54 protein-coding genes (1 of these 54 cut by a window edge) are annotated in these 56,598 nt (G+C 53.9%); 14 read left to right on the plus strand and 40 right to left on the minus strand.

Annotated elements, in window-relative coordinates; translation table 11 throughout:
• Nucleotides 1-42: 42 nt before the first annotated feature.
• Together B3K89_RS06475 and fusA are read right to left on the minus strand one after the other, a co-directional pair.
• Nucleotides 43-750 (minus strand): hypothetical protein, encoded by a 708-nt coding sequence (locus B3K89_RS06475; protein WP_293891665.1) that lies wholly within the window; start codon nt 748-750, stop codon nt 43-45.
• A 148-nt stretch (nt 751-898) separates the two neighbouring features.
• A complete protein-coding gene (gene fusA / locus B3K89_RS06480; protein WP_293891662.1) occupies nt 899-3,007 on the minus strand; it encodes an elongation factor G in 2,109 nt (702 codons plus the stop codon).
• Between the two features lie 262 nt (nt 3,008-3,269).
• On the opposite strand from fusA, the gene B3K89_RS06485 reads away from it, so the two are divergent.
• The 3 genes from B3K89_RS06485 to B3K89_RS06495 are packed head-to-tail and all read left to right on the plus strand — an operon-like array spanning nt 3,270 to nt 5,800.
• The gene (locus B3K89_RS06485; protein ID WP_293891659.1) at nt 3,270-3,671 is read left to right on the plus strand and encodes an HIT family protein; all 402 of its coding nucleotides are present in this window, start codon (nt 3,270-3,272) and stop codon (nt 3,669-3,671) included.
• A 2-nt stretch (nt 3,672-3,673) separates the two neighbouring features.
• Nucleotides 3,674-3,955, plus strand: a complete 282-nt coding sequence (locus tag B3K89_RS06490) for a hypothetical protein (RefSeq protein ID WP_293891656.1) — start codon at nt 3,674-3,676, stop codon at nt 3,953-3,955.
• Between the two features lie 15 nt (nt 3,956-3,970).
• Nucleotides 3,971-5,800, plus strand: coding sequence for a hypothetical protein (locus tag B3K89_RS06495; protein WP_293891654.1), 1,830 nt, complete (start codon nt 3,971-3,973; stop codon nt 5,798-5,800).
• Here B3K89_RS06495 and B3K89_RS06500 read toward each other — a convergent pair.
• Nucleotides 5,797-6,408 carry an HdeD family acid-resistance protein gene (locus B3K89_RS06500; protein ID WP_293891651.1) on the minus strand — a complete coding sequence of 204 codons (612 nt, stop codon included), beginning with the start codon at nt 6,406-6,408 and terminating at the stop codon, nt 5,797-5,799. The two genes, B3K89_RS06495 and B3K89_RS06500, sit on opposite strands and share 4 nt — an antisense overlap.
• An 87-nt stretch (nt 6,409-6,495) precedes the next feature.
• On the opposite strand from B3K89_RS06500, the gene B3K89_RS06505 reads away from it, so the two are divergent.
• Nucleotides 6,496-7,191, plus strand: a complete 696-nt coding sequence (locus B3K89_RS06505; protein ID WP_293891648.1) for a YjjG family noncanonical pyrimidine nucleotidase — start codon at nt 6,496-6,498, stop codon at nt 7,189-7,191.
• Here B3K89_RS06505 and B3K89_RS06510 read toward each other — a convergent pair.
• From B3K89_RS06510 to def, 8 genes are all read right to left on the minus strand, one after another.
• Nucleotides 7,184-7,960, minus strand: a complete 777-nt coding sequence (locus tag B3K89_RS06510) for an FKBP-type peptidyl-prolyl cis-trans isomerase (RefSeq protein WP_293891645.1) — start codon at nt 7,958-7,960, stop codon at nt 7,184-7,186. The genes B3K89_RS06505 and B3K89_RS06510 overlap by 8 nt on opposite strands.
• 162 nt (nt 7,961-8,122) lie before the next feature.
• Nucleotides 8,123-8,647, minus strand: a complete 525-nt coding sequence (locus tag B3K89_RS06515) for a FumA C-terminus/TtdB family hydratase beta subunit (RefSeq protein WP_293891642.1) — start codon at nt 8,645-8,647, stop codon at nt 8,123-8,125.
• Nucleotides 8,640-9,485, minus strand: coding sequence for a fumarate hydratase (locus B3K89_RS06520; RefSeq protein ID WP_293891640.1), 846 nt, complete (start codon nt 9,483-9,485; stop codon nt 8,640-8,642). The genes B3K89_RS06515 and B3K89_RS06520 overlap by 8 nt, the downstream gene beginning before the upstream one ends.
• The gene (locus B3K89_RS06525; RefSeq protein ID WP_293891638.1) at nt 9,472-9,984 is read right to left on the minus strand and encodes an antibiotic resistance protein VanZ; all 513 of its coding nucleotides are present in this window, start codon (nt 9,982-9,984) and stop codon (nt 9,472-9,474) included. The genes B3K89_RS06520 and B3K89_RS06525 overlap by 14 nt, the downstream gene beginning before the upstream one ends.
• A complete protein-coding gene (locus B3K89_RS06530) occupies nt 9,981-10,976 on the minus strand; it encodes a TIGR01212 family radical SAM protein (RefSeq protein WP_293891635.1) in 996 nt (331 codons plus the stop codon). The genes B3K89_RS06525 and B3K89_RS06530 overlap by 4 nt, the downstream gene beginning before the upstream one ends.
• Complete coding sequence (locus B3K89_RS06535) at nt 10,976-13,189, minus strand: patatin-like phospholipase family protein (protein ID WP_293891632.1); 2,214 nt, start codon at nt 13,187-13,189, stop codon at nt 10,976-10,978. Before B3K89_RS06535 ends, B3K89_RS06530 begins: the two co-directional genes overlap by 1 nt.
• Before the next feature lie 4 nt (nt 13,190-13,193).
• The gene (gene fmt / locus B3K89_RS06540; RefSeq protein WP_293891629.1) at nt 13,194-14,138 is read right to left on the minus strand and encodes a methionyl-tRNA formyltransferase; all 945 of its coding nucleotides are present in this window, start codon (nt 14,136-14,138) and stop codon (nt 13,194-13,196) included.
• A complete protein-coding gene (def, locus tag B3K89_RS06545; protein ID WP_293891626.1) occupies nt 14,135-14,644 on the minus strand; it encodes a peptide deformylase in 510 nt (169 codons plus the stop codon). Before def ends, fmt begins: the two co-directional genes overlap by 4 nt.
• An 80-nt stretch (nt 14,645-14,724) precedes the next feature.
• Here def and B3K89_RS06550 point away from each other — a divergent pair, with 80 nt between their 5' ends.
• Nucleotides 14,725-14,853 carry a hypothetical protein gene (locus B3K89_RS06550; protein WP_293891623.1) on the plus strand — a complete coding sequence of 43 codons (129 nt, stop codon included), beginning with the start codon at nt 14,725-14,727 and terminating at the stop codon, nt 14,851-14,853.
• Nucleotides 14,854-14,922: 69 nt separating this feature from the next.
• Here the strand turns inward: B3K89_RS06550 and priA are convergent, their stop codons facing one another.
• From priA to glpK, 7 genes are read right to left on the minus strand one after another with little or no spacing between them, the layout of a single operon-like run.
• Nucleotides 14,923-16,887 carry a replication restart helicase PriA gene (gene priA, locus B3K89_RS06555; RefSeq protein WP_345907198.1) on the minus strand — a complete coding sequence of 655 codons (1,965 nt, stop codon included), beginning with the start codon at nt 16,885-16,887 and terminating at the stop codon, nt 14,923-14,925.
• On the minus strand, nt 16,887-17,636 hold the full coding sequence (locus B3K89_RS06560) for a uracil-DNA glycosylase (protein WP_293891617.1): 750 nt from the start codon (nt 17,634-17,636) through the stop codon (nt 16,887-16,889). The genes priA and B3K89_RS06560 overlap by 1 nt, the downstream gene beginning before the upstream one ends.
• Nucleotides 17,629-18,474 (minus strand): tRNA pseudouridine(38-40) synthase TruA, encoded by an 846-nt coding sequence (gene truA / locus B3K89_RS06565; protein ID WP_293891614.1) that lies wholly within the window; start codon nt 18,472-18,474, stop codon nt 17,629-17,631. Before truA ends, B3K89_RS06560 begins: the two co-directional genes overlap by 8 nt.
• Complete coding sequence (acpS, locus tag B3K89_RS06570; RefSeq protein ID WP_293891611.1) at nt 18,461-18,838, minus strand: holo-ACP synthase; 378 nt, start codon at nt 18,836-18,838, stop codon at nt 18,461-18,463. Before acpS ends, truA begins: the two co-directional genes overlap by 14 nt.
• Entirely contained in the window at nt 18,831-19,241 is a 411-nt protein-coding gene (locus B3K89_RS06575; RefSeq protein ID WP_293891608.1) for a CdaR family protein, read from the minus strand. Before B3K89_RS06575 ends, acpS begins: the two co-directional genes overlap by 8 nt.
• Nucleotides 19,228-20,049, minus strand: a complete 822-nt coding sequence (cdaA, locus tag B3K89_RS06580; protein WP_293891605.1) for a diadenylate cyclase CdaA — start codon at nt 20,047-20,049, stop codon at nt 19,228-19,230. Before cdaA ends, B3K89_RS06575 begins: the two co-directional genes overlap by 14 nt.
• Nucleotides 20,050-20,058: 9 nt before the next feature.
• A complete protein-coding gene (gene glpK, locus B3K89_RS06585) occupies nt 20,059-21,573 on the minus strand; it encodes a glycerol kinase GlpK (RefSeq protein WP_293891602.1) in 1,515 nt (504 codons plus the stop codon).
• Between the two features lie 120 nt (nt 21,574-21,693).
• Between glpK and B3K89_RS06590 the strand changes: the two genes are divergently transcribed.
• From B3K89_RS06590 to B3K89_RS06600, 3 genes are read left to right on the plus strand one after another with little or no spacing between them, the layout of a single operon-like run.
• A complete protein-coding gene (locus tag B3K89_RS06590) occupies nt 21,694-22,038 on the plus strand; it encodes a DRTGG domain-containing protein (protein WP_293891600.1) in 345 nt (114 codons plus the stop codon).
• Nucleotide 22,039: 1 nt separating this feature from the next.
• The gene (locus tag B3K89_RS06595) at nt 22,040-22,462 is read left to right on the plus strand and encodes an ATP-binding protein (RefSeq protein ID WP_293891598.1); all 423 of its coding nucleotides are present in this window, start codon (nt 22,040-22,042) and stop codon (nt 22,460-22,462) included.
• Complete coding sequence (locus tag B3K89_RS06600) at nt 22,459-23,796, plus strand: [Fe-Fe] hydrogenase large subunit C-terminal domain-containing protein (RefSeq protein ID WP_293891596.1); 1,338 nt, start codon at nt 22,459-22,461, stop codon at nt 23,794-23,796. The genes B3K89_RS06595 and B3K89_RS06600 overlap by 4 nt, the downstream gene beginning before the upstream one ends.
• Here the strand turns inward: B3K89_RS06600 and B3K89_RS06605 are convergent.
• Nucleotides 23,759-26,710, minus strand: coding sequence for an insulinase family protein (locus B3K89_RS06605; RefSeq protein ID WP_345907199.1), 2,952 nt, complete (start codon nt 26,708-26,710; stop codon nt 23,759-23,761). The two genes, B3K89_RS06600 and B3K89_RS06605, sit on opposite strands and share 38 nt — an antisense overlap.
• An 86-nt stretch (nt 26,711-26,796) precedes the next feature.
• Between B3K89_RS06605 and nfo the strand changes: the two genes are divergently transcribed.
• A complete protein-coding gene (nfo, locus tag B3K89_RS06610; RefSeq protein WP_345907200.1) occupies nt 26,797-27,612 on the plus strand; it encodes a deoxyribonuclease IV in 816 nt (271 codons plus the stop codon).
• Nucleotides 27,612-28,331: a glycerophosphodiester phosphodiesterase gene (locus B3K89_RS06615; RefSeq protein ID WP_293891587.1), complete on the plus strand. Its 720-nt coding sequence runs from the start codon at nt 27,612-27,614 to the stop codon at nt 28,329-28,331. Before nfo ends, B3K89_RS06615 begins: the two co-directional genes overlap by 1 nt.
• On the opposite strand, the gene B3K89_RS06620 is transcribed toward B3K89_RS06615, so the two are convergent.
• The 5 genes from B3K89_RS06620 to B3K89_RS06640 all read right to left on the minus strand — a co-directional run bounded on the left by B3K89_RS06620 (nt 28,321) and on the right by B3K89_RS06640 (nt 33,432).
• Nucleotides 28,321-29,727 carry a hypothetical protein gene (locus B3K89_RS06620; RefSeq protein WP_293891584.1) on the minus strand — a complete coding sequence of 469 codons (1,407 nt, stop codon included), beginning with the start codon at nt 29,725-29,727 and terminating at the stop codon, nt 28,321-28,323. The genes B3K89_RS06615 and B3K89_RS06620 overlap by 11 nt on opposite strands.
• The gene (locus B3K89_RS06625; RefSeq protein WP_293891581.1) at nt 29,724-30,683 is read right to left on the minus strand and encodes a hypothetical protein; all 960 of its coding nucleotides are present in this window, start codon (nt 30,681-30,683) and stop codon (nt 29,724-29,726) included. The genes B3K89_RS06620 and B3K89_RS06625 overlap by 4 nt, the downstream gene beginning before the upstream one ends.
• Nucleotides 30,680-31,924: a peptidase T gene (gene pepT / locus B3K89_RS06630; RefSeq protein ID WP_293891578.1), complete on the minus strand. Its 1,245-nt coding sequence runs from the start codon at nt 31,922-31,924 to the stop codon at nt 30,680-30,682. The genes B3K89_RS06625 and pepT overlap by 4 nt, the downstream gene beginning before the upstream one ends.
• 86 nt (nt 31,925-32,010) lie before the next feature.
• Entirely contained in the window at nt 32,011-32,850 is an 840-nt protein-coding gene (locus B3K89_RS06635; protein WP_293891575.1) for a hypothetical protein, read from the minus strand.
• A gap of 33 nt (nt 32,851-32,883) precedes the next feature.
• Entirely contained in the window at nt 32,884-33,432 is a 549-nt protein-coding gene (locus B3K89_RS06640; protein ID WP_293891572.1) for a hypothetical protein, read from the minus strand.
• A gap of 197 nt (nt 33,433-33,629) precedes the next feature.
• On the opposite strand from B3K89_RS06640, the gene B3K89_RS06645 reads away from it, so the two are divergent.
• A complete protein-coding gene (locus tag B3K89_RS06645; RefSeq protein ID WP_293891569.1) occupies nt 33,630-34,709 on the plus strand; it encodes a hypothetical protein in 1,080 nt (359 codons plus the stop codon).
• On the opposite strand, the gene B3K89_RS06650 is transcribed toward B3K89_RS06645, so the two are convergent.
• Nucleotides 34,706-35,194 carry a hypothetical protein gene (locus B3K89_RS06650; protein WP_293891566.1) on the minus strand — a complete coding sequence of 163 codons (489 nt, stop codon included), beginning with the start codon at nt 35,192-35,194 and terminating at the stop codon, nt 34,706-34,708. The genes B3K89_RS06645 and B3K89_RS06650 overlap by 4 nt on opposite strands.
• A gap of 84 nt (nt 35,195-35,278) precedes the next feature.
• Here B3K89_RS06650 and B3K89_RS06655 point away from each other — a divergent pair, with 84 nt between their 5' ends.
• Complete coding sequence (locus tag B3K89_RS06655; protein WP_293891563.1) at nt 35,279-37,315, plus strand: hypothetical protein; 2,037 nt, start codon at nt 35,279-35,281, stop codon at nt 37,313-37,315.
• 380 nt (nt 37,316-37,695) lie between these two features.
• On the opposite strand, the gene B3K89_RS06660 is transcribed toward B3K89_RS06655, so the two are convergent.
• Genes B3K89_RS06660 through B3K89_RS06680 form a run of 5 tightly spaced genes read right to left on the minus strand, consistent with a single transcriptional unit; the run spans nt 37,696 to nt 42,768 of the window.
• On the minus strand, nt 37,696-39,444 hold the full coding sequence (locus B3K89_RS06660; protein ID WP_293891560.1) for an NADH-dependent [FeFe] hydrogenase, group A6: 1,749 nt from the start codon (nt 39,442-39,444) through the stop codon (nt 37,696-37,698).
• Between the two features lie 21 nt (nt 39,445-39,465).
• Complete coding sequence (locus B3K89_RS06665) at nt 39,466-41,253, minus strand: NADH-quinone oxidoreductase subunit NuoF (RefSeq protein WP_293891557.1); 1,788 nt, start codon at nt 41,251-41,253, stop codon at nt 39,466-39,468.
• A complete protein-coding gene (locus B3K89_RS06670) occupies nt 41,253-41,657 on the minus strand; it encodes a (2Fe-2S) ferredoxin domain-containing protein (protein WP_293891554.1) in 405 nt (134 codons plus the stop codon). Before B3K89_RS06670 ends, B3K89_RS06665 begins: the two co-directional genes overlap by 1 nt.
• 2 nt (nt 41,658-41,659) lie before the next feature.
• Complete coding sequence (locus B3K89_RS06675) at nt 41,660-42,274, minus strand: ATP-binding protein (RefSeq protein ID WP_293891551.1); 615 nt, start codon at nt 42,272-42,274, stop codon at nt 41,660-41,662.
• Between the two features lie 20 nt (nt 42,275-42,294).
• Nucleotides 42,295-42,768 (minus strand): complex I 24 kDa subunit family protein, encoded by a 474-nt coding sequence (locus B3K89_RS06680; protein ID WP_293891549.1) that lies wholly within the window; start codon nt 42,766-42,768, stop codon nt 42,295-42,297.
• A 178-nt stretch (nt 42,769-42,946) separates the two neighbouring features.
• Between B3K89_RS06680 and B3K89_RS06685 the strand changes: the two genes are divergently transcribed.
• On the plus strand, nt 42,947-43,582 hold the full coding sequence (locus tag B3K89_RS06685; protein ID WP_293891546.1) for a redox-sensing transcriptional repressor Rex: 636 nt from the start codon (nt 42,947-42,949) through the stop codon (nt 43,580-43,582).
• Here the strand turns inward: B3K89_RS06685 and B3K89_RS06690 are convergent, their stop codons facing one another.
• The 8 genes from B3K89_RS06690 to B3K89_RS06725 all read right to left on the minus strand — a co-directional run bounded on the left by B3K89_RS06690 (nt 43,583) and on the right by B3K89_RS06725 (nt 53,386).
• Complete coding sequence (locus B3K89_RS06690) at nt 43,583-44,578, minus strand: endonuclease/exonuclease/phosphatase family protein (protein WP_293891543.1); 996 nt, start codon at nt 44,576-44,578, stop codon at nt 43,583-43,585.
• A gap of 32 nt (nt 44,579-44,610) precedes the next feature.
• Nucleotides 44,611-46,839 (minus strand): MFS transporter, encoded by a 2,229-nt coding sequence (locus B3K89_RS06695; protein ID WP_293891541.1) that lies wholly within the window; start codon nt 46,837-46,839, stop codon nt 44,611-44,613.
• Nucleotides 46,840-46,845: 6 nt separating this feature from the next.
• The gene (locus B3K89_RS06700; protein ID WP_293891538.1) at nt 46,846-47,424 is read right to left on the minus strand and encodes an ATP-dependent Clp protease proteolytic subunit; all 579 of its coding nucleotides are present in this window, start codon (nt 47,422-47,424) and stop codon (nt 46,846-46,848) included.
• 112 nt (nt 47,425-47,536) lie between these two features.
• Nucleotides 47,537-48,265: a hypothetical protein gene (locus B3K89_RS06705; RefSeq protein WP_293891536.1), complete on the minus strand. Its 729-nt coding sequence runs from the start codon at nt 48,263-48,265 to the stop codon at nt 47,537-47,539.
• A complete protein-coding gene (locus tag B3K89_RS06710; protein ID WP_293891534.1) occupies nt 48,255-49,682 on the minus strand; it encodes an AAA family ATPase in 1,428 nt (475 codons plus the stop codon). The genes B3K89_RS06705 and B3K89_RS06710 overlap by 11 nt, the downstream gene beginning before the upstream one ends.
• 150 nt (nt 49,683-49,832) lie before the next feature.
• On the minus strand, nt 49,833-51,260 hold the full coding sequence (locus tag B3K89_RS06715) for an RNA-binding domain-containing protein (RefSeq protein WP_293891531.1): 1,428 nt from the start codon (nt 51,258-51,260) through the stop codon (nt 49,833-49,835).
• Nucleotides 51,261-51,437: 177 nt separating this feature from the next.
• Nucleotides 51,438-52,031, minus strand: a complete 594-nt coding sequence (locus tag B3K89_RS06720; RefSeq protein WP_293891528.1) for an RloB family protein — start codon at nt 52,029-52,031, stop codon at nt 51,438-51,440.
• Between the two features lie 56 nt (nt 52,032-52,087).
• Complete coding sequence (locus B3K89_RS06725) at nt 52,088-53,386, minus strand: ATP-binding protein (RefSeq protein WP_345907201.1); 1,299 nt, start codon at nt 53,384-53,386, stop codon at nt 52,088-52,090.
• A gap of 240 nt (nt 53,387-53,626) precedes the next feature.
• Between B3K89_RS06725 and era the strand changes: the two genes are divergently transcribed.
• Nucleotides 53,627-54,508, plus strand: coding sequence for a GTPase Era (era, locus tag B3K89_RS06730; protein ID WP_293891884.1), 882 nt, complete (start codon nt 53,627-53,629; stop codon nt 54,506-54,508).
• Here the strand turns inward: era and B3K89_RS06735 are convergent.
• On the minus strand, nt 54,505-55,128 hold the full coding sequence (locus B3K89_RS06735) for a flavodoxin family protein (protein WP_293891522.1): 624 nt from the start codon (nt 55,126-55,128) through the stop codon (nt 54,505-54,507). The genes era and B3K89_RS06735 overlap by 4 nt on opposite strands.
• A gap of 62 nt (nt 55,129-55,190) precedes the next feature.
• On the minus strand, nt 55,191-56,598 hold the 3' portion of the coding sequence (gene lysS, locus B3K89_RS06740; protein ID WP_293911017.1) for a lysine--tRNA ligase. Its footprint extends 167 nt past the window's final position; the window shows 1,408 of its 1,575 coding nt (coding positions 168-1,575); its start codon lies beyond the right edge, outside the window — the gene reads right to left on this strand; the stop codon is at nt 55,191-55,193.

The following is a 56,598-nucleotide window of genomic DNA, read 5'->3' on the forward strand; positions in this document are numbered from 1 at the left end:
AAGAACACTGAAGGCCGCTCTCAGGCGGCCTTCAGGTGAACTTTACTTGGAAATGAGCATGGTCTTGGGATCGAGGCTGACTCCCATAGGCTTTTCTACCATTCCCCCATGGGACTTCACCGCAGTCATGACTACCTTGTCACGCTCCTCATTGTAGATCAGTCCGATAAGGACATCGATAAGGTCAACATATTTTTGCATGGTGTTGGGAACACCGTACTTGTCATAGACCACATCAGCACGAACCGGAGATACACTGAACCAGACTTCAAGATTCATGTTCTGGGCGAACTGCTTGATTTTCTTGACATCATCCTCGGTTGCAATGGTCAGCTTGTATCCATCGAAGAGAATGGCGTCAGCTTTGAAAGAACCATGCTTGATCAATGTTTCCAAGCTCGAAAGCACCTTTTCGATGGTGACATTTTCTTGGCTGAAGTTCATGACCACACGGTTGGAGAGAATATTATTGTACACCGATGCTGCATCATCAAGGCTGCGCCCTTCAGAGACTTCCCGGAAGACTTCCTTGTACCAATTGATGACGTGCTCGACGTTGCCGGAAAAGGAAACATGGATCACATGCTCACCTCTGAGCAGTTTATCTGTGGCCAGGTGTACCAGACATGCTGTTTTCCCCACCCCGTGACGAGAAACGAGGACCCCGAGGTTTCCACGACCGAGTCCGCCGCCCAGTGACTCATCAAAAACGCGAAGAGGACTCAAGTCGTTCAACTCTTGAATTTCCATAGTACTCACCTCCAAGTAGTAATTAGGTTCAGCCTTAGTATACTATGGAAATCGCCGGTTGGGTACAATTTTACACAATGGCCTGCATAAGGAACCCCCACAGAAAGAAACCTTCCCATGGGGGCGACAATGAAAGGCAGTGCAGAACTTACTTCTGCTCTTTTCTGCGCTTCTCCTGATAATCCTTCTTCAGCTGTTCGGAAACACCGGCGGGTACGCGGCCGTACTTGCCGATTTCCATGGTGAATTCACCCTTTCCCTGAGTCAGGGAGCGGAGCACCGTGGAGTACCCGAACATCTCGGAGAGGGGAACCTCGGCGAGAACAGTACACATGGCGTTGTCCTCGGTGGAGCTGACGATCAAACCGCGTCTCTGGTTGATCGAAGCAAATACACCGCCTTGGAACTCGTTCGGGGCAACAACCTCGACCTTCATGATCGGCTCAAGGATGACCGGCTTGGCCCTCTCAAACGCTTCGCGGAATGCACCCAAAGCAGCAGTCTGGAACGCCTGATCGGAAGAGTCGACGGGGTGCCAGGCACCATCGTTCACTACAGCCCTGACTCCAATGACCGGGAAGCCAACCTGGCTGCCCTTCTTGACGGCCAGCTGGAAGCCCTTGTCGCAGGAAGGAATATATTCGGTCGGGATGGCTCCACCCTTGACCTCGTCGACAAACTCGTAGTCCTTGTACTCCTCTCCCTCGACAGGATCCGGAAGCGGCTCAAGATAACCGGCCACTCGTGCATACTGACCCGAACCACCGGTTTGCTTCTTGTGGGTGTAGTTGAAGTCGGCACGGGCGGTGATTGCCTCGCGGTAGGCCACCTCGGGCTTACCGACTTCAACCTCTGCCTTGTACTCGCGCTTCATACGCTCGACATAGACTTCGAGGTGCAATTCACCCATGCCTTGGATGATGGTCTGGTTGGACTCGGGATCGACGTAGCTGCGGAATGTGGGATCTTCCTTGGTAAAGCGGTTGAGAGCCTTACCCATATTGTCGGCAGCCTTCTTGTCCACCGGCTTGATGGCCAGCGAAATAACCGGGTTGGGAACAAACATGGAGGAGAGGGAGTAGTTGAGCTTGGGATCGCAGAAGGTGTCTCCGCTGGCGCACTCGATTCCGAAGAGGGCTGCGATTTCGCCGCAACCGACTTCAGTCAAGTCTTCCATGGCGGCTGCATGCATGCGAATCAAGCGGCCTACACGGAACTTTTTCTTGGACCGGGTGTTGTAGAGCTCATCGCCCTTCTTCACCTTGCCCTGATACACACGAATATAGGTAAGCTGGCCGTACTGACCGTCCTCAAGCTTGAAGGCAAGAATGACGGGAGGCAGATCATCGTCAGCCTTGAGAATGACTTCTTCCTCGTTCTTGTCCAGGTCAAGAGCCTTGTTCACGACATCGGTCGGGTTGGGCAGATAGCTGACAACAGCATCAAGCAACGGATGGATGCCCTTGTTCTTGTATGCAGAGCCCATGAGCACCGGGCAGAGCTCAAGACGGATGGTAGCTTCACGGATAGCCTTCTGCAGCAGTTCAACGGTTACGTTATCCTCAAGCATGGCTTCCATAAGCTCATCGGAGCACATGGAAACACCGTCAAGCAGCTCTTCGCGCTTGGAGATGGCTTCTGCCATGAGATGGGCGGGAATCTCAGCTTCACGGACCTGGTCTGCATTCGGACCGGCATCGAAGTACAGTGCCTTCATGGTCACCAAGTCGACAACGCCTTCCAAATGATCCTCAAGCCCGATGGGAATCTGCATCAGAACCGCATTCAGGCCGAGCTTCTCGACCAGCTGCTTTTTGACACGGTACGGATTGGCCCCGGTTCGGTCGCATTTATTGATAAAGGCAATACGGGGAATATGGTAGCGCTTCATCTGCCGGTCAACGGTAATCGACTGGCTCTGTACGCCGCCGACGGAGCAAAGTACCAACACTGCACCGTCAAGTACGCGCAGTGAACGCTCTACCTCGATGGTAAAGTCAACGTGGCCCGGAGTGTCGATGATGTTGATCTCCGTTCCCTTCCAAGTGACGTTAGTTGCAGCTGAGGCAATCGTAATACCTCGTTCACGCTCGAGCTCCATGCTATCCATGGTGGCGCCAACGCCATCCTTACCACGAACTTCATGAATTTCGTGGATCTTATTGCAGTAGTAGAGGATGCGTTCGGAGAGAGTCGTTTTTCCCGAGTCAATGTGGGCACTGATTCCGATGTTCCTCAAGTTTTGCAAACTAGCCATTCTGTATAACCTCTATAAAATAGAATAAAACGAATCCACAGGTATCCCTGCAGTTCCAAACAACACCCGATGGGAAAGGTCTTTCTTCCTAGTACGCATCAGGTTAGCCTCTGAAGGGATTGAAAGGGACCAAGAAGCAAATCTGCTGTCCCGCCGTACCTCGTGGATGATAGTATATCTGTTTATTTTGTGCAATCCCTTTTCCCAATACAATCCTTTTCCGACTCGACACTTGTGTGATACAATGGCTTCGAGGTGTGCCATGGAAACGATTTTCACAAAAATTTTAAAAGGGGAAATCCCCAGCGTTAAACTTCATGAGGACGAACTTTGCTTCGCCATCCTCGATATCAAACCTGTCAACAAGGGGCACCTGCTGCTGATCACCAAGGAGCCCTATCCAGATCTTCAATCGTGCCCCGATGAGGTGCTCGCCCAACTGATGAAACTGGCAAAACAAGCTGATGCAACACTGAGGAGACAGATCGGCTGCGATGCCACCAACTTGATCATCAACAATGGAAAAGAGAGCGGGCAGGAAGTTCCGCACCTGCATCTGCATATCATCCCCCGCTGGAAGAACGACCATAAAACCATCCAGCTTTCGAAAGAGACCTATACCGATGGCGAAATGGCCGAGTATGGGAAACAATTGGAGTTTTAACTATGCGTGCCTGCCATCACTGTCATACAAGCATCGACGTCATGACCAGTATCGGCTATTCGACGCTCTGCCCAACCTGCTCGAAAAGTCTGCACAGCTGCGTAAACTGCCGCTTCTACCACCCGGGAATCTATCATGACTGCCTCGAAGGAGTGGAAGAGTACATCGAGGACAAGGTGGAAGCAAACTATTGCGACTCGTTCATGCTTGGAGAGGACTCCAAGGAGGAAGCGGAGCGCAAAGCACAAGCCAAGGCCCGGGCCGAGGCATTCTTCAACTTTTAAGGACACCACAGCACTATGAATAAACGTTGGTTACTGCCCATTCTTCTCGTCATGCTTCTTTTTACCGTCGGATGCCAGAGCTATACTGCAAGCCAGGGCAAGGATGTCATTCAACTGAGTGCATCCGAAGGCACACTGCCGGTCACCAAATATTCCACCATCGAAGCCGAGAGGCAGGCAATCCTCGATGCCGAAATGGCCAAGCAGCAGCTTGAGGAAGCACAACGCAAGGCCGAAGCAGAAGAACAGGAGAGGATGCTGGCCGCCCGGCAAGCGATGGAAGCAGAGCAGCAACTGCAGCAAAGCCGCCAACAAGCATGGGATGAGGCGCAAGCCAATATCGCCTCCCTTGTAGAGAAGAATACCCTGCTGGAACGTTCCAACGAAGACCTGCAGGCCCGCCTCGATGCAACACTGCAGGCTTTGTCTGCAATCGAGGGGGAACAAGGCTCCACCAGCGGGCAGCTGATCATCGCCTTGCAGCAGCTTGAGGAACTGACCCAAGCAAAAACCGACCTGCAGGCCCGCCTCGATGCTGCACTGGAGGCATTGGTTGCAACCAAAGAGGAAGCAACGTCCACCGGCGAGCAGCTGACTTTCGCCCTGCAGGAACTGGAGGACATGACCCAGGCATACGAAAATCTGACCTATCATGCAAACGAGCTGGAAGGATTGCTTACCGAACAGCAGGTCATCAATGGCGAGTTGGAAGATTTGCTTTCCCAGACCGAGGCCGACTTTCTTGCAAGGGAATCGGCATGGCAGAGCCAGCATGCAACCATGGTGCAGACCCTTGAGTCCACCATCCAGGCTCTCGGTGAGGAGATGGCCATCCTGAAAGTCCAGCTGGAAGAGAAAACCTCGACACTTGAGGAAAAAATCAAGCTTGAACAAGAACGGGACGCAGAAGCAAAGCGCCTCGCCCAGCTGAAGCAGCACGAACTTGCACAGAAGGAAGCCTTGGAGCGCCAATTGGAGGAAGAAGAAAGACTCCGACAAGCTGCCTTGGACCAGCTGTATCGGCAGATCCCACCGCTGGACGAACTCACCTTCCCAAGAATCTACACCACCGACAAGCCGACCGTTCTATTCACCGACCAAAGCCAGCTGCATGCAATGCTGCTGCCCCTCGACGATACGCCTTGGAGCGATAAGAGCATGGCTGGGCAGGTCAAGAACAGTATCAGCGACCTCTCTTATCCTGTCATATTTTTGACCGGTCACATGCAGAATGTCATTGATGTGGTACGACAGGTGGGCATGCATGCAGTACTGGTGGAAGGCGGGGCCATCATCACATCCCTGCCGATCATCAGCTCCAGCACCCATGGTGCCAGCGTTCAGTTCAGCGAGAAGAAGACGCTCCGCCTAGCTCTCGCCTACCTGCCGGAGTACAAGGTGCTCGCGACCTTCGCAGACGGTGGTGATTGGAAGGCTGTCCAAAAAAGCGTCACCCAAGCACGGCAGGAGAGCCTGAAAGCCATCATTGCCGAAGGCTCGGTCACCGAGCCGACCCTGCTTGCTGCAAGCCTCTTCGAACCATCACACCAGGATTGGAACACCTTCAGCCCGATAGCCTATCGGCAAGTCGATTATCTCTGGCCGCTGACCACCCTCCTCGAGGATGAACAGTTCTATGATGTCTATCGGGTGACGCACTTCTCCAGTGCAACCGATGCAGGCAACACGCTGGTCAAGAAGGACTTCAAGGAGCGCATCGACTATATGTTCAGCCGAAAGATGCTGCCGCTCGCTTCCTCCATGCTTACCATCGGAGGGGAATCGGTTGCAGATGCCGATGGCATCGCCCGCTACGGTCTCGTCTCCTCCTTCCTGGTGCCCTAGTCCTTGGAGCTTTCGTCAACCACGACAGCTTCAACCTCGATGGCTTGCGTGTTGAACTGTCGGTTGATCTTGCGGATCCGATAGGCCCAAAACACCATGCCCAGGCCTGAGGCGATCAACACAACCCCTACCAGCTTGAGCAACATGCTGCCTATCTGCTCGGGGAAGACAAACAACAGGATTGCAACAACCAAGGAAAACACACCTTCAGAGAGCATCCCGGTAACGACGATGCCACTCTTTCGCAGCAAGAGCGCATCCAAGAATAAGATGACCGCCGAAAAAACCAATTCGATGGCGATTACAAACAAGAACACCTTCCAGCTCACATCGGCTGCCGTCAGCGGTACGATGACTGCTGTGATGCCCAGGCCAAGACTGATCAGTGCCTTGACGAGGGTTGCAATCTTGGAACGCTTTCCCAGCTTGTACCCACTCAGGGAGAACAGGGTGAACAGTCCTGAGCCGGCAAGGAACAAGCCAAGAATCGAAATGAAAATCTTGACGAACGACTCCTGCTGGAACATCAGGTAGATGCCAAGAATCATGAGCAACGACCCAAAGAGAATTGAAAGGGTCAAGTGGCGTTTGAGAAAACTATCCTGCATTGTCAACTCCTTGAACCGGTCTTGCATCACCGGACTGTTTTTCTTTATCGTACAGACAAGAAGAACCCAAGTAAAGGATGACAGAGCATGTACCGCTATCTTTTTTTCGATGCAGACGGAACACTGTTCGATTTTGAACAGGCTGAGCACCACGCATTCCATTCGATGGCCCGGGACTTGGGACTTTCAGTCCAGAACGATCATTTTTTGCAATACAAAGCTTGCAATGCTTCCTGCTGGAAAGAGTTCGAGCAAGGTGCGTTGACCCTTGAGGAGCTGAAGACAAAGAGGTTTGAGCGCTTCTCTGAAGCATCCCTCTTCTTGTTGGATGCAAACAGAGCATCCCAAAGCTATCAGAACCATCTGGCGGGGCAAGGGATACTGTTTGGACACAGCCTGCTCATACTCTCGACGCTTGCAAAGCGGGGTTACACGCTTTTTCTCGCCACCAACGGCATCGCTGAGGTGCAGCGGGGACGATTGAAGGAAAGTGGTGTCTCTCACTTCTTCAAGGACATTTTCATCAGCGAGGAGCTGGGATGGCAGAAACCCGACACCCGATACTTCTCTGCCATGCTTGAGCGCTCGAATTTGTTGGGCGAGAAGAGTCACTGCCTGATGATCGGCGACAACCCTGAGAGCGACATCCGCGGTGCAATGGACAGCGGCATCGACTCAGTCTGGTACAATCCTCACAATCAGGCACTCCCCCCCGACCTTGAGGCGACTTACACGGTGACTCGGCTGGAAACGATACTGGATCTGCTTGCAGCACCTATTTGATGGCTTTCAGCTCGACTTCCACAATCAAGAGCGTATTCGGTTCAATGGTTTGCGTTCCTTCCTTGCCGTACGCCAGGTCAGGGTGAATCCAGAACCGGTATTTGGAACCGACGCTCATGAGTTTCACCCCTTCGATGAATCCGGGAACCATGATGGCTTTCAGCTGGAATGTTGAGCTCTGGCCCCGCTCATAGCTGCTGTCGACGACTCGGCCGTTGGGAAGCAGGATCTGGTAGTCAACCTCGACAATGCTCTCCTCGGTAGGCGTCTGCCCTTCGCCGACTGACAATACTTCGTACTGCAGTCCCGACTCCGTACTTTTGACCTGCTCACGAGTGCCATTGGTTGCAAGGAATTCCTGGGCTGTCTTCAGGTTTTGCTCAGCGAGGGCCTCAAGCTCCTGCTGGGCAATCTGAAGCATGTTTGTTTGGACCTCATAGAGGATCTTGCCCATCTCCTCCTGGGTGAAAAAACCTTTCTGCCTCTGGGCGTCCAATGCGCCCTTGGCAAAATAGGAAGCATTCAGGTTGCCGAAGCCCTGTTGTTGCAGTGTTGTGTACAGCATATATCCGTAGGTGTAGCTGAATCGGTCATCCAATTCAACCGGTTTGACCAGGTCGTTGATGACATCAGTCTCTTTGATTATCTGTTTCTCGGTAACAACAGGGATGCTCGGCATCGCCACCTGGGGGACAGCCTCTTTTGTGCAGCCGATGAGCAGAAACAGGAGAAGATAGGGTGCGAAGCGCACAGTCATATAATTCTTCACGGCATATCCTTCCGGCTTACATGATTTTCCTCCCCGCTTTCCGCATGGAAAGAGAAGGCTCTTCAGTCACCCCAAGATGAAGAGGCTTGCAAGGGAGTCTTGCATACAGGAAACTGTACTCCACCTCCACCAAAACGTCCAGCAAAAAGAAGAGAAACAGGACTAATACGTGAAAACACTTCCCTGTCGGCTATCAATGGCGACAATTGCCGGAAATTTCTCTACCTCAAGAAGGAGGAGAGCTTCCGGTCCGAGGTGTTCAAATGCAAGGATGCGTGAAGACTTCACCGTGGAGGCATAGAGTGCCCCGCATCCACCAAAAGCCTGAAGATAGACCGCCTTGTTTCGCCTGATCGCATCAACAACATCCTGGCTTCGCGGCCCTTTTCCGATCATGACCTTCAACCCGTGGTCCAGCAACAGGGGTGAAAAGGGATCCATTCTTGCACTGGTCGTCGGACCGCAGGCGCCGATCACCTTCCCCGCCGGTGCCGGAGATGGGCCCATGTAATAGATCGCCTGTCCCATCAGATCAATGGGAAGGCTCTCGCTGCGAAGCAGTCGTTCATACAACAGGCTGTGCACCTGGTCGCGACCGACATATAGCTTTCCGGTCAAGAGGACTTGGTCGTATGCCTGCAGGCCGGCAATATCTTCAGGTGTGAGAGGAAGGTTGAGCTCACGCATCTTCTCCCTCCTTCCAGGTGATGGTCGCCTTTCGGTCGGCCCAACAATTGATCGATACAGCAAGGGGAAGCCCCGCAATGTGGGTGCTCTCCTGCTCGACAGCCACGTGCAAGGCGGTAATGGTGCCCCCCAATCCGCCGCTGCCGATTCCCAACGTCTGGATGGAGGCAAGAATCTCCTGCTCCAAGGCAGCATATCGCGCATCACTGTTCGCCTGGCGTACATCGCGAAGCAAGGCGCGCTTGCTCAAATACGCCGCTCTGTCCATGGTGCCGCCCAAGCCCACTCCTACAAAAATCGGAGGACAAGGCTTGCCCCCGGCCTTTTGGACGATCTGCCTGACCGCTTCCACTACGGCTTCTTTTCCCCCGGTGGGATTGAGCATCCTCACCGAGCTGCAGTTCTCACTGCCGAAACCCTTGAGCAGGATGCGGAGGGTGAGGCCACTGCCTTCGACAATATTCCACCAGATGACCGGAGGCAGGTTGTTTTGGGTATTGGTTCGGTCGAAGACCGGCTCCGCAACGATGGAACGACGAAAATATGCTTGCTGGACGGCTGTCTCACAGCCCTCCATGATGGAGGCTTCAATGCTTCCAAACGAAAGAGGACAGGTGCGCCCCACATCGGCAAAGACCAAGAACAATCCGGTATCCTGACACATAGGCAGGCCGGTCTCTTTTGCAAGCTCAAGGTTCTTCAGTATTGCATCGAGTACGGCCTTTGCCGGCTCACGCTCCTCTTGCCCATAAGCTCTTTTGATCAAGTCAAGCACATCCTCATCAAGCTCGACTACTGCATGCATCAGCGCGTCTCGTATTCGTTCAGCGAGTTTCATCAACCCCATCCTTCCAATTCGGGTCATACAGCCAAGGCCGCGTGGTAAAATACGAACCGACCAACTTGAGCAGCAACAGGACCACCGCCACCCCGACGACCAGCCCCATGAAGTCGGCTGCAAGGTCGAGCCATTCCCGGGTCCTTCCAAACCTTGGCTGGAGGAACTCCACGAAACCACCAAGCAGCAACCCGGTCACCAAGGTGTAGATGATCGATCTGCCGGACCAGCTGGTGATGTGCAGGGTTGAATGGACCTTGGATCGTGCTCTTCGTTGTTTTCCGGAACCGGGGATTTGCAGCGTCGCCAAGAAGAAGGAGAACCCGAAGGCTGCATAGGCTGCCATATGGTCGCCCTTGTCGGCAAATGGTATCCATGAAATTTGGGGATAGGCCTCCTTGGGCATGAACGAATACGCCAAAATGAGACCGACTACCACTATCGTAAGCACAATTCCTGTTATCCGGACTATCTTTTGCAATGGAATCCTTCCACTCATACCAAATCCCCTTGTACCCAGCCATGCGTTTCCATGCTTTGTGTTACCTGTGCAAGAAATTGGTGCTTGTCAGGAAACGAACGAGGAGATACACGCCTATGACTGGGAGTTTCGCACATCATCCGTTCGATGACAACCGAGTCTTGAAGATGTCGGAGAAAGAAGATGCAATCACTGACATGCCGTTTCAGCGAAGCTGTACATACCTCTCCCTGCCGATGCCAATCATCCAAGCGAGTTCCCGCACAGACATGCAGGTTATGGATTTTCACGGCATCACTGTGTACCGCGTTGATCAGTCGTGCCGTTGCAAGATAGTCATCACACCCTTCATACGGCAGTCCCAGCATCACATGAGTACAAACACCGATATGGCGCAAATGTAACGCTTTTACCGCACGAATATAACATTCTATGTCATGATTTCGACCCATGAGGTCCAAACTGCGCTGATTTGCACTCTCCAGGCCGATCTCAACCCAGACTTTCTCGACCATGCCGGTATACGATGCCAGCAGATCTACAACCTGCTGCGGCAGGCAATCGGGACGGGTTGAGACGATGAACTCAACAAAGGGACCGCAGGCCAACGCGGCATCAAACAACGCCCTGAGGTTCTCAATGGTGTCAAATGTATTGGTGTAGGACTGGAAGTAGAGGCTGTACCGCTCGGCTTTATAGCGGCGCTTCACAAAAGCCTTGCCCCGTTCGATTTGAAAACGGATGCGGTCGATCCGCTCAGCAAGGGAACCGGCATTCGAACAAAAATCTTCCACAATCCCGTCCCGGCATAAGCCCAACCGACTCAGCTCATGCTCTTGCGTACGGTGATAGACAGCTGAAGCTCCCCTGCCGTCGCAGAAGGCGCACCCACCCGTTCCATCCTCCCGACGATTTGGACAAGAAAAAAGGGCGTCGACACCGACTCGATACACCCGGCCTCCATAGACACCCTCCAAATGCCGGGCGTACATGCGGTACGGGGCCTGCATCAGTAGACTCCGACGGCGAGGGTGACAAAACCAGCGAGGTTTGCCCCGAAACTGATCAGGATCTCACCAAGGGGTGCAACCAGTCCCAGGACCACCCCCAAGCCCATATCCCACATGATATCGGAGAAATAGTCATTGCTTGCGGGGGCTTGGGCAGTATAAGGGTCATACACGTCCAGCACACCTGTTCGCAGGATGACCTTGCTGTAGGTGGGATACCCCAGCACTTCATTGAGCCGATGCTGCCAGGTTACTCCTGCATACAGGGCATCACGCCTGAGCGACAAGGGACTGTAGCCGGGTATTCCTTCGACGATACCCAAATCGGCATAGCTGTCCAACAAGGGATACGGCCTGCGGATCAAGGAGAGATGCAGGTCATACCCAAGACTGTCCAGATACGTGAGGGCAAATCTCTGATTCCATGCAAGACGCATGCTACCCAGCAGTTGGTCAAGGTATCCTATCGATGCAAGCACGTCCAACCTGTATCCGCCGGGGGTGAAACGGCTTCGCAGGCTGTTGTACAACAAGCTGACTTTCAGTTCGGGGAAAGCAAGAAAGGTATCGGCAAACCGATTGTCGTGCAGCGAGACAAGGTGGTAGGAGCCCATCAGGGAAGCCAAGCCGATTTCGTTGAACCGAAGATCCAGGGCCAGGTCGGCATGGAAAGCTCGGTCAAGGGGAGCCGTCCGGGCTGCATTCACCACCGTGCTCAGCGTGCTGAAACTGCCGCTGCCGTAGAACAGGCCGAGTTTCACATCCACCTGCCCCCAACTGGTGAATGCAAACGGGTAGCTCAGGGCAATCTGCATGCTGGTCTTCTGCCCCAAGGTCGCATTGACCAACAAGGAAAGCTCGGTGTTCCAAAAGTCATTGACGTATGCATCCAGAAACACATCCGCCCGGTACCAAGCCAAGGATGAAGGCAGTGCGTTGGAAAACCCTGCATCGCTTTGCAAGCCGAGGCTGATATTCCGATCAAGCTTCCCAAAACCGCGACCCGATATCAACAAGGTGCCGTCAGGCGCCATCTCATAGGAGAGGCTTGCCAGAGCGTTGGCCTTGCGGATTTCCCGCAACTTCAAGTTGAGTTCCTCGGCTGTCTGCTTGTCGAGTTTCCGTCCCAGGAACGAGGAAAACTGTTTAGCCTGGGGCATCTGATGTCCTTCGCTGAGAGAGAGGTCCTGGATGGCAATCTGCAAAATAGTCGGTGTTGGTTGCAGGCTGTACGCCCCATTGCGGTTGCTGTCCAGAACAGCAAGGCCGCGTGTCGACCCTATCTTCTCGGCCAAGGCTGCAAGCTCATCACGCCTTGCCTCCACAGCCTGTCTGCCGCGCTCGATTATCAGTTCCGGTTTGGTGAAATCCAGCGAATTGATATCCCTCAGGTCGGGGAGAAACAGCAGGTCGGCAAGCGGGTGTTGCATGGTAGCCTTCTCCTGTGTGAGCAGGAAGACTGTCTGCACCGCCATCGCCGAAAGGTTTTCCAGTTCTTCATAGGATTGAAATTGCAGGGCATTCACATCGCTGGCGATGACGATATCGGCTCCCAACGACCGGGCGAGAGCGATGGGCAGGTTGTCCACCACGCCTCCATCCACCACCAACCGATTCTCCTCATAGGGGTATGGGGAAAATACCAAGGGGATGGATATGCTGCTTCTGATGGCGCTGACCAGGGACCCCGATTCGTGTACGATACGCTCTCCGGTTAGTGCATCCGCAGAAACACAGCGAAACGGAATGGGCAAATCGTCGAAATCGATCGTATTTGGGTATTTGGCAAAAAGACACCCCAACAGCTCAAGAATTTTCTGGTCTCCGATGAGTGAAGGACCATCACCTAAGGCTTTCTCGCCGAAACCAAGGGAGAATACATGGTCGTGCATGTAGGAGAACGCTGTATTTTGATTGCGTACGGTATCGAGAGCCGGCTCCGAGAACAAGCCGACCAAGTCGGTCTCTTCCAGGAGCCTGCGAATTTCCTTGGGAGTGTAGCCGCTGCTGTACAAACCACCGACCAGCGAGCCCATGCTGGTTCCCAGAACCATATCGATGGGAATTCCTTCTGCTTCAAGGGCTTCCAGCACAGCAATATGGGCAAGCCCGCGGGCGCCGCCGCCGCTGAGTACGAGGACGACTGTCGGCTTGGAGGCGGCAAGCGGTACACACAAGAGAGAAAAAAGCATGAAAAACAGCGCTCGTTTCATAGCTTCACCCGAGCCTTGCACCAAGAAAACCTTGGTTGCCGTTTAAAAAGGAGGCCCAGTCAATCTCCTTGCGTTTTTCCAGCTGCAGCGAAGTGACCCAGAGCAACCCATCACCGGTTGCAATTGCAATGCCTTTGCCTTTTTGCTTTCCAACCACCGTCCCCACCGGTATATCTGCGTCCGCCTTCTGCTCTCCCGCATCCTGCACACTACCATGCACCCCGGTAATCATAAGGTTCTGTCCGTTGTACAGCGTACGGGCCTTCGGCCACGGGTAGAGGGCACGAATTTGTGCGTGAAGTTCCTTTGCACTGCGATGAAAATCAAGATGGGCCATCTCAGCGGTGAGCAACGTGGTGTAGGTAGCCTCCCCTTCCTGCTTGGTAAACGTTGCAGTTCCTGCCTGCACCAAGCCAAGGGCTCGTACCGCCAGATCAGCAGCCTTGAGGCTGACGAAGGAAGAGAGGCTTTCCGCCGTCTCGTCACCCTGCAGCACAAAACGTTCACAGGCCAGAATGTCTCCCGAATCCATCTCTCGGGCAATGCGTTGGATGCTGATCCCGCTCTCCGTCATCTGGTTGAGGATCGCCCCTTGTATGGGGCTTGGACCACGCAGGGAGGGAAGCAGCGAGGGATGGATATTCAGCTTCTCATTGGAAAAAAGCGAGAGAAACTTCGGTCCGAACATTCTCCCGTAAGCAAAGCAAACAAGCGTATCGCAACCGGTCGCTGCAACCTCGGTGCGTGCCTGCAAAAGAAGGCTGTCATGCTGCAGTACTGCAAGGCCGAGCCTGAGTGCTTCACTCTTGACTGCAGACGGAACAAGGGCCCTGCCCCTTGCACCGGGTTTGTCGGTATTGGTTAAAACCGCACCGACCTCAAAGTGCTCCGACAAGGCCTTCAGGGTGGGGACTGCAATCTCTGGAGTTCCCGCGAAGAGGATTCTCACCGCTCGCGTCTCCTACTTGTTGACTTCGACCTCTTTTCATAGGCCTTCACCATTTTCTCCCGCTCCTCATCATCGAGGCGGTCGATGAACAACACCCCGTTGAGGTGATCGTTCTCGTGTTGGATCGCCCGTGCGAGCAAGCCTTCGGCCTTGACGGTGAATACCTTGCCCTCGGTGTCCTGTGCCTGGACGGCGACCCTGGCAGGGCGCTGTACATCATGCCAGACGCCGGGTATGGAGAGGCAGCCCTCTTCGGCGGTATCGGTCTCTATCGAAGTCTCGATTATCTGAGGATTGATGTATGCACGCTTCTCTTGGCCTTGGATGTGAATGACGAACAAGCGGCTGTTCACCCCGACCTGGGGAGCTGCAAGGCCGACTCCATCGGCTTCAGCCATGGTTTCAAACATCGCATCCACCAAGATTTTCAGCGCATCATCAAATTTGGTTACCGGTTGGCACTTCTCGGTAAGTACCTCATCTCCAAGTGTATAAATATCTAACATAGTATCTCAACTATACCAACACAAAACGCTATGGTCAACGCAAGAGAGGACAGCACACCATACGATAATCACCGGCACCGATGCATTTGACGCCATCGAATCTTGCCGATGCAGGATTCATGAACATGACATTCAAGGGCGGTGTGGTAGGAGCTGAAACCACATTCATCCTGAAGATCACGTTTCCCAAGCAAGGGCCTCCCGGCTAGCTCGATGGAAGTACCGTGACCAATGATGCATCAGAGCTGGAATTTTCCGAGCCGAGCAGCCCGTAACCGCTACAAGAGCTGCAACGGATCAAGGTCCACTTCCAGATACACCGCCGAGGGAGGGGTATAGGAAGCAAGCACGGTAGAGACCAGGTGGTGCGCCGAAGAGCCATCCTTGCCTGAGACAAGGATGTGGAAACGGTAGTTGGAGGCAATCATCTCCAGCGGGCATTCGCCGGCGGCAAGTACTTCAGCCTTGATATGGGCCGATGCGGCTTGAAGGAGGGCCTCCAGCTTGGCAGTTTCCGCCTCCACCTTCTTTTGGTTGCGCCCCCTGAGCACCAGGTTGATGAGCCTGCTGTACGGGGGGAACCCTGTTTCCTTGCGAACCACCAGCTCCTCGTTGTAGAACCCCTCTACATCGCCGCCCAAGGCGTATTGGATGGCAGGATTGTCAGGATGGAAGGTTTGGATGATCACCTTCCCTTGGTCGTTGTACCGTCCAGCCCTGCCCGAGACTTGGACAAGCAGGCTGAACGTCCGTTCCTGGCTGCGAAAGTCCGGGATATTCATCCCGCTGTCGGCAAGCACGATGCCGACCAGCTCCACTTTGGGGAAATTCAGCCCCTTTGCCACCATCTGCGTCCCCAAGAGGATGTCGATCGCCCCCTGACGGAATTCGGAAAGCGTCTTCTGCACATGCCCTTTCTCCTTGGCGCTGTCGGTGTCCAGGCGCTCGACTCGGGCTTTGGGAAAGAGGGTGCGGATTTCCTGCTCAATCATCTCGGTGCCGAAGCCGCTGTACGTCACATCAACACTGCGGCACTCGGGACAGACCCGCATCGGTGCGGTGCGATACCCGCAGTAGTGGCAAACCATCTGTTCGCTCTTCTTGTGGTAGGTTAGAGCCACCGAACAATGGGGACAATGCAGCTCATAGCCGCAGCTGTTGCAGTGGAAGAAGTATGAAAAGCCCCGACGATTGAGAAAGAGGATGACCTGCTTCCCTTTACCCAGTGTCTGCTTGATGCCCTGCTTCAACGCAGAGCTGACCAGGGATTTCTCAAACGCAAGGTTTACCACCTCCACACGGGGCATGCTTCCGCCTGCCACACGCTTGGTGAGGCGAAGAGCTCCCACCTGATTGCCGTCCAGCATGAGGCTGTACGCCTCAAGGGAAGGGGTCGCACTGCCCATGACCAAGGTCGCGCCTTCCTGCTGACAACGGCGCTGGGCAACCTGTCTGGCATGATAACGGGGGGTATTGCCGCTCTTATAGCTGTTCTCATGCTCCTCGTCGAGGATGATCAGACCAAGATTTTCAAACGGAGCAAACACGGCACTTCTGGCACCTATTGCAAGGTCCACTTCCCCTCTGATGATGCGCTTCCACTCCTTCAGCCGTTGGCTGGGAGTGAGAGCTGAATGAAGAATCGCCACCTTATTGGCAAACCGTGTGGAGACCTGCTGGACTAGTTGATGGGTCAGCGTGATTTCGGGCACCAGGTAGATGACCGATTTCCCTTCTGCTATCACCGCCTCGGCACAGCGCAAGAACACCTCGCTCTTGCCGCTTCCGGTCACTCCGTAGAGGTAGTACATCGGTTTCTCGCGCCTCAGGATCTCCTTGATCGCGGCATCCTGCTCGTCGCTGAGGTGGTGGATGCGCTCAAAGCTCAGGTCTTCCTCGATCTCGAGAGCGGGGATGCCGAGCTCCCTTCTTCCTCCGGGGACCATCATGCTCAACGCTTCCCCGAGCGAGCACAGATAGTACCGGCTCATCCAATCGGCAAGGTCGATGAGCTGCCTGCCATAGAGCGGCGATGCGTCGATGACGCGCTTGATCGGCTTCACATCGTATGCAGCGGTGAAAGCGTCCAACAGCTCGATGACAAAGCCGGTCATCTCCCGCTTGCCGAATGGGACGACCACCCGATGCCCTACAGCCACCTTGTCGGCGATCTCGGGATCGATGGTATAGGTAAAGGCTTGCTTGAGCGGCAAGTCCAAGGCCACCATGGCAAACAAGGCCATCACGACCTCCCGGACAGCTGGATATCCAAATACGCGGCAACCTTCTTCAAATCATCCCAAACCGGCCGTTTCAGCTCCAAATTGCGCAATACTGCAGCCGGGTGGTAGGTAACCACCACCGGAATTCCTTCATACCGCAAAAATCGACCCCGCAGCTTGCCCACCCCGTCGGCAACGCCAAGCAGTGAACGTGCTGCTACGCTGCCGACCAAAAGAAGGATTTGCGGCTTGACCAGCTGGATCTGCCGCTTGAGGTACGGAATGCAGGCCTGCACCTCGTCGACCTCGGGATCACGATTCTGCGGCGGCCTGCACTTGACGATGTTTGCTATGTACACCGAGCTGCTGCGGTTGAGATGGATGGCGTTCAGCCAGCTGTCCAGATACTGGCCTGCCTTTCCAACGAATGGCTTGCCGCTGGCATCTTCCTCAAACCCAGGGCCCTCGCCGATGACCATCAGGCGGGCCGGGATGGTCCCCTCCCCGAACACCACATGGTTTCTTCCCTCACAAAGACGGCACTTGGTACACGCCAGAGCAAGGGATTCCAGCTGTCGGATATTGGTGCCCTGGATGGAATCCTTATCGATCGGAAGGGGCAGCAAGGCATCGAGCAGGGCGGAGAAATCACGTGGGCCACTGCCCTGCACCGGGACAGACCCGATGACCGCCTCAGCCTCATCGCACAGGTCCACAAAGCTTTGCAACGCCGTGGCAAGGGCGTCGCGTTTGTGCTGGATGTCACTCATTGCCGTCCTCCTCAAACCATGCATACTCAGCCGGATCGTAGCTGATCCGGTAGAGATAGAGACCACAGGCACCGGCTGTACAGCCGGCACGACTTCGGTCCAGTGAAGCGAGTATGTCGGCAAACTCCTCTCCAGTCAGGCCTTTCCGGGCAAACTCCATCATCGACCCCACCAGAGAGCGCACCATCCTGTACAAGAACGCATTGCCGCAGATGGTGTATGTCAAAAGCTGTTTGCCGTAACGGTCCGTCTCCACCTTCCAATACGACTCATAAATGTCCCGCCAGCGGGATGGACAGAGATCCCCGCTTGCAGTAAAGGTGGTGAAGTCATGCGTTCCCAGCAGGACTTGGGCATAGGAGCTCAGCAAGTCAAGCGGAGGAAACTGCTTCACCTTTGCCACCAACTGGTCGTCAAAGGCGGTCATGTCACATTCACGCTTGTAGTAGTAGCGGTACATCCGCGCCATGGTTGTATAGCGGGCATGAAAGGTTCCATCGACTTCGCTGGAGTCGAGAATCCTGATGTCGGCGGGAAGCAGCCGGTTGAGCGCAAGGGCGAACTTCTGTGCCTTCACCCGGGTGTTGGCAATGTCCATATGACAGACTTGCGCCAAGGCATGCACCCCGCTGTCCGTTCTACCGCTGCCGACCACCTGAACATCCTCATCGATCATCTGCTTGACCGCTTGCTCGATGATTTCGGCGACAGCTTTTGCATTGGCTTGCTTTTGCCAACCACTGTAGTGGCTGCCGTGGTAGGAGACAGTCATCCGAATTCTTCTAAGCCCCGGCCCCAGAGGCTCCAGATCAGGCCGTTTCCAATCAGAGCGAGCCATCACAACCTCCTTGAAGCAAGACCACAGCCACTGAAACCGGCTGGTCATGACTGATGGATAGCATGGCCGTCCGGGAGCCTACCAATATCCGGGCTCTTCCTGCAAAGCAAAGTTTGGGACTGCCGTCAGATTGCTTCTCCACCCAGATTTCCTGCAAGCTTATCCCTTTCAATCCGGTGCCCAAAGCTTTGCCCAGGGCTTCCTTGGCGGCAAATCGACCAGCAAGGAACTCGCTTTGCACCTCCAAGGCAAGAGCGGATGCATCTTCCAGCTCCCGCGGATGGAACAACCGTTGCTTTACTGCTTCAGAGAGTCTGCCGATCCGGTCAATATTCACCACGTCGATGCCGATGCCCTCAATCATCAGGTCCGCTCCCCGCTGTGAAGAGAATCCTGAATTGGGTGGGATTGGCCGACAAGGCGATATCGGCACTGTCAAAGACCTGCTCATCGTAGACAAGAATCACCGGAGCTGTGGCAATACCCTCCTGCTTGACGGCAGAGAAGTCCACACTTGCCTGGATGGAATTCGGATTGATGAGGTAGATGACATCCTCATTCCCCCTGATGCTGACCTCGACCGAAGCAGGCACAAGGCTCTCGGCCTCGTATCGGTCAGGCAGCAAGACTTCCAGGGGAATGGTTACCACCCGTGCTCCCAAGGTGGTGTATTGGATGAAGGCATAGACCAGCAAGGCAAAGACCAAGGACAAGACCTTGGCCGGCCAGTTGTAGATGAATGCTTGCAGGTGTTTATTCAGTTTCATCACTGTTTGCCTCCTGCAATAGTTCTTCGGGCGTGATGTCGTTGTAACTGAACAAGGCAAGCAGCATTCGCTTGATCGTCCCTGTTTCCAAGTCATAGTAGAGGTTGGCGTTGTACGTCATGCTTATCGCCCCGGTCTCCTCGCTGACGATGAGCACAACGGCATCAGACTCCTCGGCCAATCCCAACGCCGCCCGATGGCGGGTTCCGAAACTCTTCTTGATATCGGTCTGCTCGCTGAGGGGGAGGTAGCATCCGGCGGCGACGATGCGCCCGCCTTGGATAACCATCGCCCCATCGTGCAGCGGAGTATCATGGTCGAACACCGTAAGGATCAGGCTGGTGGAAAGGTCGGCGTTGAGCCGGGTCCCACTATCGATGATGTTCTTGATCCCAAGGCGGCGGGGGAATACGATCAAGGCGCCCCTGCGCTTGTTCACCAGCACGGTGCAGGCGTTGAGGATGGAGTCGATCTGATCCGAACTCGTAGTCTGCGTCCCGATCCTGAAGAGCCTGGAACGGCCGCTCCAAAGCTGGGTGAACGACCTCCTCAGTTCCGGCTGATAGACGATGCAGATGAAAATGGTTGCGGGAACCGAGATATAGCGGAAGAACCAGAGCAGTACATCCAATTTTAGGATGTAGCTGATGGCGAAGGCGGAGAACAGGACAACCACCACCTTGACCATCTGTTGTGCCTTGGTCTGGGCTATGGTCTCATAGAACCGATAGAACAACCATGCAAGAACCCCCACCTGTAAGGCGGGGCGTATGAATGACAACACTCCTTGCATTGCATCAAGAACCATCAGGAACTCCTACTGTTCATCCTCTTGGGTACCCACCCAATCCAGGGTGCGGTTCACTGCTTTTTTCCAGAACCGAATTTTCTCACATCGCACCTCATCGCTCATCTTGGGTTCCCAGCGTCGATCTTCCTTCCAATAGGAAGCCAGTTCGTCGAGATCCTTCCATACCCCCACCGACAGGCCGGCCGCATAGGCGGCGCCCAAAGCGGTGGTTTCCACAACCAACGGACGGATGACGGGGATGCCCAACAAGTCGGCTTGGAACTCCATGAGCGGTTTGCTGTTGGTAAGTCCTCCATCGACCTTCAATGTGGTCATCTCGATGCCGCTGTCCTTCTCCATTCCCTTGAAAATATCATGGGCTTGGAAGGCTGTTGCCTCAAGGATGGCCCTGGCGAGGTGGGCACGGGTGACATACCCGGTAAGGCCGGCGATGACCCCGCGGGCATCCGATCTCCAGTACGGGGCGAAAAGCCCGCTGAAAGCAGGAACAATGTACACTCCGCCGCAGTCTGGCACAGAGGAGGCCAGTTTGTCCAGTTCCTGTGGAGTCTCCACAATCTTGAGGTTGTCGCGGGCCCACTGGACCAGAGAACCGGCTACCGCAATGGAGCCCTCCAAGGCGTACATGGGAGGCTCGTTTCCCAGCTGGTAGGCGACGGTGGTCAAGAGTCCCTGTGCACTGGTGACCAACTTGCGCCCGGTGTTCACCAAAAGGAAACAGCCGGTGCCATACGTACTTTTTCCCAGTCCTTCGGTGAAGCATGCCTGACCGAACAAGGCTGCTTGCTGGTCGCCGAGAATGCCGCAGACAGGCACTTCACTGCGCAAGGGCCCGCTGGGGGTCGTCATGGCGTACACCATACCCGAGGATGGCACGATGGTCGGGAGTGCTTTCTTGGGAATGTTGAAAAGCTCGAGCAGATCATCATCCCACCGGCAGCTTTCAATGTTCATCAAAAGATAGCGTGAGGCGTTGGAGACATCGGTGACCAGAGCCTTCCCTCCGGTCAGATTCCACGTAAGCCAGGTGTCGATGGTACCAAAGACCACATTCCCCTTCTCAGCCTCATCACGAAGGCCCTCAACATGGTCCAAAAGCCAGGCGATCTTGGACGCGGCAAAATACGGGCTGAAAAGCAATCCGCTTTTTTTCTGGAGGAAGGAGGCATCGACCTGCCCTTTCAGCCGTTCAATGAGATCGGCTCCCCGCAAATCCTGCCAGACGATTGCATTGTGCCATACTTTTCCGGTTTTCGGATTCCATGCAAGAATCGTCTCCCTCTGGTTGGTGATGCCGATGCCGGCGATGTCACTACCTTTGAGGTTGGCAGCCTTCAGAGCCTTGCTGATGCACTCCGAGCTGTTGTCCCAGATTTCCCAAGGGTCGTGTTCAACCCAACCGGGCTGGGGGTAAATCTGCTGGTGTTCCAGCTGATGAGATGAAACGAGACTTCCTTCCTGATCAAACACAATAAAACGGGTACTGGTCGTTCCCTGGTCCAAAGCTCCAACGTATTTCACACAAATCCTCCTCTTTAGGCCAGTATAGCTTCTCACCTTTCTTTTTGAAAGGCAAAAAGAGCAAAAGGAGCCGGAGTTTTACCTACCGTTGAGGCCTCCGTCCATGGTATACTCTCACCTATGAAACTCAAAGATATTTTAGCATGTGTGGATGGGAAACTTGTCTGCGGAGAGTCCCATCTGGAAGATGAAGTGACGAGAGGCTTCGCCAGCGACCTCATGAGCGATGTCCTGACCATTTTGGAGGATGACATCATCCTCATCACCGGCTTGTCCAACAACCAAGCCATCAGAACTGCGGAGATGAGCGACATCAGCAACATCCTCCTGGTCCGCAACAAGAAACCGAGCCAGAGCATGATCGATATGGCAAATGAGCTGAACATCTCCCTCTCCTACACTGCCTATTCCCTCTTCAAGGCCAGCGCACTGCTCTATCAACAAGGGTTGAAGCCGGTATATTAGGATGCATCAAGAGTACCTCGTACCAGCTCAGGACTTCTCGGTGGCAGGGGTTGCCGCAAGCAATCTCAAACGGCTGCTCAAGCAGCTGAACATCCCCCCCCTGACGATCAAGCGCATCATAGTCGCGGTCTTCGAGGCTGAAGTCAACGTCATTGCACACTCCTACGGAGGCAGGATTCTCTGCGACTTCGAGGAAGATACAATCCAAGTCCAGGTCATCGATACAGGCCCCGGCATCCCTGACCTGGACCTGGCAATAACCGAGGGGTGGTCCACTGCAACCGAAGAAGTACGCGAACTGGGATACGGGGCTGGCATGGGACTGCCGAACATCCAAAAAAGCTGTGACAAGCTCTCCATCTATACGAAAGCCGGCGACCATACCCATCTGACCATGCTCTTCAATCTCAAGGAGGATGTATGAGCACCCAGCTTTTCCATCACGCCCTCTACATCGTCGAACATGCCTGCAAGGGGTGCACCCATTGCATGAAGCGCTGCCCGACCCAGGCCATCCGCATCGCCAAGGGCAAAGCCCGGATCGACAATGACTTGTGCATTGAATGCGGCCAGTGCATGGCTGTCTGTCCGAACAACGCCATCGCCATCGAGCAGGACAGTCTTTCCCAGCTTGAAAGCTACACCACCCGCGTCGCCATTGTACCGGCTGTTTTTTTTGCACAGTTCGACGATTCGGTGACTCTTGGTCAGATCATCACAACTCTATATGCGCTGGGTTTCACCCATCTCTACCTTGCCGAAACCGGTGTGGATATTCTTACTGTTCTTGAAGCAAAGGACCAGAGTTCCTCTCTTCCCCTGATCAGCAATTTCTGTCCATCGGTCCAGCGCCTGATTCAAGTCAGGTTCCCCCTCTTGGTGGGCAATCTGAGCACCCTTCGCTCCCCTGCACAGGTGACGGCCATGTTCGCCCGCAGTGAACTGAAGACACTTGCCGATGGCCTGGGCGTCTTCTACTTCAGTCCCTGCGCTGCAAAAATCGCCCAGTTCAAGACCGAGGGATCGGAAGAACATCGTCTCTTCGACGGAATCATCAACTTCGATACCGCATACAACCTTGTTTGCGCATACCTTGCAAAGCACAAGGAAGCAGTACAGGAAGAAACCCGTGCTTTCAGCTTCCCCGTCTGCACCCGCAAAGCCTTACGGTGGAGCTTGGTCAAGGGACAGAGCTCGAATCACAGCGGACGCTGCCTGGCCGTCGACGAGATGCACAATGTCATTGAATTCTTGGAAATCCTGGAAGACCAGCAGGACACGAACCTGCAATTTTTGGAGCTTGATGCCTGTGCAGAGGGATGCGTCGGGGGAATCCTGACGGTCCGCAACCGATTTCTGGCCACCGAACGGCTCAGGCACTGGTCCAGCACCGTCCCCAAGCAGTTGGACCAAAATTTGTGTGAACGCATCCTGAGGCATAAGAGTGCGTTCTACAAGAATCTCAATCTGGAACCGGCCGCCCCCCTTGAGGTACTCGGACTCGATACCGACCATGCAAAAGCATTGCAAAAACTCCGCAAGGCCGAGCGCATCCTCGCAGCCCTGCCCGGCATCGACTGCGGACTGTGCGGCAGCCCTTGCTGCAAAGCCTTGGCCGAGGATATTGCAAAAAGCCAGGCGAGCATCCGTCAATGCGTTGTGCTCAAACTCAAGTCGGCCAAGGACCTCAACAGCCTGGCCCGCATCTGGGGCGAACGATCTATAGCGGCAGACGGATTGAAGGACGATCAAGCATAGGATGCTTCATCTTCTCAGCTTCCAGCAACTGGGAACCAGCCAACACCACATAGGAATCCTCCATCTCGGCCGACTGCAGCAACGCCTGGGCTCCCCTGTTGAGCTTGTCGCTGTCCATGCCCAGCAACTGCTCCCTGCGCATGAGCCTGAATTCATCGCTGATCTTGTAGAGCAGCCGCCGGAATGAAAGGATGGAGTCCTGGCCGGGTGAGAGCGGTTTGAGCTCGGAACCGACGGTGGAAATCAAGGCATTCTCAATGTGCTTGGCATCGACGGCTTCGGTTGCATATGTGGCGAGCACCCGCTTGAAGTCACTGAGCGAGCCGATGATCCGAGGATCGCGATAGGTGGAGAACACGAACACCTGCTCCATCACATCGGCAGTGGCCGACACCCCGTAGGCTCCTCCCTGACCGCGGATCACCTCCCACAGGTCGTTTCCGCTGAGAATCTGGCCGAGCAAGACTTGGGCCGCCTGTTCGATGCTGCCCCGTGCACTGGTTCTCAGGGCATAGGCTGCATAGCTGACCGTGGAGGGAAGCCGATAGAGCTGCACCTCGTGCACTTCACCCTTGCTGACTGCATCGTAGCTGCGTTTTTTGGCGATAACGGGGCCCTTGTCCTCGAACCCCAGAACAAAGCGATCAACGACCGGAATCAGGGACGGGACAGTCTGTTCATCACAGCTGAGGTGGGTGATCAGACGATTGCGATTGTTCAGCTTCTGCTGCAGTGCGAGCATCTGTTCAGCCAATTGAGGCAGGTCGTCGTCGGTCAGGGCATCGAGGAAGAACCACTGGTGCAGACCGGAAAGCTGCTCGCCTTCGTACTGGACCGGGCTGAAGACGCTGGCCGCACACAGGGAGGCAAAACTGTGGGCGCTGTAGGTTATGCTGTCTGCAAAATCGGTTTTATAGTTGTTCAGCACCTGCTTGATCTGCTTCAGGTCATCGACCTTGGCTTCAAACAGCAACCGCTGGATGAAATGCATCGCCTCTTCAAAATCCTCAACCAGCATTTTGGCCCGGCAGAGCAGCACCAGAACATCCTCATCATTGCACGACGAGCCCATCTCGACAAAGAGGTTGAAATCGCCGGTCAGGTGCTTGAGCTTGGTGGCTACCTGTACATAGGAGAGCTCGCCCATACCGGTCATCTGCACCAGCCTTGTATAGAAGGGAAGCAACAGCAACTCACGCTCGGAGAAGTCGGCAATATCCAAGCTGATATCGGCATAGACGATCTGGTTGCAGAACTGCGGCCTGATGAAGAGGTCCCGCCCGCCTGCAAGCACATGATCATGGGTATTCGGCTTGATCGTGCCGGGCAGGTCGCTCAAACGCAGGTACGGTACAGTCGCCAACGCCTGGGGTGTATCACCCTCATTCTCAAATGCGGCAAACCGCTCATTCTGCAAGGCGATCTGCTTCATCCCCTTCTTTCCCAGCTCTTCCTTGACTTGCTGGGCGTATCGCGCGATTGAATCACTTTGGCGTTTTTGGTGCTCGGCATCCCCTTTTACCGTCACCAGGCACCGGTGGGGGTTGTCGATGAGATTGACCTGCATCCAATCCTCGAAATATCGGGGATTTTCCTCCAGCTTCCGCTCGAGCTCTTCCAGCAAGGGCGCCGACTGGATGGTGGCGCTGGGGCCGAGGTCGAAGATCCAACCACGAAGACTCCGGTTCAACGCCCTCAGCCCATTGGGCATGCCCCCGGGAATCTCCAGCTGCTTGAAGCGCGCACGCTTCAGGCTGGAGGCGACCAATTCGCTGTCCAAGCCTTGCTTGATGATGTCCGCCAGTGAGTTGAGGATGCAAGCTCTTGCCTGCTCTGCCTTCTGTGCATCGATTCCTTTGAAACCGACCATAAACGGCATCTGCCTGAAGTCGGCGCTCATCCCGCTTTCTGGAGAGATATCCAATCCAAGCCCGCTGTCAAGCAGCGCCTTGTACAGCGGTGCAGCCGGATTTCCCAGAAGAATGTCCACCAGGGTTGAAAGGGTGATCAAAGCCAAGGAATCGGTCACCTCGCCGGTGGCCCAGCAGAGGACAACCGAGGAACTCTCCTTGGTCTGCCCCTCCTCCATCGGACTGGTGAAGGTGACACTGCGCTCCTGCTTCCAGCCTTTGGCCAGCTTGCAGGTGCTGTTCACCCGAAGCGAACCGCGGGTCTTCAAATACTCCTGATCGAGGTAGGCCAGCTTCTCTCCCACCGGCAGGTTTCCAAATAGAAACAGCTTGCAGTTGGAGGGATGGTAGAATTGGCTGTAGAAAGAGAGAAACTGTTGATAATCGAGGCGGACGATCTGTTCGGGATTCCCCCCCGATTCAAAGGCGTAGGGAGTATCGGGAAACAGGGAACGAACACTGCTCTTGCCGACAATCGAGTCATGGTCGGAGCTGTCTCCGAGCATTTCGTTGTAGACAACCCCTTCAAAGTGAAGGTTCTCACCGTCGGTGACCAGGCGCACCCCTTCCTGCCAGAAAGTCTCCTCTCTCAGAAGCGGGGCGAATACTGCATCGGTGTACACACTGAAGAGGTTGTCAAAGTCCTTCTTCAGCGGGCTGGCCGCTGGATACAGGGTCTTGTCCGGGTAGGTCATGGCATTCATGAAGGTGTTGGTGCTGCCCTTGAGCAACGTCATGAACGGATCGCGCACCGGGTAACGCGCCGAGCCGGCAAGCACGCAGTGCTCCAGAATGTGGGCGATTCCGCAGTCGTTGCCTGGCAGCGTCTTGAACACGTAGCTGAAAAAGAGCTCGCTGTCCTCATTGACCACCTGGAACACTTCCATACCGGTTTCAATATGTCGAAACAAGTACCCGACGCCCTTGTACTCAGGCAGGGTGGAAATCTCTACCAACTGAAACCCGGATACCTCATCGCCAAGGGCCCATTGCCGTTCGCTCATCCTGTATCGCTCCTCTCTCTGTAAGGAGGACACTACCATGAGTTCAGATGATTGACAACCCTGCCCTAAAGCTCTAGGTTTCCTCTATGCATACGATTGGACCTCATACCAGCATCGCTGGAGGACTTCAGAACGCCCTCATCTCGGCCCACGAGCTCGGTGCCAATGCACTGGGCATGTTCACCAAGAATCAGAGGCAGTGGAAGGCCAAGCCGCTGGACCCTGAGGAAATTGCGCTCTTTGTCAAAACATGCGAGTCCTTGGATTTCAGCTCCAGCCAGATCCTGGTGCACGACAGCTATCTGATCAACCTCGCAAATCCTGATTCAGTGAAACGGCGGCAGAGTCTGGATGCCTTCATCGATGAACTGAAGCGTGTGGAGCAGCTGGGACTGAAGCTCCTCAACTTTCACCCGGGCTCACACCTCAACCAGGTGGATGCCCGAGAGGGGTTGCGCCTGGTTGCCGAGAGTCTGGACATCGCACTTTCCGAGACCGGCAATGCCATTGCAGTCATAGAGAATACTGCAGGCCAAGGATCCAATCTGGGCTCCAATTTCGAAGAGCTTGCCTACCTGTATGAGCAGTGCAGGACACAAGAGCGGGTGGGGTTCTGCATCGACACCTGCCATGCACATGCTGCAGGGTACAATCTCGGCAGCATCGAGGAATTTGAGAAGGCCATTGCACGGTTTGACACCCTCATCGGGCTGGACAAACTCAGGGGCATGCATCTCAACGATGCAAAAGAGCCGGCGGCAAGCAGGCTCGACCGTCATGAGAGCCTTGGGAAGGGGACCATCGGCTGGCCGACTTTCGAACATATCCCCTTGGTTCTTGAGACCATCGACACGGAACTCTGGAAGGCTGAGGTCTTTCGCCTCCGCTGGGGGACACCATAATGCAGCAAGTCTTTGACAAACCGGTCCTCTTCGGCCATCGCGGTTCCTCGTTCGATCATCCGGAGAACACCCTTGCGAGCTTCAAAGCCTGCCTGGATATGCACATCGACGGGATTGAGCTCGATGTGCAGAGGTGCAAAAGCGGTGAGCTGGTGGTTTTCCACGATTACGACCTGAAGCGCATAGCCGGCATTGACAGGCGCATCGACGAACTGGACCATCAAGAGCTGAAGCAGATCGACGTCGGCGACGGTCAGCATATACCGCTGCTGGAAGAGGTGCTCGACCTCTGTCGGGACAAGGTGTTGTATGACATCGAGTTGAAAGCCGAGGGAACAGCAAACCTCGGCCTGGAAGCTGCCGTGCTTGCCCTGCTTGAAATGAAAAGCCTCAAGAGCCGGGCCTTGCTAAGCTCCTTCAACCCCGTCAGCCTGTTGCGATTCAAGCGCATCAGCAAAAACAGCATCCCCACAGCCATCATCTACAGCGACTCGTCCTCCGTACCGAAAATCCTTCGGCACGGCCAAGGCAGGCATTTGGTGCGGCCGGCCTATCTCAAACCGCCGAAGGAGCAGTTCGATCAGGCAAGAGAGTGGAACTATCAGCTCTGTACCTGGACAGTCGATGATCCCGACGAAGCGGCATCCTTGCTTGAACGGGGTGCCATGGGAATCATCAGCAACAATCCGAAGGCCCTGCTTGCGCTATTCAACGCTTGAACAGGAAGTCCCTCACCAGGTAGCTTGCCATGGAGCCGAAACGCCTGAAGGCCTCTTCGCGTGCTTCAAGCAAGGTGGCTCCCGAAGCCACGGCTTCCACTTCAGCGGTGTCATACAGCACGCTTTGGTTTTCCAGGTCGTGGATCCGTACCCGTCCTGAGACCACCACCACCTGCTTTTCCTGTATCTGCTGGGTGGAGAGCACTCCCACCGTCCCCAACAAAGCCAATGCACCTTGAGGATACATCGTTTGCAATTGGGCAAGTTGTTCTTCCAATTCCACAGAACCCAGGGAGACCTGCTGGACAGCGATGCCGTCAAGGGCCAGTTCTTCGCTGAAGGATTGCAGGGCACTGCCCTGGGGGAGAAGGGCCCCTTGCTGGTTGAAGGCCTGTATCTGTGCTGCCACCATCCGGCCGGCCACCGGTGAAGCTATCGAATAGGGGAATTCGATGCGGCACTCATCCATGGCAGCGAGGATGGGTGCGATGGCCTGAGCATCCAATGCAGATGAAATCCGATTGCGCAAATCGGTGAAATCGAGGGAGAAAACCACTTCACCACTCTTGTGCAATCCTTGGTTGTAGGGAACAAAGGAGAAAAACCCATCACCGGCGGTGTTGAACTGCAAGAAATCGGTATACGACCTTCCCAGGCTGTTTCGAGCCTGGAACGTCGCTGTGACCGATGCCTTGAGGACCTTCGGGGAGAGCAGCCGGCTCTTGCGGCGGACATACACACTCACGGTTGCCTTGGATGGGTCGGCATCACGCAGGGACAGTTGCAGCGATGAGATAAAGGTTTGGGCCTTCTCCAAAAGGTATGGCAACTCGTGTTTCTTGACATTGACCGGTCCTTGGGCGGCAAGAATCGCCGCCTCCAGATAGAGACGGATGGTTGTTGTGTCATCATTGGCACGATAGGAGCGGTCGGCCTGTTTCAGCAGTTCTTCAATATCAGCATCGCGTTTCAAGATTTCGTTGTAGACGCTTGTCCGCTTGCCGGCAAGCAGCCCGGCATCCAAGCGGGCCAAAAGATACACATGGTTCTGCAAGCGGCCTTCGGTCCGTTCATGTTCGCTGGAAATGGTGAGCTTGAGGTCCGCGATGGCGTTGGTGGTGGTCAGCTCGCGATAGTAGGCACTGCGCACATCCTCACCGACATACTCCGATATCTGCTTCAGGATGTCCTCGTACGCAAGCAGCCTTGCATTGTATGCCACCGCTGCACTCCCCTGTCCGACAAATGCCACCTGGTCGCTTCGTGTCTGGGGGCTGTACACCCAGGAGGGAAGACCTTCCACCTGGGAACGCACCAAGTCGGACAGCGACGAGCAGGATGAGAGCATCAGGCTGAAGAGAAGGCCGATCAAGAGTGTGCGCAATGCGTGTTTCATGGTGTATAAGTGTACGATGTTCCGAGACTGAGGAAAAGCCCTTGACGCACCAACGATTGACTGGAGGCCGCAAGGTGGTTCCCCGCTCCCAGCCTGAAAGCCCAGGCTCCCTGGTGATACACCACAGAAAGGCTTCCCTCGCCCATATAGGAGAGTCCGCCTGATGCAAAAAAGGTGCCTATACCGACGAGAGCCTTTGCCTCAAGGCTGAGGGAACGAACCAAATGGCTCTTGGAAGAGAAAAGATGGGAGAGCGGGAGTGCAGAGCCCAGCCCGACAACCAGATACCCCTGCTCAAAATCGGGGGTGCTGAAACCCAAGTGCAACCACAGCGGATAGGAAGGCAGGGGATAGGAAGTACCAACGCCCACTCCTATCGAGCCATCAACATGGATGCTGGATTCGACACTGAGGGGAAACAACCCCATGGGGGCAAGGGCCATGCCGGCAAGGAGCTCTCCCCCTGCCGTCTGCTGGAGGAAGGCCAACTTGGGCTCGCTGGTTCGCACATGAGAAGCGACCACCACTCCGCGTTTTCGGCCTTGGCCGTCCAATACCCAGTAGGGCCGACCTTCACCGATGAGCGTCTTTGAGCTGTTTTCGACGGCAAAGCCCCGATCAAGGACAAACTCCAAGCCGAAGGGAGGAAGCTCCCCAACCAGGACAAGCCCGTCATAGGCGAGGTTGGAGACCAGAAACGTTTCCAGGTCCTGTTCATGACCGGGCATATCAAGTGCGAGGTGCCGCTCTCCGACGGAAAGATTGAGGACCGCTGTATCGATATGGGCGACAAGCGTCTCATCTTCCTTGAGCAGCGGCAGCACCGCACGCTCCAAGGCCCGCCTGACAGACAGGCGGACCTGCTCGGAAACGGTGCTTGCACTGTCAATCTCAAGGGATGCGGCCGGAAGCGAAAAGAGAAGCAGGCAAAGAAGGAGAGAGCAGAGCCACTTCATTTCGAAGCACCCACCTCGACAATCTTGATGATCAGGCGGCAGGCATCCACCATGGCAGGAAGAGCCGCCCACTCAAAGCGTGAATGCAGGTTGTGACCGCCGGTGAAAATGTTCGGACAAGGTATGTCGCGTTCATTCGCCATGCGCGCTCCATCCGTGCCGCCTCGAATCAAGCTGCTTTGCAGTTCCATGCCGAGCTGCCGGCCTGCCTCATAGAGATTCTCCATGGCAAAGGGTTTCTTTGCTGCAACCAGGGCCATGTTGTAGTAGATGTGTTTTGCATCGACGCTGACCTTTCCGTTCGGATAGAGAGCCTCGGTGGCGGCAGCAAGACTCTTGATCGCATCGATTCTGCGATTCAGGATGTCCAGGTCGAAATCCCTGAGGTAGAGGGTGATTTCAACCTCGGTGCTGGTTCCGCTTATGTTTTGGGCGCAGTAGTAACCGTAACGGCCATCGGTTGCTTCCGGGCTTTCCGCTTGGGGAAGGGCATTGATGAAGAACGAGGCCATCGTCAGAGCGTTGACAAGCCTGCCGCGGGCCATGCCCAAGTGATAGCTGACACCGCTGAAATGGACCTTCACCGTTGCTGCATTGAAGCACTCGCTCTCAATCTCGAAGCGTTTTCCCCCATCGATGGTATAGCAGTAGTCGCAGCTGATCTTGTCGTAGGGAAAGGTATTCATGCCAGAGCCGGTCTCCTCGTCGCTGGTGAAGATGAACTCCACCACCCCGTGCTTGACCTCTGGATGGGCTTTCAGATAGGCGGCGGCACTCATGATCTCAGCCACGCCGGCTTTATCGTCGCTGCCCAGCAGGGTATTGCCGTCGGTGACGATGATCGTCTCCCCCACATACTTGGCCAGCTCGGGATTTTCTTCGGCCACAAGGGTGTACTGTTCGTTCAGCACGATATCCTTGCCGTCGTAGGAGTCAATCACTCTTGGCTTTACGTTGTTTCCCATGACATCATCTGCGGTATCGACATGGGCCATGAAGGCAACGGTGGGCACCGGGTGATCGATGTTGGAAGCCAGTCTTGCGATGACCACCCCGTTGGGATCGACTTGGATGTCGCTGATGCCGAGGGCCTTCAATTCATCGACGAGCAGGTTCAACAGATCCCACTGACCGTCGGTGGAGGGGTGCTTGACGGCCACAGCCTGGTCGTCGCTCATGGTATCGATGACTGCATAACGGAGGAACCGTGACAGGATTTCGTTTTTCAGGGAAGTAGACATGGTGAGGAGCTCCTTGCTGATGTTCGTGATGCACATAGTATTTCACAAAGCACTGGCTGGAGCAACCTCAGAAACACAGGGCTTGCTCAAACACCGAAATTGTATTTGGCAAGCATCGGTTTGACCATGTCCACCACGTTGTACAGGGCAAACACGCAGATGATGATTCCTGTCACCACCGCACCCCGCTTGAGGGTGTTGCCCACTGCAATCACACTTGCCGCCAGGGCATACGATAGCTCAGGCTCGGTCGTGACGCTGGTCAGCCAGTCACCGAACGACTCGTCGATGCTGCCGCCGAACTGATAGTACCGCCAGATGGACATGACGGTGCTGGCAACCACTCCTGTTGCTACTGCGATGGCGGTTGCTGCAGAGACTTTTCCCCAGAACACCACCGTAGGGATGCACGCATAGACGACGCCTGCGGTAAAGAGCACCAGCGTCCTGGTGACCAGTTTCTGCATATCCTTCCAGAATGCCGCACGCTGGCTGGGCGCCAGGCCCCTGCTGAGCACCTCAGCCTTGTCCAGCATGAGCGTTCGTGCAGCCTCAAGCTTCTCATCCAATTCCTGCTGCTCCTGTTCATTCAACAGCCCATGGGCGAACGCAACGACCTCCTCAATATCCGCATCCATGCCTACCGTGTAGCAGAACTCCAGATATTGGCGGCCTTGTTCCTCCTCCAAGGTATTGGTCACGATCTCGCCGGCATTGACCTGCCTCGAGGCAAGCCCCCGCTGCAGGTCCTCCTCCAGATACGGCCATACCACATCCTTCTGCTGCTCGATCATCTCCGATACAGCAGGAAACAGTTGGTCATCGCTGATTTTTGCCTTGCTCTGCATTTCCCAGCCCATCGAACATCCGCTGAGAGGCAGGACAAGCAGGATAACCACCACCCAATTGCCTAATGTGCGTATCATAGAATCTTCCTCCTTCCTGTTCATGCAAAATATTCACCGCCCTGCACTCTTGGATGAGGGAACAGGAAACGTCCATCCGACAAGCAGAGCGAAGCGAACCATGGGAAACCGTGTAAACAGAGATTGCAATGTTCCATACTCCTCGGTGAGGATGTGATTGGGATCCTTGATGATCACACTCGGTATGACGACAATGGACGGGGGGAAGGAGCATTGCCACCCTACAGCCATTTCGTTCAGGAACAACAGCTGCATCCCATCCTCATAGGGATGGTTGGCAAGGAAGGAGACCTGCATCAGGGAAAGCGAGAGGAACAGGTCCCAACCAAGCGGGTGGTACTGGAGAAATACGCCTGTCTCCCACAGTTGCACTCCTCCCAAGTACCGCTCTGCCGTCAAGGTCAGGGGCATGCTCAGGCTGAACTCCGGTGTAACATCCAAGGCTGCTTCCATGCGGACGATTGCAGTATCATAGGCAAGGCTGTCCAGCGAGCAGAGGTCGAGGGAGACCGCCAATCCTGCATGCCGTGCAGAAAGGCTGAAAGGAAGCAGCAAAACCAAGGCGACAAGATGGATCCGCATACGATACCCTCCGTTTGCAGACCTTATCACGCATCCCCAGGTGCTGAAATTCTCCAAAAAGGGTACCCCCGGGAGGGAACAAATGCACAAATCTTCACCAAAAAAGAAGGAAATGATGATACTGAGGGCATCAACCCGTGTTAGACTTGTACAAGAAAGCCCTCTTGTGGTGTTATAGTTACTGTAAGGAGTATGTTGTGAATAAGACTTTGTCGGTAGTGTTGATAGTCGTAGCCTGCCTCGTGGTACTGAGCGGTACGTACTGGTACTTTGCGATGAGGCCTCAGACTCGTGCCCCTGAGCAAGGTGAACAGCTGCAGCCTCAGCCGTCGCAGCCGGCTGAAGCCCTGTTGCAGCCTCCTATCCAACCCATCCCTGAAGAAGAACCCAAACCCGCGGTCATTGAGGAACCTGTGCAACTAGAGGTGCAAGCCAAAGAGGCCATGGTACCAGAAGAGCCCATTGCAGAAGTGCCCATCGAGCAGCCGATCCTGACAAATACGGATCCACTCCCCCCTCCCATCGACCCGCTGCTGAAGTCAGGATTGCTCAAGCTTCCCGTTTCCAGCGCCCCCAAAGTACCGATTCCGTTCGCCCCTGAACCGCCTTTGGTGAAGGCATCCGCCGAGGCGGAGACAGCACCGGAGGAGCCTGTTGCCGACGATCGGGAGCTGCCGGTTGAAGAGACGACCATCGGTGAAGCGCCACTTGTACCGGTTGCAATGCAAGACGGGCAGGAGAGCCCTCCAGAGGCTGCAAGTGAGAGCGGGAAAGTAGTGCTCACCCCCATAGCGCCCCAGACCCCGCAAATCCCCACCTCCCGTGTAGAGATCGATCCCGAGCCGTTGGGCTGGACAATCGGGACGGCAGTATCGTTTGCAAATTTCGACCTTCCCGCTTTGGGCAATAGTGGATTTTCGGTACAGCTGGATATTCTGAAGCACACCGATACACTCTTTAGTTTCGGAGGTGCCTTGGAGTATGAGAGAGACGGCGGCGAGAACCAACTCAGCGTGCTGGCGAAAGGGCAATGGACGTTCAGGAAGGATGAGGCCTTCAATATTCCGCTCTCCATCTCCCTCGGCCCGACCTTCTTCTTCGGGACAAGCCCCGAGTTTGGATTGACGGCGAAAGTGCTGGGCGGCTTCTCCTATGAAATCGTGGAGAACCTGCGTTTCTTCTACCAGGCGGGAATCCAGGCTCAGTGGGTGATCACAAGCCCTGATTTCAATTTCTCCCTTGAGCCGATGCGTGTAGGGTTCAGTTACAGTTTCTAGGCTTGTTTCCAGCCGAGGGCGATGGTGATCGCTTCTTTGTCCTTTGCAATCCGATGGCCTACGAACCGAGCCTCCCGCTCTTCGGCAAGGAAGGTGACTCCTTTTCGCACCGAAAGCACCTGTCCGACGGTGAAGTGTTTGACCTCGGCAATATCCATGCTCCAGACTTCCTTGACGGCTTTCTGCTTTGCATCCTTCTGAAACAGGGCGAGCCGCTTGTCGGTAATGATCAGCCTTCCGCGGATGAGGTCCCCGTCATCCACGGGAGGGACAAGGGCGCAAAAACAGGAGTAGGAAAAAGGCTCTGTGGTTGCTTTGCGCACTGCTCTCTCGCTGACGACGTAGGAGGTGCGGTAGAACAGCCACACCAGGACAAACAGCAGGGGAAAGAGTGAATAGTAGACCACCCGTCCGATGTAGAGGGGGTTGATGAATACCAGAACCAGGGTCAAGGCCAATAGGGCGATCTTGATCAATGCTTGCATGCACTGAATGTACCCGTTGAAGAGAAAAAAGAAAAGATGTGAAGCGATTTCCCACCCTTCCTTCCTTTGTGGTCGGAGGAAAGAATGAATAGAACATCAATCACTTCTCATTGGTTTCTCATCCCCCTCATAGGCCTTTTGTGCCTGATGCTCGGAGGATGCAAGGAGGAGAGCGCGGCTCGGTCCACCTTGCAGTTGAGAATGGTGAGCAAGGAAGCGGCTGAACGCTCCCTGGTTCCCCAAGACACTCCCCTGGAAGTGTCGCGTTATGTGGTGGAAGGCGAAGGCCCCCAGGGAACCACCTTCAGTGTCATGAGCACCACGCAAAATCTGGAAGTGGAAGGGCTCTTGATCGGCAATTGGACCATCACTGCTGTAGGCCAGAACAGCAACGGCGTCGATCTGGTGACAGGTCAGGCGACAGTCAATCTGACACCGGAGCCGTCACCGGTCACCATCGAACTGGACAGCCTGGCAGGCAAAGGGCTGCTGAGCATCCAGCTTGCATGGAACGCCCTGAATGTCAGCGACCCTTCGCTGCAGGTGAACCTCACCGATGAACAGGGCAACACCCAGGTTCTCAGCCCTACCACCAACAACATGGCCGAAGGCTCGGTGACCTATTCAGGACACTATTCGGCAGGCTCCTACCTTTTGAAGGCCCAGCTCTTCAGCGGCGGCACCGCCGTTGCAGGGTGTGCGGAGGTGGTGAGAATCGTGGGCAACAGGACCACCGAGGGAGTAATCACGCTGCAGTTGGACAAGTATGCCAACGTCCCTTCCGGCTTGACCCTGGTCAACCAGCTCGGGGTTCCGGTGGTGTGCACGATTCTGGGAATCAGTGATACGGTCAACGCCCTGCAGCCGGTCACCGTCAGCCTGAGTGCCGCCGATACATCGAATCTGGCGGTCGATTGGTACCTCGACGGGGTCCTGATAGGCGCTGGCTTGGACTGCTCTTTCACTCCGGCCAGCGGCACCCATCGTTTGGACGTCATTGCAAAGGGGGCCCTGAAGGCTAGTTCCGGGTCGGCCAGCATCTCTTTCACCGCCACTGTAAACGGGGAGACCGGAGTCCCGATCCTCGTCAGCACGGTACAGGACAATACCGGCGGTATGCATATCGGAATCGATGCCCATGCGGCATTCCTTCCCGATGGAAAGATTTTGCTGGCCAGTAATCAAGCGCAGACCATCCAAGTCTGCAGGATTGTCCGTGATTCGTTGGAAGTCGTGCACACCTACACCGCAGCCGATGGGTTCTGCACCAGCGGCATCACCGAACTATTGGTCGACCACGCTTCAAACAGGGTGGTCATTGCCGACTCGGTTACACCGGCTTTGACCATCTATGAGTACGACATCGCCACCTCGTCGCTTACCAAGCGTCTTAGCCGCAACAACAGATACGGATACATCGTACCGGGAGACCTCACGTTCCCCTATCTCACCGACCTTACCCTCGTTCGCAGTTCTGGAATTCTTTACGGCCTGCATCCTCTCAAGGACCATGTTGTTGAGACGAATTTCTATGTAAATGCAGAAAAAGACCTGTATTCGGATTACTACTACACGCGATATCCACAGTACAACATTCCGTATGCAGGTATGGCCATCAGCGCTACAGGAAAATCCTCGGCGCTCACCCTGAAAGAAAATTCCATGCTGAAAATTTTTCGCCAGGGCACCATCGTCGTCCCATTCACCAATCCGGTTGAATTCAACTCAGGCAACACCCCGTATCTGAACAATGTAGCCGAGGTGAAGTTTTTGAACGATGACAACCTGATGTATGCAACAGACAACGATGTGGGAAGATTCACCTATGCGAATGGAACCTGGGAACAGATGGAGGTATACTCTTCGGGAGAAAACGGGATAGGAAACATGGACGGCATCGTGCAGCTGTTGCCCAACCCGTCGGGAACCAAGCTGTATGTCCTCACTCCTACCACCTTGCTGACCTTCCAGTGCCCGTCTCCAAGCTTTGCAGCAACCCATCTGGATACCAAGGGCTTGGAGTCCTACCAAGCATCGAGAATGGATATGTCCTTGAAGCAGGATATGCTGGTCATCACATCCAAAAGTTCTTCTTCACTGCTTCTGTTCAGAATCCCCTGATCAATTGTGCAGGCGGGAGCTGTAAAGTTCCCGCCTCCCCATTCTCAATCAATGCCGCACCGTCCCCGTCCATACTCCTGCAATGATCAGCACATCAATTGCAACGAGCTCAAATAAAAGAAACTTCGCTCGTTTGGTGGTGGCGCCTTGTGATGGACATCCTCCCGATACCAAGCCCTTGGCGCCGGTACGCAACACCTTGTTGCATCCGCATCACCCCTGTCAAATGTCATCTCATGCTGGTTTTTTCCTTGCGGGTAGATGAGCTGTCCTCATCATCGCTCAGATGAGAGAGACCCGGACATTGCTGCCCGGGTCCTGTCATGAAAGAGAAAGGCCCGGCCTGTCGGGGGCCGGGCACATTGGATACTGGCCAACCATCAGGCCTTGTAAACAGGAAGATCCTGATAGGTGGTATGCAAGAGGTGATGGGCCTTGTGGCTCATCGGCTTTTCGAGGAAAGTCTCGTAAAGCTTCTGGATCGACTCGTTCTGGTGCGAGCATCTCACTGCACTGTTCTTGTCGTCGGCATAAAGGCCTGCCGAGCGTTCATTGCGCAGACTATCGGTTGCACCATAGGGCTGTCCGCCACCGGCGATACAACCGCCGCGACAGGCCATAACCTCGATGAACTCATAGGGAGCCTGCTTGCCCTCTGCCTTGGCAGCACGGATTTCATCCATCACTTCCTTGACATGGGACAGGCCATGCACAACAGCAACTCGAACCGGTGTTCCATCAAAGTCAACGGTTCCCTTCTTGATCTCGGCAAGACCGCGGACCACATCGACTTCAACGTTCTGCAGTTCCTTGCCGGTTACGACATGGTAGGCGGTGCGGACCGCAGCTTCCATGACGCCGCCGGTGGCACCGAAAATAGTGCCGGCACCGCTGTACTCGCCGATCGGACTATCGGCTTCTTCCTCTGCAAGCGAGAGGAAATCAATTCCCTGGCTCTTGATCAGGCGGGCGAACTCCCGGGTGGTCAACACCAGGTCCACATCCTTGTGGCCGCTGGCATACATATGCTCGTCGCGTTCGGACTCATACTTCTTGGCGGTACAAGGCATGATGGCAACGGTGTACATCTTCGCCGGGTCGATACCCATCTGCTCGGCGTAGAACGTCTTCTCGATGGCTCCCACCATCTGCATCGGGCTCTTGGCACTCGATACATGGTCGAGCAGGTCGGGATAGTACTTCTGTACGTAGTCGACCCAAGCCGGACAGCAGCTGGTCAGCTGGGGAAGGGCGCCGCCCTTGGTCAGCCTCGTGACCAGCTCGGTCCCCTCTTCCATGATGGTGAGGTCGGCACCGAAGTTGGTGTCATGCACAGTCTTTGCACCAAGCCTGCGGATTGCGGCATAGATTTTCTTGGTGGTCACAGTTCCTGCAGGAAGGCCGAAGGATTCGGACAAGCCTACACGAATCGAAGGAGCGATCTGGACGACGACCTGCTTCTCAGGGTCGGCAACAGCTGCAAGGAAGGTTGCATTCTCATCCTTCTCATAGATGGCACCGACGGGGCAGTGTGCAGCACACTGGCCGCAACGCACGCAGGGGCTGTCGTCAAGCTTGAGCATGGCGGCGGGAGCCATGCAGGTCTCATCACCGCGTCCGATGAACTCAAGGGCGAAGACACCCTGCAGGTCCTGGCAGACCTGTACACAGCGTCCGCACTTGATGCACTTCTCAGGGTCCAACACGATCGATGCCGACGAGGTGTCTTTCTCCCGATCGCTGAGGCGGACTTCGAAGGGCTGTTCGCGGATGCCGAACTCTGCAGCAATGTTCTGCAACTCACATTCACCATTGCGGATGCAGGAGAGACAGCTGGAGGGGTGCGTGGACAGAATCAGTTCCAGAATGGTCTTGCGGGCTTCAAACAACTCGCGGTCGTGGGTGATGACACTCAGACCTTCATTGACCGGTGCTGCACAAGCACGAATGATCTTTGCGCTGCCTTCCTGCTTCACGATGCACAGACCGCAGGAGCCGAAGGGCTTGAGGTCCTCATGGTAGCAGAGGGTCGGGATCTTGACCCCGGCCTGCTTGGCCGCATTCAATACGCTGGTCCCCTCTTCAACTTCAACGGGGATGCCATTTATCTTCACATGTACGATACTCAATTGTTTCCTCCTCTCCTGATCCTAGTGGATTTCGACGGCGTCGAACTTACAGGTCTCCATACAGACACCGCACTTGATGCAGAGAGCCTGATTGATGACATGAACCTGTTTTCGTTCGCCAGAGATTGCAGCGACGGGGCACTTGCGTGTGCAGGCCGTACAACCGATACACTTCTCGGCATTGATCGTGTAGGAAATGAGTTTCTTACAGGTGCCGCTGGGACAAGTCTTGTCCACGATGTGGGCGAGATACTCTTCCTTGAAGTGCTTCATCGTAGAGAGGACCGGGTTGGGAGTGGTCTGTCCCAGAGCACACAGACTGCCCTTCTTCATGGCTTCACCGATGGTAGCGAGTGTGTCCAAATCCTTGAGTGTGCCATTGCCTGAAGTAATCTTCTCCAGGATGTTGCACAAGGACTTTCCACCGATTCTGCATGGTGCACATTTGCCGCAGGATTCATCGACCGAGAAGTTCAGGTAGAACTTCGCAACGTCGACGATGCAGTCGTCTTCATCCATGACGATCATACCACCGCTTCCCATCATCGAGCCGATTCGAATCAGCGAGCCGAAATCGATCGGGGTATCGAGGTTCTCTTCGGTGATGACGCCGCCGGACGGACCGCCGGTCTGCACAGCCTTGAACTTCTTATCATGGGCGATGCCGCCGCCGATGTCGTAGATGATCTCACGCAGGGTGGTTCCCATCGGGACTTCCACCAATCCGGAGTTGCGGATTTTACCGGTGAGGGCGAAAACCTTGGTTCCCTTGCTGTCGGCAGTACCGATCTTGTTGAACCAGTTGCCGCCCTTGGTGAGAATCACCGGGACGTTCGCCCAGGTCTCAACGTTGTTGATGACCGTCGGCTTGCCCCACAAGCCCTTGACAGCAGGGAATGGGGGACGAGGCTGGGGCATGCCGCGCTTGCCTTCGATGGACTGCAGCAGAGCGGTTTCCTCACCGCAGACGAACGCACCCGCTCCCAGACGGATCTCAATGTCGAAATCAAAACCGCTTCCCAGGATGTTCTGGCCCAAGAGGCCGTATTCACGGGCCTGCTTCATGGCAATCTCGAGACGGTGGATGGCCAAGGGATACTCGGCGCGGATATAGATGAATCCCTGGTGGGCTCCAATGGTCTTTCCGCAGATGGTCATGGCTTCGAGAACCGAATGCGGGTCGCCCTCACAGGTGGAGCGGTCCATATAGGCACCCGGGTCGCCTTCGTCAGCGTTGCAAACGACATATTTGGTGTCGTTTTGCACCTGGCGGGAGAAATTCCATTTCATCCAGGTCGGGAAGCCTGCACCGCCGCGACCGCGCAAGCCTGCAGTCTTCAGCTCCTCGATGATCTCATCACCGGTCATCTCGAAGAGAGCCCTTTCCAGACCCTGATACCCTTCACGGGCGATATATTCGTCGATGTTCTCGGGATCGATGAAACCGCAGTTGCGCAGTACGATGCGGAACTGCTTCTGGTAGAACTGGATGTCCTCAACCTTGGCATGCTTGCGGCTCGACTCCTTGTCATAGAGCAGGCGGGTGACTTCACGGCCCTTGATGACATGCTCGCTGATCAGCTCCTTGGCATCCTCTGGAGTGACTTTCACATAGAAAGAGTCCTCGGGAAGGATCTTGACGATCGGGCCTTGCTCGCAGAAACCAAAACAGCCGGTCTTGACGACCTGTACTTCGTCAGCGACTCCCTGTGCCTTGCACTCCTCTATCAGGTTCTGGTAAATCTGGTCCGAGCGGCTTGACTCACAAGCGGTACCTCCGCAGACCAAGATGTAGTTTCTGAACGCCATTATTTACCCCCGTTCTTCTTGATGATGTCAGCTGCCGGCCGATCGAACATATGGTCGGTCACCAATTGCTTGCCGATGATGTGCTGCTCAACAATCTTGCGGGCGGTTGCAGCATCCACTTTCCCATAAATCACGTCGGGCATGCCGGGAACGATGACCTCGATGGTCGGCTCTACATAGCACAGGCCCATGCATCCGGTCTGGGTGACCGAGACGTTCTCAATCTTCTTTTCTTCCAGGACCTGCAGGAAGGTGTCAAGTGCAGTCTTTGCACCGGCGGCGATACCGCAAGTACCCATTCCCACCACAATGCGGGAATCCTTCCCTTCGATGTCGCGCTTCTGCAGCTCGCTCTGTTTCTGTTCCCTGAGCCTTCTCAGCTCCTCAAGTGTCATTTTAGCCATGTTCACATCTCCTGTTGTTTGGAAAGCGGCGCTTTGTTCTTGTGTGCATCCAAATTCACGTAATACTTTCGTACATCATCTTCCTGTGAAGCAACATACTCCTTCAGCAGGTTCAATGTTCCACTGGTGGTCAAGGGCCCGAGGACCTCCTCAAGCTCCTGCTTATCCAGCCGGTAGCCCGTCGAACCTTTTGCCGTGTGTATCGTCCGTTTGATGACAAAATCCTTAGCCAGCGGGTGTGCCAGCAAAATGACGAACGTTGCACACAGGTCCCCAAGTGGAGGAGCATCAAGGTGGGCCAGGTTGAAACTGAATTCAACGGTGGTACCGACCCCGACTTCGGAGTGGAGAGCAAAGGTTCCCTCGCAGGCTTCACAAGCCTGATTGAGAAACGGCAGCCCCAATCCTACCTTACGTTTTGCGTGCTTTTTCCCATCCGTGTAGAACGGGTCGAGCACCCTTTTCTGAACCTCTGCATCCATCCCCTTCCCGTTGTCCCGAACCGTACAGGAAAACCTGCTTTCGGTCTGGTCCACCGCCAGTTCAACGTATGAACTGTCTGCCTCGAAGGAGTTCTGAACGATATCAAGCAGATAGTCGTCGATGCAGATATGCATTGCGAAGAGCGCCTCTCTTCTTACCTGAACTTCGCGATGATTCCGGAAACCTGGTCTTTGGTGACCTTGCCGAAAACTTCTCCACCGACAGTCATCACGGGTGCAAGCCCGCAGCAACCAACACACCGCACGGCCTCGAGGGAGAAGTTTCCGTCTTCGGTAACTGCTCCGACAGGCAGGGTAAGCTGCTTGTCCAGCTCGTCGATGATAGCCTGGGAACCCTTCAGATAGCAGGCGGTTCCCAGACATACCTGGATGTTGTGCCTGCCCGGCTTGGTCAGCTTGAAGAAGTGGTAGAATGATACAACACCCCAGATGGTGGCCAACGGTACGTCAAGAAGGGCCGCCACCTGATCCGCCGCTTCGCGGGAGATGTAGCCTTGTTCCTGCTGTACCTTGTGGAGCACCATGATGAGATTACCCGGCTTGGTTTTCCATTCCTTGATGAAAGACACCAAAGCGGGTGAAAACGTGAATTCGTTATTGTCCGACATGTAACCTCCAGTACCCAAATAAACGTTGCGAGTATCCTAGCACTTTTTCAGCAAGCTTGTACATAACATTTTTGGTATAAAACGGGTTTTTATCTGCAACACTCGAATTTTCAGAACAATATATTGACGTAAATAGAGAGTTAATGTACACTTTTTCACATAAATAGGAGTAAGTGAGATGAACAACGACCAACTCATACGAATCACCCGATACTATCGCTCCCTTAATCGTCTGAAGACCATCGGACTTGAGAAAGTGTTTGCACATAACCTAGCCGATGCCGCCGGCGTTTCGGCTGCAATCGTACGGAAAGATTTCTCCCAATTGGGAATCCATGGGCAGAAGCGGGGCGGATATGAAATCCATGACCTGCTCGTCTCCTTGGGAGAAATCCTGGGCAAGGGAGACAGCCAGAACTGCATCATCATCGGCTGCGGAAGAATCGGGAAAGCCCTGATGCACTACAACGGCTTTGAGCCTGACGGCATCCGCATCGTCGCAGGCTTCGACAGCGATCCCCTGGTCTACAGCGACGCCTCCCACCCGGTTCCCATCTACCCCATCAGCAGGATTGATGAGGTGGTGGAGGCTCTGCAAGTGACAGCGGGCATCATCACCGTCCCCGAGCAGGCAGCCTCGGACAGCTACGAACGGTTGCTCAAGGCCGGTGTCATGGGCATTTTGAACTTCAGCCCCATCACGCTCAAGCCCCAGGCGACCGAAGACGGAAGGATGCCGGTCGTGCACAACATCAACATCGCCTTGGAACTGGAGCAGATTTTCTACGAGCTCAAGTTTCCCAAAGTGAAATGACTAACGCCGCTTGAGGGTCATCAAGACCGGAAAATGGTCGCTGACTCCCTGCAACGTTCGAATGTTCCACGCATAGGGCCTGCCGTCGCTGCTGCACAGTGACGGCAGGTTCTCTATGGAAAAGCTCTCATACTCCCACCCCATCCCGTCAAACAGCTTGCCATTTGCCAGAATCTGGTCGTAGCGGTGCCACAATCCATCCCAGCTGCAGGAACCAGGTGCACTACCCTTCCAGCTCTCATCCAGATACGGGCAGTAGTACAGGCCGGGAGCTAGGGCGGCATGGTCCCCCACCAATCCAAGGGCTCCTGCCGCTTGAAGCCTGGTTGCTTCAGGATGATTCATATCGACCAATGCCGGAGCAGAGGCTGCAGAGTCCCACACGCTGGAAGGATCTTCGTTGAAGTCGCCGCACAGCAATACGGCCGACCCGGCTCTCTCATACGATGCCCGCGATACAACCTTGGCAAGGGAGAGCCGAAGGTCGGCCCCATCCCCTATCCGGCTTTTCGCATGCAGGGCGAACAAGCTGATATCCCCGCCTTCCGTACAAATGGTCGCCTCCAACACAGGCCTGATCCCGGCAGAGGCATGCACGGTGCTGGAAGCAATCGGGTGGCGGCTGATGACGGCTACCGAGATGGCGGCATCGGTTCCTTTCGCCACTGCATACCAGCGGTATCCCTTCCGTCCCAGATGCAAACAGAGCAGGTCCTCCACAACGCGGGGACCTTCCACCTCCTGCAGGATGATGACATCGGGAGAAAGAAGCTTTTCACTCAGCAGCACCTTGGACAGGGTCTCCAGGCGCATGCGATAGGAACGGTCGTTCCAGACCTTCGGATCCTGATACTCAGGATACTCCCCTCCGTCCAAACGGGCATCGAAAAGATTTTGTACATTGTAGGAGAGCACCCTGAACGTCTTGGGGTCGTGTTCGATATCACAAGAACAACTACAGAGCAGCGACAGGCAGAGAATTATAAGGATGAGCATGCAACCTAAGAAAAAAGGATGCACATCTTGCTTCAGTTTTTGGCGTTCTTGCCCAACGAGTAACTGAAATAGAGCATGGCCAGGGCATCCTGTATGTCGAACTTCTCAATATCCATCTCCCGTGAGTGCAACAGTCCCTTTTTCAGGTTGTCGAAGCAGGGATCGAAGCCAAGGTCGCTGTTGTCCAGGATTCCCAGGCAGAAGTCCCTGAGAGCCACCCAGTCCTGATTCTTGAAATACGCAAGCACCTCATGGTAATACAGGTCGATCTGGGTGAGGTCCCGGGCCTCGGTGAGGAACGGGGAGAGGAAATCCTTGGGAATGCCCAGGTTCATCTGTTCATAGAGCTGGGCAAGGCGCGGAGAACCGAACTTCAAAAAGCTTGCAATGACCGCGTACCGGGTTTGGCGGAAGGTGGCGCTCCGTCCTTGGTCGATGGATATGAAAAACTCCTGGTAGAAGGAACCGCTCTTGTCCATGAACCGCTTTGCTATAAGATAGTCGATCACTTCATCGATGTGTTTTGCCGAGTGGCTGAGCTCATTGACCAAATTCAGGTACTCGGTGCTCTCGGTGATTCTTGCAAGGCTCTTGCTGGCCATCGACCGCACCGACGACCATCGACCGTGAAGCATCAACTGTACGAGCGCATCCTTTGCCTTCTCCTCCTTGCGGTAGGAGCCGAGGGCGGCGATGGCGTCAAGCTGAACATAGGAGTCGTCGTCTCTTGCCACCTTGATCAAATCATCCAACAGCGATTTCCTGGGCCGGTCGGCAAGGGTGCGCACCGCCTCCAATTTATCAGGCGAGAACGGGCTGGCCAGGATCTGGCGCAGCTCGCTGGTGGCAAGGTTGTTGAAGTTCTCCCCAAGGCTGAGCATCAAAAACCGGCGCTTTGCCGGGTCGCTGGTGCGCTCAAGCTTCTCGATCATGGAGACAGCCCGGATGCCGTGCATCGAAAATATTACTTGCGCAGCCTCCTGGGAGGAGTAGGCACCCACTTCCTGCAGTCTGCTTGCCACCAAGGCTTCGATCATGGTCAGGGCGATGGCAAAGAGAAAAACCAGGGTGTAGCCGTTGCCTGCGGCCTTTCCATCGAAGACGAACAGGTTTCGGGCGATTTCGCCTTTATCGGCCAAAAAACCGCTGAAGATTCCTACAAAGAAAGCGATGATGGCGATGACAAAGTTGACCATCGAGTTGAATGCAACCGTTTCATCATCCGGCATGACCTGGGCGACCAAGCGGAAGGTCAGAAGGCTGATCAATGCAACAAAGAAGTTGGTGAAAAAACCCAGGACGAAGAACCAGATGGGAATGACGTTCTTGGTGATCAGCACCCAGGCCATGAAAAAGAAGAGCGAGAAGAGGCTTGAGAAAAACACCAGCGGGCGCGATCCGAGCCTGTCGGAAAACTGCTTGCTGACATAGCTGGCTGCCATGACCGACACGCCGAGGACCACCGAGTATACCACGACCAACGAGTTGGAAAGCCCCAGCTCAATGCGCAGAAACGGTGTAGTGAGGCCGAAAATTACGGCGACTGCCGTTGAAAGCCAGCGCAGGATCAAGCGACGGCGGAACATTTGCTGGGCCATCGCCTCCTTGAAGAGGACCATGACCGTCCTGCCCTTCTTGAAAACAATCGTGCTGCGTGATGGAATAAGGGACATTTCCCGGCTAGCAAAGAAGTTAACAAACACTCCCACCATCTGCAGTCCAATCAGGCCGGCCAGACCGCCGAAACGCTGGACGCCCAACACCAGGGCGGTGAGGCAGCGCACCACAATCGATGAGCTCTGGTAGGCGGCATTGACGTTGGCCACGACCTTGCCCCGGTTGGAGACACTGCTGATGTTCTTCAGCGTCGAGTCGTTCAGTGCGATGCCGATCATGCGGAAGACATTGAACAGCGTATAGACCACCAGCAACAACAGGACTGCAAGGTCGCCGGAAACCGCATACAGGCCCAGGTAGCCCAGACACACCACGCCGCGCAACACCCAAACCAAGGATTGCACCTTGATCTGGTTGCGGCCGTGGAACATTTGAGGAACAAAAGGAAGGATGATGCCGGCTATATAGCTGGCTGACGAGATATAGCCCAAGGCAATGTTACCGGCACCGAAGTAGATAGCCAAGAGATACACGATGGTATCACCGAGCAGGCTGTAGGCGACACCGTTGTACAGCTCCTGGCGGTACATATGCTTCCTGCCGACTCGTTTCTCTGCCTCGCTGAGGTATTTTGTCTTGCCCATGGCCAGTTACAGCTCACTCCTGGAAGAGACAATCCTGCTCACCAACCCATACGTCTTGGCCTCTTCGGCCGAGAGCCAGTGGTCGCGTTCGGTGTCCAATCTGACTTCTTCGGCACTCTTGCCGGTTTCTGCAGCGATCAGGGCGTCGAGCTTGAGACGCAGCTTCTCCAGATGCAGTGCATGAATCTCAATATCGGTTGCTACACCGCGCATCCCGCTCATCGGTTGATGGATCAGGTAGGTGGAGTTGGGAAGTGCGATGCGTCGCTCGGCGGGAACGGCCAACAGCACCAAGGAGGCGGCGCTGGCAACCAGGCCCATGCCGATCATGGTCACGGGTACGCTAACAAAACGGGCCATGTCGTAGATGGCATAGCCGGCATCGACATCGCCGCCGGGGCTGTTGATGAAAATCTTGATCGGTTCGTTGCTCTCGCCTTCGAGTACCAAGAGCTGCTTGATCACAGCCTCTGCACTTTCCTTGTTGATCTCCCCGGAAAGGAGGATGCTTCTGGTCTTCAAGAGCTTCTCTTGCATCTGCGGATCCTGCACGGCAGGCTTCTTCTCTTCTTCTTGTTGCGGCATGGGACGCCCCTTGTGTATGGTTTAGGACAAAAGTCAACCCAAGTATACGGGATAAGGGCGGCCTTGAAAAGGGAGATGGGTTTGAGATGCATAGGCAAAACCCGACCATTCATCACAAAGTATCCAGCATCGGCATGAGAGGTGCACCAGGACGTTCAGAAGCTTTTGCTATACAGAGCCCAAAGTTTGTGTGACGCTCAAGAGGATGCTTCTCTTCCTTGATAAAAGCCCAGGACTGCAGGTAAGGCAATCCGATAGAAAATGATGATTCAACAATGAACTGTACAAAATCAGGAATGTTTGAGCAATATTTTCTCGCAAAGTGTAATGATTCTCTTTCCTTCTCGTCGTCTGAAGCATTTTGTTTGTCGTACAAAACATGATCCAGGTTACAGGACATGAAATACACTTGATAGGGAATGCCATAGAGAGTTTGTGTCGAAGTAATCCTGTTGATACAACCTCGTTTCACTCGATTACGCCTACAGATTCCCTGTACATCAGCAGTACGGATTTCGGTAGGTGAGTAGATTGGGTTCTTGGCCGTCATATCTTCTACAACCGCTTCATCGGGAATGTAAGCCCCATCCATATCTACAATGTGAACGATTTCCTGAAAATGTGTTTTTGCAAGGTGATTGGCCTTCATGTAGCTTTCAATAATTACACCAAGCATGCTCAGGATTGTCGAGAAACCTGCTCCTTTAGCTGTCGTTACATCCCCATGTGTAATATGGATGTATACTGTATGTTTGTCATAGATACGATTCAACAGCACGCCAAGCGCTTCATCATCGGAAGGACCTTCTACAATCACGAACACAATTTTTCTACGAGCCACAGTATTCTCCAGCCTCCCTAAACGAAAGAGCAATATCTGCATTGTTTGTCTGCTCATACAGCTCTTCGTCCTGTTCACCAAGCATGATGTCCCTGAAATAAAAGTCACGAAGGTTATTGTTCTCCTTGACGTTTGTCATTCGGACATAGCGATTCCGAGGATTTGTTGTGGTAAAAGCAATGAATCCGCGGTCAAGCGTTTCAAGCGGGCGGAGATTGTGTGAGGTGAAAATCAATTGTCCTTTCCCCCTCTCTGCGATGATGCCAAGCAGCTCTCCGAGAAGATATTCGAATACTCCCGAATCAAGTTCATCGATTGCTACTGTGATGGAAGTCTGATTATACACAACGATGAGAAGCTGGAGGATGGAAACGATTTTCTTGATTCCCTCAGACTCATAACTGAGGGGGATTTCCTTGCTGTTCTTATGAGACATAAGTTGGATACGGCAACCTATATCACCGTTTTCAAGTACTTGTGTTCCCAAGTCCTTGATATGTATCGTAAGTCCAGGAACTATCTTTTGGAGAACCACATTCATATTTTGTATAACCTTGACGACAACATCCTTCGCTTTCTGCGGTATCACAGCCGGTTCATTCAGTGGAAGCATCATCGAACCGATGGCGCCCACCTTTCCTTCGGCAAACTTGAAACGCAAAGGCTGTGCATTGAAACTGATAAGGCCGGCATTGGTTGTATTGATGATGAAAAGCTCATGGTTCCCGAAATTCACCAAGCTCTCGAGGATGCTTGCATAGAAGAAAAGCTCGTTCTCAGAGTTTTCGGATTTCGAAACCGTACTTCTGATAGCACCAAGCAATTCACTCGAGAACACAAAAGAGCGGGATTGGACACTTGCAAGCTTTTTCGCAACTTGAAGATCTGTCTCGATTTTTCTGTCATTTCCAACAAGTAGCTGCCGCTTTGGATTGGGAAGGAAAACCTCCGAGGTATCTGTATCGATAAGCTTGCCAATTCGTATTTTCTTCTCACTTACAATTGGGCACTTAAGCAATTCGTTGTATAAGCGAACACGCTTCCTGTGTTCATTTGAATGAATTGTGTTGGTATTCTGTTCCAAAACATCAAGAACAGACTGGATGCTGAATTGGTATGTAACGATGGAACGCTCCTCTGGTGTTGTTACGATGAACTCGTAGACAAGTGTGGCAGATTCGGAATCGACGTTGATGTACTCTGCAAATTTTTCTGGAATAGGCCTGCCGCACAGTACGTATTTCAGAAGTTCCAAAGCATCAATCAACGCTGTCTTGCCTGAACCGTTTTGTCCATACAGTCCTACAATGCTGGCCTTATAAGCTTTCCTCGTGTTTATGAACGACAGAGAACCTTCAAGTACATTCTTGAAGTTGTGTATTGAAATTCCGCCAAGTCTGACTGAAGCATTTTTCATTGGATGCCCTCCATACCTTTTCTTCATCTACTAATATTCCATGAACACTCCTTATTGTCAATATGAATACCATTTTCTATACATTTTGTACCTTTTTCTGGTTTAAAAATGCCTCTATCTGCATCAGATTATTTCTCAAGCCAATGCAGGTTACACAAACTCCCAGTACCCATACCGCTTGCCCTGCTTTCGAGTGAGCACGTTGGTCTTAACCAAGTCAGATATCTCCCGCTTGATTGTGGAGACAGAAACATCCAACTGATCAGCAATCTCTTGTTGGGTTATGTGTGGGTTTCTCTTGACCAGAGTGAGAATTCGAGATGCCAGGGTATGAGCGACCGGCCTTTCAAATGTTTCGCTGTGAGATACAGACTCAGAATACGGGCCAACGGTTGCAGTTGCAACCTTCTGAAGCGGGATTTCAATTCTGAACACGTCGCCCTCAGTAAAAATCGGCTCTTCACCGCTGTACAGCTTCGAATACGTATAGGTATTGCGCATCCCCGAGCCTAAATCATCAGCAAGCCCGATCTCCCTGAAGACTTTCGAGATGGGGGGATTTTTTGGAAAGGGTTCAAACGTTGCGGGATTGAGTACGCCAATTCCATGTGAACGATTCCCATTCTCCGTAAGGACACGATCCTTCTCAATGATAAACTTTGCGACAAAGGCATTGGAATAGTCGCGATGGGCAAGCGTATTTGACACTATCTCACGAAGAATCGCATCTCTTGCGCTAATACGTTGTATGCCCTTCAGGGTAAACAGATCATTCAAATGCTTTCGACCGAAATCAATCAATCTGGTATAGCTATCCAATAAGTTTGTACTGATGACATCCCTGTCATCATAGCGATCAACATTGAATACACGAAAAATCGCATCGGTTTTGTGATGTGGCAGTACTGACAGTATCAGGTTATCGGTCCCGAACAGGAGAATACTTGCAAGCGTAAGGCCTTCCTGACCGGTAGCAGGATCCTGCAGGATCAAACCGGCACTTCGCAGCAGCTCTTCATCAGACAGATAACGCCATGGGTGATGATTCGTCATGCATGAGGCCATGGTTCTTGCACGCTCGATCAGGTCGGATCGCAAATCGGAGACAGAGAACACAGGAAATACCGTATTCACATAGCATATGCCTTGTTTTCTGGAATACAGTTGATACACAAGATGTTCATTATCGGTGATATCAATATCCGAGTCATGACTTCGATCAAATATTCTTCCATTGCATCGGCATACACTTTTTGTGCATGGTACGTGGATATATAAAACTAGTTTTCCCTCATACTCGTAGAGAATAGGCGTCAGGTAAAGAGGCGGGCTGATTTTGTTGCGGTTGTTTACTGATGTAACAAAATTCTTCATCAAGGATACCGTATGTTCCTCTTCAATTCCAATGATGTGCCCATCATCGAGCACGCCAAGAAAGAGATGTCCACCGTTCCGATTGGCAAAGGAACAGACAGTGGAATACACATCTGATGGGATGGATGTCGTCGATTTCTTGAATTCCACATCCAAGCCTTCACCCTGCGCAATCAATGCCAATATGTTTTCAGGGATAGTCATACAGCATCTCTCTTTTCACTTCCATGCGCTTCTCCTTGATACCCGGTTCGTTGAGTATATCATATGAGGGTAACCGTAGCCGGCATACTCATCCTAAGAAGCAGGCTTGCCTCCTTCGCTTCAGATCTTCGATGAGTCTCTATACGTTGTATTTGGTTGAAACCTGTCTCTTCCATTTCATGGTCGGCTCAAGGCAAGCAAGCGATCGAGTAAAACATGTACAGTGGTGGAAGACTCCTCCTCTGCAGGGGATTGGTGGGGATATCGGTCATAGATACGCTTTGCACGTTCAATGGCAAGGTCTACCCTACGTTTCCTATACTTGGCGTCATAGCCAAAAAGCAAGTGAAAGAATTCTGGAGTAATTACCTTGCTGCCGGTTGCATCATACCACGCTCCCAGAGGTTGTATCGCTCTATTGATTAGATCTGCATAGTGATTGCGATGCAATGCGCCTCCCTGATGGTCATTGAAATGAAGTAGCAACCAATATTCAAACGCCTGATTGGAATAGGCAACACGGAAACCTTTTGCTGAAGCGAGTACTATTGCTTGGTTGAAATCCTGATCGGGAAAATCATCCTTGTCAAAAACACACCAGACTTCATCAAATGCCTTGGATGTCACCAGCTGCTGAGCCCTCCTGACCAAAGAAAGGGTGTTGCATCCCTGCCCAACCACTTCGATGGTTGCTGTCTTTAACTTCAATGCATTGAAATAGGATGGTTCGGTTTTCTTTCCCTCGCACACAATAAGAAAAGTTGGAAGCATAGCTCTTGTGGGCTTTTTCCGAGAAAGATTTCGGCTCTTTTGCCTGCGATTTTTCTCTACTTCCCTTGAGGCCACGGTTTCTCCTGTTCTGAAGCAACGTCACTGCAATGTTTGAATAGTTGAATATAGGGAACCGCCCCATATTTGCCTTGCAGGTAATTCGTTTCAAAATTCTCGCTTTTTCTGACTTGAACCGACTTGAATTCGGAAAGTGCATACAGACGAGAAGCTTCACACGCATTCTTTTGTACAAACCAGATTTGATCTTTCCTCAATCGATCGGATTGAAGAACGATTGTATTCTGGATCGTGGCAACCAATTGGGCTCCTTTGGTATTTATAGACGGATCGTTGAACAACGATACCAGTGCAAGCACGAGGTTTGGATGCAATCGGGCATCAAACTCATCTATGAAAAGCGCTTTGCCTTGGTCCAGGGCATCGAGTATGTGGCCGGCAAGGGAGAAAAACCTTCGTGTGCCATGTGATTCATCCTCGTCCATGGAGAACTCAATTTTTCCAACAATGCTCTCGTTCGCATCATACACATAGTGTTCGGTCTCACACGCAAAAGCAGCCATGTCCTGGGCGTCTGTTGCTTTAGCCTGTACAGGAACCTTCATATGGATATCCAGTATTGCAAGGTCTGCCATTTTCATCAGGTTCATCATCTTTTGGTGGAATACCGGCTGCTCTTTCACCTTCGCCACATACCATGCATAATCATATTCGCCGAGGCCGGAAAGGACTGTTACACCGTGTTGGAACCACTGGACAACAGAACTGCAGATCGCATCATTGAACTGCGCTGCCACAGAAAGCATGAGCGCATTGTCCCGCACCAAGTTCTCTGACCGGAGAAGGTTTCCTTTCTTGAAATACTTTGCATGCGTTTGCAGGGTATGGTCGATTGTATCACGGTAGAAAATCTGATGCTCCCTTCCCTCGCTCTTGTAGTACAACCATTCGGAAAGAACTTGCTTGCGAGTGACTTCAAATCCATACCGAAAAATCGCCTGGTTTTGAAAGAAGATGATTTCGAACTCGCTTGGTTCGTTCTTGGTTTCTTCACAAAGCAGGAAGGGTTTGGTAGGGATGTCTTCACCGATCTGGCTCTCCTTGGATGAATCAAGCACAAATTTACGAAAAAATGCCAGAGACTCGAACAGCTTGGTTTTACCAGAAGCATTTGCCCCATGCACAACCGCGGCTCGCAGTATGCGAAGTCTCTTCTGTGGTACATGCTCGACATTCTCAAGCTCGAGCGTAGTTTTGTCATAATTGGACGCAACGAAGCTCAAATGCGCGGTCTCCTTGAAGACGGTGTAGTTTTTAACTGAATACTCGAGTATCATATTTCCACCTTTTAGACGCTTTTACGTCTAATAATAGCTCTAATACTAGAAAGATAACGCATATAATGTCCATTCTCAACAAATAACTGCATTAATCGGAATTATTGCAACCAAAACAGCTAATTCGAAATATACCTTTTTACCCTAAGAAGCAGGCTTGCCTTCTTCGCTTCAGATCTTCGATGAGTCTCTATACAAGGCAGTCCAAATTCCCGATACTTACTGTAAGGAGCCATACCCATGAAATGTGCCACGGTTGCCATCATCGGCCGACCATCAGCAGGCAAAAGCACCCTGCTCAATACCATCTGTGAGATGAAAGTCTCCATCACCGCCTCTACACCCCAGACAACACGCAATGCCATCAGGGGAATCTATACCGACAGCCGCGGGCAGTTGATCTTCACCGACACCCCGGGTTTCCATCTCAGCGAGAAGACGCTCAATAAGCGTCTGCAGGAGACTGCGCTCAAGAGCCTTGAGGAGAGCGATGCCGTGCTCTACATCCTCGACTCAAAGCGCAGCGCCGGCGAGGAAGAGCTCGCCCTGGTCTCGCATATTGCCAAGATCAAGACTCCGGTGGTCTGTGTCATCAACAAGGCCGACATCATCCGCGACAGCGAAGAAGAGGCGGCGAAGGCCTTTCTTGCCGAGCACCTTCCCGGCAGGCCGGTGCTGAAGGCTTCGGCCAAGCTGGACGAGGGAGTCGATGAAATACTGATCGAACTGTTCAAGCTTGCCCCGGAGGGCGAGCTGCTCTACCCCCCCGATGCCTATACCGACCAGAACCTTGAGTTCCGCATCAGCGAAATCATCCGTGAGAAGGCCATCAACCTGGTGACAGAGGAGATCCCCCATGCCATCTATGTCACCATCGAGGACATAGAGCACACCGAAGCGACCAATACCATCTGGGTGCGGGCAGCGATCATCGTCGAGCGCGATACGCAAAAGGGTATCGTGGTCGGCAAGGGTGGTGCGAACATCACCAAGATCCGCAAGGGTGCGGAGCCCGAAATCCGCCAGATTTTCCCCGGCAGGAAACTCAGGCTCGACCTCAGGGTGAAAGCCCAGGACAAGTGGAGAAACAACTCCGTCGTCCTGGACAAGATCCTGCGCTAACGGATGTAATTCGTAACAAACCGGCGTTCAGCTTCGGGAGCGGCCAAACCTGCTTGTCTACCTGCTTCAATACAATGCAGCAGCCAGGCAAGGTTTGCTCCAAGGTTGCGCATAACCTGTAGTCCCTCAAGGTCCTGTTCAACCTCGGAGGGAGAGTTTCCATGCACACTGTTCCAGTACGTTGAAGAGACCACCGGCATGCCGCTGATGGTGAAGTACTTGTTCAGCTGGTCGAAGGAAGCACTTGCCCCTCCTCTTCTGCAGGAGACCACCGAGGCGCCGGGCTTGAGGTACATGCGTTTGGAAACAACGCGGAACAATCTGTCCAGGAAGGCGCTTGCAGCCCCTGCAATACTGGCATAGTGGACCGGAGATCCAAGAATGAGGGCATCAGAGGCGAGAGCCTTCTTGGCCGCTTCATTTACCTTGTCGTCGTTGAAGACGCAAACCCCGTGCTTGAAGCAGTAGCCGCAGTCGATGCAGCCGTGCAGGCTCTCCTTGCCGATCCACAGGATTTCGCTCTCAATTCCTTTCTCCTGGAGAACAGAAGCAATCTCCTCTAGAGCGCGATTGGTGCAGCCCTTCTGGTGAGGACTGCCGTTGATCATCAAAACATGCATAGAAACCTCCAAACAAACAACAGGGAGCCGAAGCTCCCTGCAAGTATGCCATACATCAGTAATCAATAGTTGGAAAGAATGGCCAGGACCTTCTCTTTTCCACAGGTCTGCAAGAAGGGCCCGAGCTTCGGGCCGCGGTCCTTGCCGATCAGGATGGTGTAGACAAGCTTGAAGAAATCCCCTGTATCGAGCCCGTTGAGCTTTGCAGCATCGTAGAGGCGTGTGGTGTACTCCTTATCCTCCAGCTCGTCCATCTGTTCAACAACCTTGACCAGGTCATGGATGGCCTTGGCCTCTACCTCGTCAAGCTCTACCAAGGGGTCTCCCTCATGCCAGAGACGGTACTTGAAGTCCTCGGGGGCGAAGGTGGTGATCCAGTTCCAGGCGCACTTGCACCGCACCCGCAGACGCTCCTTCTGGCTATCGGTCATCTCACCGAGGGTGGAGATGGCACGCTCGATATCCCCTTCATGCAGCTGAAGCAGGTTGCACAGGTGGCGGAAGGGAATCTGGTAGGAGGCTTCAGAGGGGATTTTTCCGACCTGGCTCAGCTCGTAGATTCTTCTCTCCTTCTCCCTGCGCTTCTCGTTGACTTCCTGCAGGCCGAAGTAGATGCGCTCGCAGGTATCGTAGTCTTCGTAGATTTTCAACACATCGAGGTCGAAGGAGATGGAGAACTCCGTGTTCGGCCGGGTGCCGGCGAACATGAAGCGGGTGATCTCGGGAGTATAGACTTCCAGCACATCGTAGAGGGAGATGACCTCGCCGCTTGAGGAAGAGATCTTGCCTCCCCTGCCCTTGATGCTGATGAAGTCGTACTGGAACGATACCGGAGGCTGGCCGCCGAAAACCGTCACGACCTTCTTGGAGGTATCGAAGCTGCCGCCTTCACTGTGGTGGTCCTTGCCTGCCGGCTCGAAGTCTACGCCTTCATAGGCCCAACGCATGGGCCAGTCGATTCTCCAAGGAAGCTTTGCATAGGGGGTAGTGCGAAGATCGATGGTTTCCGTCTGGCCGGTCTCGTCGTCACGATAGGTCACATTCCACTCGCCGTCCCAGTCGAGGATGGTGGTGGTATCCTTGTCGGTGAAGGATGAGAAGACGGAAATCGGCCACCAGTCAGCCTCAAGGGGTTCGGTTCGGAACTCGTTCAGGATCGCCCTGATCTCTTCTCTCTTCTCAAGGGCGGTTCTCATGCCCTGGGCATACATGCTTGCGCGATACCGCTGGGCCTGATAGAGGTACTCGGGCTCTACACCGACGGTGGGAAGGATTTGCTCGACATCCAGCTCGTTGGCACGTGCGTAGTTCTCCGCCCTGCCGGTGGTATCGGGAACCAGGGTGATGGGTTTGCGCAGATAGGTTGCCAGCAGCTCGGGCTGGGGCATGTTCTTGGGAACCTTGCGGAACACATCATAATCGTCCCAGCTGTAGATGAAGCGGACCTGTTTGCCTTTGGCCCTCAGGGCC

This window comes from Sphaerochaeta sp. UBA5849 (genome assembly GCA_002432715.1).
In the GTDB taxonomy this organism is placed as follows: Bacteria; Spirochaetota; Spirochaetia; order Sphaerochaetales; family Sphaerochaetaceae; genus Sphaerochaeta.

What these genes read in the sequence shown, in the direction of transcription:
- B3K89_RS06475 (WP_293891665.1), bottom strand. Translation starts at nt 750, where the DNA reads ATGGAAATTCAAGAGTTGAACGACTTGAGTCCTCTTCGCGTTTTTGAT.
- fusA (WP_293891662.1), bottom strand. Translation starts at nt 3,007, where the DNA reads ATGGCTAGTTTGCAAAACTTGAGGAACATCGGAATCAGTGCCCACATT.
- B3K89_RS06485 (WP_293891659.1), top strand. Translation starts at nt 3,270, where the DNA reads ATGGAAACGATTTTCACAAAAATTTTAAAAGGGGAAATCCCCAGCGTT.
- B3K89_RS06490 (WP_293891656.1), top strand. Translation starts at nt 3,674, where the DNA reads ATGCGTGCCTGCCATCACTGTCATACAAGCATCGACGTCATGACCAGT.
- B3K89_RS06495 (WP_293891654.1), top strand. Translation starts at nt 3,971, where the DNA reads ATGAATAAACGTTGGTTACTGCCCATTCTTCTCGTCATGCTTCTTTTT.
- B3K89_RS06500 (WP_293891651.1), bottom strand. Translation starts at nt 6,408, where the DNA reads ATGCAGGATAGTTTTCTCAAACGCCACTTGACCCTTTCAATTCTCTTT.
- B3K89_RS06505 (WP_293891648.1), top strand. Translation starts at nt 6,496, where the DNA reads ATGTACCGCTATCTTTTTTTCGATGCAGACGGAACACTGTTCGATTTT.
- B3K89_RS06515 (WP_293891642.1), bottom strand. Translation starts at nt 8,647, where the DNA reads ATGCGTGAGCTCAACCTTCCTCTCACACCTGAAGATATTGCCGGCCTG.
- B3K89_RS06520 (WP_293891640.1), bottom strand. Translation starts at nt 9,485, where the DNA reads ATGAAACTCGCTGAACGAATACGAGACGCGCTGATGCATGCAGTAGTC.
- B3K89_RS06525 (WP_293891638.1), bottom strand. Translation starts at nt 9,984, where the DNA reads ATGAGTGGAAGGATTCCATTGCAAAAGATAGTCCGGATAACAGGAATT.
- B3K89_RS06530 (WP_293891635.1), bottom strand. Translation starts at nt 10,976, where the DNA reads ATGCAGGCCCCGTACCGCATGTACGCCCGGCATTTGGAGGGTGTCTAT.
- B3K89_RS06535 (WP_293891632.1), bottom strand. Translation starts at nt 13,189, where the DNA reads ATGAAACGAGCGCTGTTTTTCATGCTTTTTTCTCTCTTGTGTGTACCG.
- def (WP_293891626.1), bottom strand. Translation starts at nt 14,644, where the DNA reads ATGTTAGATATTTATACACTTGGAGATGAGGTACTTACCGAGAAGTGC.
- B3K89_RS06550 (WP_293891623.1), top strand. Translation starts at nt 14,725, where the DNA reads ATGCATTTGACGCCATCGAATCTTGCCGATGCAGGATTCATGAACATG.
- priA (WP_345907198.1), bottom strand. Translation starts at nt 16,887, where the DNA reads ATGGCCTTGTTTGCCATGGTGGCCTTGGACTTGCCGCTCAAGCAAGCC.
- B3K89_RS06560 (WP_293891617.1), bottom strand. Translation starts at nt 17,636, where the DNA reads ATGAGTGACATCCAGCACAAACGCGACGCCCTTGCCACGGCGTTGCAA.
- truA (WP_293891614.1), bottom strand. Translation starts at nt 18,474, where the DNA reads ATGGCTCGCTCTGATTGGAAACGGCCTGATCTGGAGCCTCTGGGGCCG.
- acpS (WP_293891611.1), bottom strand. Translation starts at nt 18,838, where the DNA reads ATGATTGAGGGCATCGGCATCGACGTGGTGAATATTGACCGGATCGGC.
- B3K89_RS06575 (WP_293891608.1), bottom strand. Translation starts at nt 19,241, where the DNA reads ATGAAACTGAATAAACACCTGCAAGCATTCATCTACAACTGGCCGGCC.
- cdaA (WP_293891605.1), bottom strand. Translation starts at nt 20,049, where the DNA reads ATGGTTCTTGATGCAATGCAAGGAGTGTTGTCATTCATACGCCCCGCC.
- B3K89_RS06590 (WP_293891600.1), top strand. Translation starts at nt 21,694, where the DNA reads ATGAAACTCAAAGATATTTTAGCATGTGTGGATGGGAAACTTGTCTGC.
- B3K89_RS06595 (WP_293891598.1), top strand. Translation starts at nt 22,040, where the DNA reads ATGCATCAAGAGTACCTCGTACCAGCTCAGGACTTCTCGGTGGCAGGG.
- B3K89_RS06600 (WP_293891596.1), top strand. Translation starts at nt 22,459, where the DNA reads ATGAGCACCCAGCTTTTCCATCACGCCCTCTACATCGTCGAACATGCC.
- B3K89_RS06605 (WP_345907199.1), bottom strand. Translation starts at nt 26,710, where the DNA reads ATGAGCGAACGGCAATGGGCCCTTGGCGATGAGGTATCCGGGTTTCAG.
- nfo (WP_345907200.1), top strand. Translation starts at nt 26,797, where the DNA reads ATGCATACGATTGGACCTCATACCAGCATCGCTGGAGGACTTCAGAAC.
- B3K89_RS06615 (WP_293891587.1), top strand. Translation starts at nt 27,612, where the DNA reads ATGCAGCAAGTCTTTGACAAACCGGTCCTCTTCGGCCATCGCGGTTCC.
- B3K89_RS06620 (WP_293891584.1), bottom strand. Translation starts at nt 29,727, where the DNA reads ATGAAACACGCATTGCGCACACTCTTGATCGGCCTTCTCTTCAGCCTG.
- B3K89_RS06625 (WP_293891581.1), bottom strand. Translation starts at nt 30,683, where the DNA reads ATGAAGTGGCTCTGCTCTCTCCTTCTTTGCCTGCTTCTCTTTTCGCTT.
- pepT (WP_293891578.1), bottom strand. Translation starts at nt 31,924, where the DNA reads ATGTCTACTTCCCTGAAAAACGAAATCCTGTCACGGTTCCTCCGTTAT.
- B3K89_RS06635 (WP_293891575.1), bottom strand. Translation starts at nt 32,850, where the DNA reads ATGATACGCACATTAGGCAATTGGGTGGTGGTTATCCTGCTTGTCCTG.
- B3K89_RS06640 (WP_293891572.1), bottom strand. Translation starts at nt 33,432, where the DNA reads ATGCGGATCCATCTTGTCGCCTTGGTTTTGCTGCTTCCTTTCAGCCTT.
- B3K89_RS06650 (WP_293891566.1), bottom strand. Translation starts at nt 35,194, where the DNA reads ATGCAAGCATTGATCAAGATCGCCCTATTGGCCTTGACCCTGGTTCTG.
- B3K89_RS06655 (WP_293891563.1), top strand. Translation starts at nt 35,279, where the DNA reads ATGAATAGAACATCAATCACTTCTCATTGGTTTCTCATCCCCCTCATA.
- B3K89_RS06665 (WP_293891557.1), bottom strand. Translation starts at nt 41,253, where the DNA reads ATGGCGTTCAGAAACTACATCTTGGTCTGCGGAGGTACCGCTTGTGAG.
- B3K89_RS06670 (WP_293891554.1), bottom strand. Translation starts at nt 41,657, where the DNA reads ATGGCTAAAATGACACTTGAGGAGCTGAGAAGGCTCAGGGAACAGAAA.
- B3K89_RS06675 (WP_293891551.1), bottom strand. Translation starts at nt 42,274, where the DNA reads ATGCATATCTGCATCGACGACTATCTGCTTGATATCGTTCAGAACTCC.
- B3K89_RS06680 (WP_293891549.1), bottom strand. Translation starts at nt 42,768, where the DNA reads ATGTCGGACAATAACGAATTCACGTTTTCACCCGCTTTGGTGTCTTTC.
- B3K89_RS06685 (WP_293891546.1), top strand. Translation starts at nt 42,947, where the DNA reads ATGAACAACGACCAACTCATACGAATCACCCGATACTATCGCTCCCTT.
- B3K89_RS06690 (WP_293891543.1), bottom strand. Translation starts at nt 44,578, where the DNA reads ATGCTCATCCTTATAATTCTCTGCCTGTCGCTGCTCTGTAGTTGTTCT.
- B3K89_RS06695 (WP_293891541.1), bottom strand. Translation starts at nt 46,839, where the DNA reads ATGGGCAAGACAAAATACCTCAGCGAGGCAGAGAAACGAGTCGGCAGG.
- B3K89_RS06700 (WP_293891538.1), bottom strand. Translation starts at nt 47,424, where the DNA reads ATGCCGCAACAAGAAGAAGAGAAGAAGCCTGCCGTGCAGGATCCGCAG.
- B3K89_RS06710 (WP_293891534.1), bottom strand. Translation starts at nt 49,682, where the DNA reads ATGAAAAATGCTTCAGTCAGACTTGGCGGAATTTCAATACACAACTTC.
- B3K89_RS06715 (WP_293891531.1), bottom strand. Translation starts at nt 51,260, where the DNA reads ATGACTATCCCTGAAAACATATTGGCATTGATTGCGCAGGGTGAAGGC.
- B3K89_RS06720 (WP_293891528.1), bottom strand. Translation starts at nt 52,031, where the DNA reads ATGCTTCCAACTTTTCTTATTGTGTGCGAGGGAAAGAAAACCGAACCA.
- B3K89_RS06725 (WP_345907201.1), bottom strand. Translation starts at nt 53,386, where the DNA reads ATGATACTCGAGTATTCAGTTAAAAACTACACCGTCTTCAAGGAGACC.
- era (WP_293891884.1), top strand. Translation starts at nt 53,627, where the DNA reads ATGAAATGTGCCACGGTTGCCATCATCGGCCGACCATCAGCAGGCAAA.
- B3K89_RS06735 (WP_293891522.1), bottom strand. Translation starts at nt 55,128, where the DNA reads ATGCATGTTTTGATGATCAACGGCAGTCCTCACCAGAAGGGCTGCACC.